At 37.5% G+C, this 57,671-nt stretch carries 54 protein-coding genes and 1 tRNA gene (1 of these 55 running past the window's edge); 41 read left to right on the forward strand and 14 right to left on the reverse strand.

All coding sequences use genetic code 11. From position 1 onward, the window contains the following. Positions 1 to 216: 216 nt before the first annotated feature. Positions 217 to 807 (reverse strand): sigma-70 family RNA polymerase sigma factor, encoded by a 591-nt coding sequence (locus FD46_RS00385; RefSeq protein WP_057895223.1) that lies wholly within the window; start codon positions 805 to 807, stop codon positions 217 to 219. Between the two features lie 401 nt (positions 808 to 1,208). On the opposite strand from FD46_RS00385, the gene arcA reads away from it, so the two are divergent. Next, entirely contained in the window at positions 1,209 to 2,432 is a 1,224-nt protein-coding gene (gene arcA, locus FD46_RS00390; RefSeq protein WP_057895224.1) for an arginine deiminase, read from the forward strand. Positions 2,433 to 2,832: 400 nt separating this feature from the next. Here the strand turns inward: arcA and FD46_RS00395 are convergent. Further along, positions 2,833 to 2,905 (reverse strand) — tRNA-Thr (locus FD46_RS00395). A 76-nt stretch (positions 2,906 to 2,981) separates the two neighbouring features. Continuing rightward, entirely contained in the window at positions 2,982 to 5,252 is a 2,271-nt protein-coding gene (gene helD, locus FD46_RS00400; RefSeq protein WP_057895225.1) for an RNA polymerase recycling motor HelD, read from the reverse strand. Positions 5,253 to 5,598: 346 nt separating this feature from the next. Here helD and trpS point away from each other — a divergent pair, with 346 nt between their 5' ends. Next, positions 5,599 to 6,612, forward strand: a complete 1,014-nt coding sequence (gene trpS / locus FD46_RS00405; RefSeq protein WP_057895226.1) for a tryptophan--tRNA ligase — start codon at positions 5,599 to 5,601, stop codon at positions 6,610 to 6,612. A gap of 46 nt (positions 6,613 to 6,658) precedes the next feature. Continuing rightward, positions 6,659 to 7,603, forward strand: a complete 945-nt coding sequence (locus FD46_RS00410; protein ID WP_057895227.1) for a Ppx/GppA phosphatase family protein — start codon at positions 6,659 to 6,661, stop codon at positions 7,601 to 7,603. Positions 7,604 to 7,608: 5 nt separating this feature from the next. Here FD46_RS00410 and FD46_RS00415 read toward each other — a convergent pair whose 3' ends face one another. Further along, positions 7,609 to 8,376, reverse strand: a complete 768-nt coding sequence (locus tag FD46_RS00415; RefSeq protein ID WP_057895228.1) for a substrate-binding periplasmic protein — start codon at positions 8,374 to 8,376, stop codon at positions 7,609 to 7,611. Between the two features lie 88 nt (positions 8,377 to 8,464). Here FD46_RS00415 and FD46_RS00420 point away from each other — a divergent pair, with 88 nt between their 5' ends. The 9 genes from FD46_RS00420 (at position 8,465) to ispE (ending at position 17,253) form a co-directional block, all read left to right on the forward strand. Continuing rightward, a complete protein-coding gene (locus FD46_RS00420; protein ID WP_057895229.1) occupies positions 8,465 to 9,736 on the forward strand; it encodes a hydroxymethylglutaryl-CoA reductase, degradative in 1,272 nt (423 codons plus the stop codon). Then, positions 9,733 to 10,689, forward strand: a complete 957-nt coding sequence (locus FD46_RS00425) for a hypothetical protein (RefSeq protein WP_057895230.1) — start codon at positions 9,733 to 9,735, stop codon at positions 10,687 to 10,689. The genes FD46_RS00420 and FD46_RS00425 overlap by 4 nt, the downstream gene beginning before the upstream one ends. A 21-nt stretch (positions 10,690 to 10,710) precedes the next feature. Then, positions 10,711 to 11,403, forward strand: coding sequence for an NAD-dependent protein deacylase (locus FD46_RS00430; RefSeq protein WP_057895231.1), 693 nt, complete (start codon positions 10,711 to 10,713; stop codon positions 11,401 to 11,403). 161 nt (positions 11,404 to 11,564) lie between these two features. Next, positions 11,565 to 13,592 carry a methionine--tRNA ligase gene (metG, locus tag FD46_RS00435; RefSeq protein WP_057895232.1) on the forward strand — a complete coding sequence of 676 codons (2,028 nt, stop codon included), beginning with the start codon at positions 11,565 to 11,567 and terminating at the stop codon, positions 13,590 to 13,592. Positions 13,593 to 13,670: 78 nt separating this feature from the next. After that, positions 13,671 to 14,438, forward strand: coding sequence for a TatD family hydrolase (locus FD46_RS00440; RefSeq protein WP_057895233.1), 768 nt, complete (start codon positions 13,671 to 13,673; stop codon positions 14,436 to 14,438). Beyond that, on the forward strand, positions 14,435 to 15,010 hold the full coding sequence (gene rnmV, locus FD46_RS00445) for a ribonuclease M5 (RefSeq protein ID WP_157047060.1): 576 nt from the start codon (positions 14,435 to 14,437) through the stop codon (positions 15,008 to 15,010). The genes FD46_RS00440 and rnmV overlap by 4 nt, the downstream gene beginning before the upstream one ends. Then, positions 15,000 to 15,890 (forward strand): 16S rRNA (adenine(1518)-N(6)/adenine(1519)-N(6))-dimethyltransferase RsmA, encoded by an 891-nt coding sequence (gene rsmA, locus FD46_RS00450; protein WP_057895235.1) that lies wholly within the window; start codon positions 15,000 to 15,002, stop codon positions 15,888 to 15,890. Before rnmV ends, rsmA begins: the two co-directional genes overlap by 11 nt. A 99-nt stretch (positions 15,891 to 15,989) precedes the next feature. Continuing rightward, positions 15,990 to 16,232, forward strand: a complete 243-nt coding sequence (locus tag FD46_RS00455; protein ID WP_057895236.1) for a Veg family protein — start codon at positions 15,990 to 15,992, stop codon at positions 16,230 to 16,232. A gap of 142 nt (positions 16,233 to 16,374) precedes the next feature. Next, positions 16,375 to 17,253, forward strand: coding sequence for a 4-(cytidine 5'-diphospho)-2-C-methyl-D-erythritol kinase (gene ispE / locus FD46_RS00460; RefSeq protein WP_057895237.1), 879 nt, complete (start codon positions 16,375 to 16,377; stop codon positions 17,251 to 17,253). A 243-nt stretch (positions 17,254 to 17,496) separates the two neighbouring features. On the opposite strand, the gene argH is transcribed toward ispE, so the two are convergent. Together argH and FD46_RS00470 are read right to left on the reverse strand one after the other, a co-directional pair. Beyond that, positions 17,497 to 18,894 carry an argininosuccinate lyase gene (argH, locus tag FD46_RS00465; RefSeq protein ID WP_057895238.1) on the reverse strand — a complete coding sequence of 466 codons (1,398 nt, stop codon included), beginning with the start codon at positions 18,892 to 18,894 and terminating at the stop codon, positions 17,497 to 17,499. A 2-nt stretch (positions 18,895 to 18,896) separates the two neighbouring features. Beyond that, positions 18,897 to 20,138 (reverse strand): argininosuccinate synthase, encoded by a 1,242-nt coding sequence (locus tag FD46_RS00470; RefSeq protein WP_057895239.1) that lies wholly within the window; start codon positions 20,136 to 20,138, stop codon positions 18,897 to 18,899. Positions 20,139 to 20,685: 547 nt separating this feature from the next. Here FD46_RS00470 and FD46_RS00475 point away from each other — a divergent pair. From FD46_RS00475 to FD46_RS00500, 6 genes are all read left to right on the forward strand, one after another. Next, positions 20,686 to 21,867, forward strand: coding sequence for an aminotransferase class I/II-fold pyridoxal phosphate-dependent enzyme (locus tag FD46_RS00475; protein WP_057895240.1), 1,182 nt, complete (start codon positions 20,686 to 20,688; stop codon positions 21,865 to 21,867). 1 nt (position 21,868) lies between these two features. After that, a complete protein-coding gene (locus FD46_RS00480; protein ID WP_057895241.1) occupies positions 21,869 to 22,855 on the forward strand; it encodes a D-2-hydroxyacid dehydrogenase in 987 nt (328 codons plus the stop codon). Positions 22,856 to 22,879: 24 nt separating this feature from the next. After that, positions 22,880 to 23,923 (forward strand): PTS sugar transporter subunit IIC, encoded by a 1,044-nt coding sequence (locus FD46_RS00485; RefSeq protein WP_057895242.1) that lies wholly within the window; start codon positions 22,880 to 22,882, stop codon positions 23,921 to 23,923. A gap of 274 nt (positions 23,924 to 24,197) precedes the next feature. Beyond that, entirely contained in the window at positions 24,198 to 25,049 is an 852-nt protein-coding gene (gene purR / locus FD46_RS00490; protein WP_057895243.1) for a pur operon repressor, read from the forward strand. A 207-nt stretch (positions 25,050 to 25,256) separates the two neighbouring features. Beyond that, the gene (glmU, locus tag FD46_RS00495; RefSeq protein ID WP_057895244.1) at positions 25,257 to 26,672 is read left to right on the forward strand and encodes a bifunctional UDP-N-acetylglucosamine diphosphorylase/glucosamine-1-phosphate N-acetyltransferase GlmU; all 1,416 of its coding nucleotides are present in this window, start codon (positions 25,257 to 25,259) and stop codon (positions 26,670 to 26,672) included. Between the two features lie 93 nt (positions 26,673 to 26,765). Next, entirely contained in the window at positions 26,766 to 27,743 is a 978-nt protein-coding gene (locus tag FD46_RS00500) for a ribose-phosphate diphosphokinase (RefSeq protein WP_057895245.1), read from the forward strand. Positions 27,744 to 27,900: 157 nt separating this feature from the next. Here FD46_RS00500 and FD46_RS00505 read toward each other — a convergent pair whose 3' ends face one another. The 3 genes from FD46_RS00505 to FD46_RS00515 form a co-directional block, all read right to left on the reverse strand. Next, the gene (locus FD46_RS00505) at positions 27,901 to 28,725 is read right to left on the reverse strand and encodes an aldo/keto reductase (protein WP_057895290.1); all 825 of its coding nucleotides are present in this window, start codon (positions 28,723 to 28,725) and stop codon (positions 27,901 to 27,903) included. A gap of 44 nt (positions 28,726 to 28,769) precedes the next feature. Further along, a complete protein-coding gene (locus tag FD46_RS00510) occupies positions 28,770 to 29,000 on the reverse strand; it encodes a hypothetical protein (protein WP_057895246.1) in 231 nt (76 codons plus the stop codon). Between the two features lie 63 nt (positions 29,001 to 29,063). Next, positions 29,064 to 29,672, reverse strand: coding sequence for a GNAT family N-acetyltransferase (locus FD46_RS00515; protein ID WP_057895291.1), 609 nt, complete (start codon positions 29,670 to 29,672; stop codon positions 29,064 to 29,066). A 182-nt stretch (positions 29,673 to 29,854) separates the two neighbouring features. Here FD46_RS00515 and FD46_RS00520 point away from each other — a divergent pair, with 182 nt between their 5' ends. Next, positions 29,855 to 30,529 carry a DUF6198 family protein gene (locus FD46_RS00520; protein WP_057895247.1) on the forward strand — a complete coding sequence of 225 codons (675 nt, stop codon included), beginning with the start codon at positions 29,855 to 29,857 and terminating at the stop codon, positions 30,527 to 30,529. A 297-nt stretch (positions 30,530 to 30,826) separates the two neighbouring features. Beyond that, positions 30,827 to 31,537: a glucosamine-6-phosphate deaminase gene (gene nagB / locus FD46_RS00525; RefSeq protein WP_057895248.1), complete on the forward strand. Its 711-nt coding sequence runs from the start codon at positions 30,827 to 30,829 to the stop codon at positions 31,535 to 31,537. Positions 31,538 to 31,731: 194 nt separating this feature from the next. Here the strand turns inward: nagB and FD46_RS00530 are convergent, their stop codons facing one another. After that, complete coding sequence (locus tag FD46_RS00530; RefSeq protein WP_057895249.1) at positions 31,732 to 32,712, reverse strand: biotin--[acetyl-CoA-carboxylase] ligase; 981 nt, start codon at positions 32,710 to 32,712, stop codon at positions 31,732 to 31,734. 163 nt (positions 32,713 to 32,875) lie between these two features. On the opposite strand from FD46_RS00530, the gene FD46_RS00535 reads away from it, so the two are divergent. The 4 genes from FD46_RS00535 (at position 32,876) to FD46_RS00550 (ending at position 36,202) form a co-directional block, all read left to right on the forward strand. After that, a complete protein-coding gene (locus tag FD46_RS00535; RefSeq protein ID WP_420805336.1) occupies positions 32,876 to 33,973 on the forward strand; it encodes a YibE/F family protein in 1,098 nt (365 codons plus the stop codon). Continuing rightward, on the forward strand, positions 33,970 to 34,731 hold the full coding sequence (locus FD46_RS00540) for a YibE/F family protein (protein ID WP_057895251.1): 762 nt from the start codon (positions 33,970 to 33,972) through the stop codon (positions 34,729 to 34,731). Before FD46_RS00535 ends, FD46_RS00540 begins: the two co-directional genes overlap by 4 nt. A 70-nt stretch (positions 34,732 to 34,801) precedes the next feature. Beyond that, complete coding sequence (locus tag FD46_RS00545) at positions 34,802 to 35,797, forward strand: hypothetical protein (RefSeq protein ID WP_057895252.1); 996 nt, start codon at positions 34,802 to 34,804, stop codon at positions 35,795 to 35,797. A gap of 48 nt (positions 35,798 to 35,845) precedes the next feature. Further along, complete coding sequence (locus FD46_RS00550; RefSeq protein ID WP_235805516.1) at positions 35,846 to 36,202, forward strand: DUF3899 domain-containing protein; 357 nt, start codon at positions 35,846 to 35,848, stop codon at positions 36,200 to 36,202. 278 nt (positions 36,203 to 36,480) lie between these two features. Here the strand turns inward: FD46_RS00550 and FD46_RS00555 are convergent, their stop codons facing one another. Beyond that, positions 36,481 to 37,812 (reverse strand): HD domain-containing protein, encoded by a 1,332-nt coding sequence (locus tag FD46_RS00555; protein ID WP_057895254.1) that lies wholly within the window; start codon positions 37,810 to 37,812, stop codon positions 36,481 to 36,483. Between the two features lie 201 nt (positions 37,813 to 38,013). Here FD46_RS00555 and FD46_RS00560 point away from each other — a divergent pair, with 201 nt between their 5' ends. The 7 genes from FD46_RS00560 to FD46_RS00590 all read left to right on the forward strand — a co-directional run bounded on the left by FD46_RS00560 (position 38,014) and on the right by FD46_RS00590 (position 44,537). Then, a complete protein-coding gene (locus tag FD46_RS00560) occupies positions 38,014 to 38,445 on the forward strand; it encodes a YwiB family protein (RefSeq protein ID WP_057895255.1) in 432 nt (143 codons plus the stop codon). Between the two features lie 44 nt (positions 38,446 to 38,489). Next, the gene (gene rpoE, locus FD46_RS00565; protein WP_057895256.1) at positions 38,490 to 39,065 is read left to right on the forward strand and encodes a DNA-directed RNA polymerase subunit delta; all 576 of its coding nucleotides are present in this window, start codon (positions 38,490 to 38,492) and stop codon (positions 39,063 to 39,065) included. Positions 39,066 to 39,240: 175 nt separating this feature from the next. Beyond that, positions 39,241 to 40,836 carry a CTP synthase gene (locus FD46_RS00570; RefSeq protein WP_057895257.1) on the forward strand — a complete coding sequence of 532 codons (1,596 nt, stop codon included), beginning with the start codon at positions 39,241 to 39,243 and terminating at the stop codon, positions 40,834 to 40,836. Between the two features lie 81 nt (positions 40,837 to 40,917). Continuing rightward, a complete protein-coding gene (locus FD46_RS00575; RefSeq protein ID WP_057895258.1) occupies positions 40,918 to 41,133 on the forward strand; it encodes an LBP_cg2779 family protein in 216 nt (71 codons plus the stop codon). Between the two features lie 441 nt (positions 41,134 to 41,574). Then, positions 41,575 to 42,855 (forward strand): UDP-N-acetylglucosamine 1-carboxyvinyltransferase, encoded by a 1,281-nt coding sequence (locus tag FD46_RS00580; RefSeq protein ID WP_057895259.1) that lies wholly within the window; start codon positions 41,575 to 41,577, stop codon positions 42,853 to 42,855. Between the two features lie 51 nt (positions 42,856 to 42,906). Continuing rightward, the gene (gene rho, locus FD46_RS00585; protein ID WP_057895260.1) at positions 42,907 to 44,172 is read left to right on the forward strand and encodes a transcription termination factor Rho; all 1,266 of its coding nucleotides are present in this window, start codon (positions 42,907 to 42,909) and stop codon (positions 44,170 to 44,172) included. A gap of 113 nt (positions 44,173 to 44,285) precedes the next feature. Then, positions 44,286 to 44,537 carry a type B 50S ribosomal protein L31 gene (locus FD46_RS00590; RefSeq protein ID WP_057895261.1) on the forward strand — a complete coding sequence of 84 codons (252 nt, stop codon included), beginning with the start codon at positions 44,286 to 44,288 and terminating at the stop codon, positions 44,535 to 44,537. A gap of 97 nt (positions 44,538 to 44,634) precedes the next feature. On the opposite strand, the gene FD46_RS00595 is transcribed toward FD46_RS00590, so the two are convergent. Continuing rightward, the gene (locus FD46_RS00595; RefSeq protein WP_057895262.1) at positions 44,635 to 45,855 is read right to left on the reverse strand and encodes a multidrug efflux MFS transporter; all 1,221 of its coding nucleotides are present in this window, start codon (positions 45,853 to 45,855) and stop codon (positions 44,635 to 44,637) included. A gap of 246 nt (positions 45,856 to 46,101) precedes the next feature. Between FD46_RS00595 and FD46_RS00600 the strand changes: the two genes are divergently transcribed. Beyond that, positions 46,102 to 47,409: an NCS2 family permease gene (locus tag FD46_RS00600; protein WP_057895263.1), complete on the forward strand. Its 1,308-nt coding sequence runs from the start codon at positions 46,102 to 46,104 to the stop codon at positions 47,407 to 47,409. A gap of 198 nt (positions 47,410 to 47,607) precedes the next feature. After that, complete coding sequence (locus tag FD46_RS00605) at positions 47,608 to 48,414, forward strand: TIGR02452 family protein (RefSeq protein WP_057895264.1); 807 nt, start codon at positions 47,608 to 47,610, stop codon at positions 48,412 to 48,414. Positions 48,415 to 48,616: 202 nt separating this feature from the next. Here the strand turns inward: FD46_RS00605 and FD46_RS10435 are convergent, their stop codons facing one another. Both FD46_RS10435 and FD46_RS00610 read right to left on the reverse strand, forming a co-directional pair. Continuing rightward, positions 48,617 to 48,754, reverse strand: a complete 138-nt coding sequence (locus tag FD46_RS10435; protein WP_169790347.1) for a hypothetical protein — start codon at positions 48,752 to 48,754, stop codon at positions 48,617 to 48,619. A gap of 92 nt (positions 48,755 to 48,846) precedes the next feature. Further along, entirely contained in the window at positions 48,847 to 49,653 is an 807-nt protein-coding gene (locus tag FD46_RS00610) for an alpha/beta hydrolase (RefSeq protein WP_235805517.1), read from the reverse strand. 148 nt (positions 49,654 to 49,801) lie between these two features. Between FD46_RS00610 and FD46_RS00615 the strand changes: the two genes are divergently transcribed. The 8 genes from FD46_RS00615 to alr all read left to right on the forward strand — a co-directional run. Continuing rightward, a complete protein-coding gene (locus FD46_RS00615) occupies positions 49,802 to 50,236 on the forward strand; it encodes a GNAT family N-acetyltransferase (RefSeq protein ID WP_057895266.1) in 435 nt (144 codons plus the stop codon). A 424-nt stretch (positions 50,237 to 50,660) separates the two neighbouring features. Next, the gene (locus FD46_RS00620) at positions 50,661 to 51,218 is read left to right on the forward strand and encodes a LemA family protein (RefSeq protein WP_057895267.1); all 558 of its coding nucleotides are present in this window, start codon (positions 50,661 to 50,663) and stop codon (positions 51,216 to 51,218) included. A gap of 25 nt (positions 51,219 to 51,243) precedes the next feature. Next, the gene (gene htpX, locus FD46_RS00625; protein ID WP_057895268.1) at positions 51,244 to 52,137 is read left to right on the forward strand and encodes a zinc metalloprotease HtpX; all 894 of its coding nucleotides are present in this window, start codon (positions 51,244 to 51,246) and stop codon (positions 52,135 to 52,137) included. A gap of 33 nt (positions 52,138 to 52,170) precedes the next feature. Next, complete coding sequence (locus FD46_RS00630; protein ID WP_057895269.1) at positions 52,171 to 52,953, forward strand: hypothetical protein; 783 nt, start codon at positions 52,171 to 52,173, stop codon at positions 52,951 to 52,953. A gap of 223 nt (positions 52,954 to 53,176) precedes the next feature. Beyond that, positions 53,177 to 54,544 (forward strand): UDP-N-acetylmuramoyl-tripeptide--D-alanyl-D-alanine ligase, encoded by a 1,368-nt coding sequence (locus FD46_RS00635; protein WP_057895270.1) that lies wholly within the window; start codon positions 53,177 to 53,179, stop codon positions 54,542 to 54,544. Positions 54,545 to 54,591: 47 nt separating this feature from the next. Continuing rightward, entirely contained in the window at positions 54,592 to 56,085 is a 1,494-nt protein-coding gene (gene cshA / locus FD46_RS00640; RefSeq protein WP_057895271.1) for a degradosome RNA helicase CshA, read from the forward strand. 158 nt (positions 56,086 to 56,243) lie between these two features. Beyond that, a complete protein-coding gene (gene acpS, locus FD46_RS00645; RefSeq protein WP_057895272.1) occupies positions 56,244 to 56,609 on the forward strand; it encodes a holo-ACP synthase in 366 nt (121 codons plus the stop codon). Positions 56,610 to 56,627: 18 nt separating this feature from the next. Next, a protein-coding gene (alr, locus tag FD46_RS00650; RefSeq protein WP_057895273.1) for an alanine racemase crosses the window boundary here: on the forward strand, positions 56,628 to 57,671 show its 5' portion. Its footprint extends 81 nt past the window's final position; 1,044 of the gene's 1,125 nt are visible here — the first part of the coding sequence; its start codon is at positions 56,628 to 56,630; its stop codon lies beyond the right edge, outside the window.

Consider the following 57,671-nt stretch of genomic DNA (forward strand, 5'->3'; position numbering starts at 1 on the left):
CAAGAGTAGTTGGGGGATCGCCCCCTGCGAGGGTAGGTCGTTGCCGTGCAAAGTAAAAAGCCCAGATATTATATATCTGGGCTTTTTTATTATTTTTTAAGGACTGTGACAAAGTATGAGTTTTGTCATGGTCCTTAGCTCTTTTACAATGTAAGTCAATCAACATGGTCTAACCAAATTTTTAAATTATTATTCTAATTTTTGTGCTGGGAAACTTCATTGTTTAAGTTCCGCTTTTAACTTTGTTTTACAACGTGAAATTGCCCTCTTGATTCTTGTTTCTGGCACACCAAGTAAGAAAGAAATTTTTTCAGGGTGAAAATGTTCAAAGTAAAGCAAAGAAAAAACACGATATTCAAAATCAGAAAGGACTTTTGGCAAAGAGGTGACTACTTCTTGGATAAGTATCTGATCTTCTGGATGCACCTGAACTAATGAACGTGAGCGGTAATCACCTTGTGTTTCTAAGATGTTGTCAAATGATTCGGCAAAACGATCTCCTTGGCGTTTAAGAGCAGTTTCTTTCCTTAATAAACTGCAGTAGCGGTTTAAAAGACTTTGCTGATAAAATTTTCCAAAAGAAATTTTCGTTTTTTGATTATAGGCGTTTACTGCTTGGAAACAAACAATTCGAGCCTCTTGAAGGAGATCGTCTGTTTCATGAAACCTAAAATGATAGCGACGTATTGCGTTGATTACCAATGGTCTGTACTTAATGAATAATGTTCTAAAAGATTCACTGTTATTACATTGCCGAATACTATCGATTAAAGAAAGATCCTCTGCCTTGCTTGCGTTATAATCCATTTGTGCACCTCTTTTTGTCTTGTTATAGCTTAAATATAACAAGATAAAAAAATAGAGATGCGATGTACTTCACAAAAACTAATAAATTTACAAAAAAAATAGAGAAATATTTTTTTAAGCCAATAATACCGATTAAAATTCTATTTAGGTTGGATTTCCAGCAAAATAAATAATTTCTAAGCAAGGAAAAAAGTGTAACAACATAAATTATGAGAAGTCTATTATGTAAATAATATGCACTTTTTGTAAAAATATACATAATAATGATAAAAATGAATAACAACTGTTTTTATTATTATTATTTTTTTAATAATTTTTGTTGATATATAAATGTTTGACAGTACTTTTTAAACATAATATACTAGCGTGTAATTAAATAATAAGTAAAGGAGTAGTTGCATATGCAAAAACCAATTCAGGTGTTTTCAGAAATTGGGAAACTAAAAACCGTCATTTTAAAACGACCAAGTACTGAACTGGAAAATCTGACTCCTAAAATTATGCCACGCCTTCTTTTTGATGATATCCCCTTTTTGCCGCATGCTCAAAAAGAACATGATTATTTTGCCAAAGTTCTTAGAAATTTTGGTACAGAAGTTCTTTATCTCAATGAATTGATTGTGAAAGCTTTGACCGAGGATCAGATCAAAGAAAAGTTTGTCAGCCAAGTAATAACTGAGTCTGGTTATTCAAAGGGAACTGTGCATGAAACTTTGAAAGCATATCTTTTGAACTTGAATACAGAGAATATGATTAGTAAAGTCATATCTGGAATACGCAAGGATGAAATTGAACTGAAATTTTTAAGCTTGGAAGAACTATCCAAAAATAATAGTTATCCATTTTTTATGGATCCGATGCCTAATTTGTATTTTACTCGTGATCCAGCTGCTGCAATCGGAGAAGGCCTCTCAATTAACCGCATGACCTTCGCAGCAAGACAACGGGAATCATTAATAATGGAATATATTATTGCACATCATCCGCGCTTCACTGGTCACGGAATTCAGGTTTGGCGTAATCGTAATCATGATAAGTCTATTGAAGGTGGAGATGAACTAGTTCTTAGTAAGGATACTTTAGCAATCGGCATTTCACAGCGCACCACGGCAGTTGCTATTGAGGATATTGCACGAGGTTTATTCGAAGATGGTACTTTTAAAAAGATAATTGCAATTCGTATACCTCATAGTCATGCAATGATGCATCTAGATACTGTCTTTACAATGATTAACCATGACCAGTTCATTGTCCATCCTGAAATTTTAAATAATGCAGGACAAATCGATAGCTGGATACTTCGTCCTAAGAAAAACGGAGAAATTGCGATTGAACACCAGAAAGACTTAAAAAAAATTCTCAAGCAAACACTGAACCTGACAGATATTGATCTGATTCCAACTGGTGCGGGAGATGAAATTGTTGCTGCAAGAGAGCAGTGGAATGACGGTTCTAATACTTTGGCAATTGCTCCAGGAGAAGTTGTTACCTATGACCGTAACTATGTTTCTAATAAATTATTGAAGGAACATGGGATTATAGTGCATGAAATTCATTCAAGTGAATTATCTCGCGGACGTGGCGGTCCAAGGTGCATGTCGATGCCGCTTGTACGTGAAGTTTAGTTGAAAGTATTGAGATTAGGCTTCTTGTAATTTAAGAAAGGGAGTTGAAATTCCAAAAGATATTTACACTCACTTAAAATAAAAAGATTGTCAAATTTATATCAAAAATATTTTTATTTAAAATTATGTGAGCTTATTATTTATACTGTAAGATAAAATTAAGGAGGGAGTGTCCCAATAGCCGTCATACTTTGAGTATGAACTGCGAATTACGAAGGTGCTCTGAATTTAACCATGGAGTAATTCGCAGTTAAGTAGAAAACTCTGCTGTTGAAACACATTAATCGCATATCGTTGGTTAAAAAAGGAACTGAGCCAAAAGTTAGCTTTTGACCCAGTTCCTTTTTATGATACTTTATTACTCTTTGTGGAGTTGATACTTCAACAAAATGTAGATATAAGCCACTTACCGGATTTGAACCGGTGACCCCCACCTTACCATGGTGGTGCTCTACCTGCTGAGCTAAAGTGGCATTAAATTACTGACTTAAATAGTATATATTATATATGCTATAAAATCAATAATTATCAAAAAGCTTTTAATAGCAGCTAGTGAAGTTTTATTCTGTGTTCGATGCTGAACAACTCAGAAGGAATGTTTTGAATAAAGTTTGTCGGTGTTCCAGTACTTAATAAAACCAGTTCATGCATTGCACGTGAACAGATCGTATATAGTATTCCACGAGCTGCCTCATCAGGATAATTTTTTTGTGAAACATTAAAAACAATTACGGCATCAAATTCAAGTCCCTTTGCTAAATAAATTGGCAATAATACTAATCCCTTAGGTAATAAGCGATCTTTGGCAGAGATTAAATTAAGCGGTTTTTTAAAACGAAAATTTAATTGGATTTCATTACACTCAGCAAGGTCTTGAGCGATAATAGCCACTGTTTCATATTTGGAGAGTAATTGGGCAACGGTTCTTTGCAATTCGGCAAATGCTGCAGCCTTGTTACTGGAAATTATTAGTCGTGGCAACTTTCCTGGCCGTGTAAATGCTTGAATTTTGTTGCCATCTGGCAGTAACGATTTCATAAAAGCAGTAATTTGTTTCGTAGAGCGGTAACTTTTATTCAATTCAATCAATCGTGGATTTTTAGGAGAAAGAGTTTGTTTAAGAGATCGCATTAGTTCTTTAGAGGACTGCATCTTTCTAAAGAGTGCTTGTTCACTGTCGCCTAATAAAGTCAGTTTAGCATTTGGAAAGGTAAACTTTAAATAAAATAACTGAGCAGGTGAATAATCTTGGACTTCATCAATAAAGAGATATTGAATACTGTGATTTCTTCCTGACCCAGTTAGTAGGTCACGCAAGTAAAGCAGGGGAGCACAATCAGCTAAAGCAATTTTATGATATTCCAGCCTAGTATTAAAGGCTGTAGCGAAAGCTGGAGAAATTTTTTGCAAAAAAGCTGAGTACTGGCGATAAACATCAAGAAAATAATCATTATATAAGGCGTCGTATAAAGGCCGGTACTTTTTAAGCGCAATTTGGTAGCCGAGGTATTCTTCTTCATTGTCAATCTGTTCAAACTTTCCACGGCGGTACCTGCCTAAAAGTTCATGGTATTCTTCATCATTTAAATGATTAACTTTTTCAAGCACCCAATCAGCATTTCTTTTTTCAAAAACCTTTTTCTTAAGCCGCTTAACCAATATATTTTTTGTTTCAGAAAAGCGTAAAAAGAGAGGAAGTGCGGCGGGTAGTTTTTCGTATATAGCAGTGATCTCTTCTTTTGAAAAAACTTTTTCTCCAGCTAGCATCAAGTCTGTAAAGGATAGTGAATCCGGGGTTTGTTTTGTAGCATACTCCTTAATGCTTCTCATAAAAGCGGTAGTTTCTTTTTGTTTGTAGTTTTGAGAATATCTATTATTTGTATGTTCTTTTTCAAACCGTTCAAAAAGTGTTTCGATTTCTAGGCCTTCAAAACGTTGAGAAAAAAATTCTGCAAGTGTGACTTGGCGCATGTTGCGCTCACCCAAGCTGGGCAGCACTTCAGAAATGTAGTGACTGAATAAACGGTTGGGCGAGAATAAGACAATCTGGTCTGCATTTAATGCTGTGCGGTTATGATAAAGTAAAAATGCTATTCGTTGAAGAATTGCCGAAGTTTTGCCGCTTCCAGCTACTCCTTGAACTATTAACAGATCGTGGTGTGTGTCACGAATGATATCATTTTGCTCTTGTTGTATCGTTGCAACAATGTTTTTCATGTATTCATCGCTATATTGGCCTAACATTTCTTGTAAAAGACTATCGCCTACCGTCTCATTTGTGTCAAACATATTCTTAATCTGTCCATTTTTTATGTTGAATTGTCTTTTTTTCAGTAATTCAACACTTTGTTCCCCGCTAGGAGTGCTGTAGGTAACCTTTCCAAGTGTACCATTATAATAGATACTTGATATTGGGGCTCGCCAATCATATATCAAAAAATTATTGTTTTCATCTGTAAATGTTGAATTCCCGATATATAGAGTTTCTTTCTCAGCCTCTCCTTCTTCATGGATGTCAATTCTTCCAAAATAGGGTGATTTTTTTAATTCATTCAGAACAGTTACCTGTCTTTTTAGAATCTGCTCGGTTTCAATGTTTTTAGAAACAAGCTGTTTTTGCTGCTGTACTTCTGCGTTAGTCTCCATTTGATCATCAACTTCAAAAGTATTGATTCTAGCATTTTGAAGATAATTTTTTTCAACTGAAGAACGCTCGCTTTGAGCTTTAAGATACTCTTTTTTTGTTTTTTGCAGAAATTTTTTAATCTGTGAAATAATCCGTGTCACGCGCTTTTGTTCAAAAGAAAGTTCTTTATCCAAGGTTACTGCTCCTTTCTTTTCATTAATCATAGGTAGTTATATTAACACAAACGTGAAGAGACAACAATTAAACAATTCGTCCTTTGACTTTTTCTTTCTTTCTGCGTAAAATAACCTTATTCGATAAGCAGAAAATAAAGTAGTTAAGTTGAAAAAAAGAGATGCGTTCATTGGCTGAAAGGCGCTCAAACAAAACGAAGTGGAACTGCAAAATTTGTTTATACCGAATACGATAGTTAATGAAGTGGCAGAATTATTCTGCAAAATAGGTGGCACCGCGGTCATCCGCCCTATTGTTTTTTGCAGTAGGGTTTTTTTGTACATTAATTACAGGAGGAATAATAAAATGAAGAAGAAAATTTTAACTGGGGATCGTCCAACAGGAAAGCTGCATATTGGGCATTACATTGGTTCTTTAAAAAATCGGGTTGCACTGCAAAACACTGGAAATTACGATACTTTTATCATGATTGCTGATCAGCAGGCTCTTACAGACAATGCGCGTGATCCAGAAAAGATAAGACGTTCTTTGGTTGAAGTTGCTTTAGATTACTTGGCAGTCGGAATTGATCCTGCCAAGTCGACTATTTTTGTTCAGTCTCAGATTCCTGCTCTTACAGAACTGACAAGTTATTACCTTAACCTTGTAACTGTTTCTCGCCTCGAACGTAATCCCACAGTAAAAACTGAAATTCAGCAAAAGCATTTTGAACATTCAATTCCAGCAGGCTTTTTTATTTACCCGGTCAGTCAGGCTGCGGATATTACGGCGTTTAAAGCACAGCTTGTTCCTGTTGGAGACGATCAAGAGCCGATGATTGAGCAGACAAGAGAAATAGTCCGTAGTTTCAACTCAATTTATGGTAAAAAGATACTTGTTGAACCACAAGGAGTTTTTCCGCCCAAAGGACAGGGACGTCTTCCGGGTTTGGATGGTAATGCAAAAATGAGTAAATCTCTGGGAAACGCAATCTATCTTTCAGATAATGCGGACACCTTGAAAAAGAAAGTTATGTCTATGTACACTGATCCAAATCATATCCATGTGGAAGACCCTGGTAAAGTTGAAGGCAATACTGTCTTTACTTACTTGGATATTTTTGATCCTGATCAGCAGAAAGTAGCAAATTTGAAAGAGCAGTATCGTGCAGGAGGTCTGGGCGATGTTAAAATAAAACGCTACCTTAATGATGTGCTGGAAGCTCAGTTGCGGCCGATACGTGTGCGTAGAGAACGATTTGCTGAAGATATTCCGACTGTATATGCTATCCTAAAAGAAGGAAGCAAAAGAGCAAATGAAGTTGCGAGACAGACATTAAGGGAAGTACGAGCTGCTATTGGTGTCAATTATTTCAGCTAAGTTTACGATGATATTTATTTGTAGTTTAGAGTAGGGGGCTGCAAGTTTGAAAAATTTAGTGGTACTTGACTTTGGATCTAATTCTGTTCGCCTTTCAATTAACCAGGTTAGTTTGAATAATGGAAAGGCTGTGTTTAAAGAAATAAAGCGCCTAAAAGAAACAACCCGCTTAGCACAAGGCATGGGTGACGGAAAGAAAAAGCGGTTAAAAGATGAGGCGATTGAACGGACTTTATCTGCCGTGGAATATTTTAAAAAAATTTACGAGGACTACCCTGAACAGCGTGTTTATGCGATTGCAACAGCTGCTGTCAGAGAGGCTGAAAATAAGCAGACATTTATAGAAAAAATTCGGCGGATAACAGGTTGTTCGATCAAAGTGTTGTCTGGTGAAACAGAAGCCTACTATGATTATTTGGGTGCGGCGAATTCTTTACCAGTAAGAGATTTTTTGATTACAGACATGGGCGGGGGCAGCTGTGAATTGATTCTTGTTCGCTCTGGAGAAATAAAAGAAAGAGTTAGTTTGCCATATGGAGCAGTTAGTTTAACAGAGCGTTTTTGCAGAAACGGACAATTGAATGCAAGCCAATTGTTTGAATTTCAAAATTTTATTATTGGTAAGTTTCACACATTGAGCTGGCTAAAGAAAGCTGCGCAATTGCCACTTGTCCTGATGGGCGGATGCAATCGAACAGTTGCGAGAATACAACGTGTTCGTGATGGTTATTCGCAAATAGATGATATTCATGGGTATAAAGTTTCAGTAGCCGATTTTTTCAACATCTATGATGCTTTTTTACAGAAAAACATCGCGCAACGTGAACAGATTGCCGGAATGGAACAAGCGCGTGCGGACATTATTTTGGGCGGGATGACGCCCGTCGTAATTTTGCTGCAGCAGTTGTATAGTACTAATGTTATTTTTTCTGAAAGCGGGGCACGAGAAGGGTTTATTTACGAGCTTCTGCAGGAAAATAAGAAAACTTAATTTAGTTACTGCTTAGTATAATCTTGGTTAAAGTAATGAAAAGAAAGCTGAGCTAAAGTATCATCGTTGTGCAATTTTTCAAGTATTTTATTTATTTTTGAAATACTTTGAGACTTTGCGATCCCAAAGTATTTTTGGGCTGTAATAGGCGGAATTGTCTGGTTTACTTGAAGTGTTTCTAGTATTTGAGGTGTACTTTGAGTCAGCGCAGCATAATCTATCGTACTTATAATTGCACCTTTTACTTTTTTTTCTTCCAGCGCCTGAACTGCTTTATTAGCTGGATACCGTTTAAATTTCATTGGGACTGCGGTTAAACTTTCAGGGACATTTAAATCATTGGCCAGCGCAATTTCAGGCTGCTTTTTTAGGCTTGTCAGACTTTTTAGCGGCTGATTTATTCGGCTCAGCAAAACATTAGGCAGGTAAAGATACGGCATCGTTATTAGATGCTTGGAAGATAGATTTAACTTAGAAGGTGCAGTTGATAATAGTAAATCGATTTGTCCCTTATCAAAGGCGTGTTTTAATTGGGAAAAGCTGCCTTTTGTGATAGTAATTTTTCCAGCTTCTTTTGAAGCTATTTTGCGAGCCAATAAAGTATTAAAATGTGCCAGTAAAACTTCCTGTTGTGAGGCTTTTGCGGTATTTCTTAACTGGACAATACCAATGTGTAACTTGACTCCTGAACTTTGAGACGGTATTTTTGAAATTCCCCAAAGTGCAAGAATAATAAGAATAGACAATAAAATGTACTTAAGTAGTTTGTTCATATTAGATAACTGGAATACTCCAGTTGCAGGCTCCTTTGTCAAATTATATTCACTATACATTATATACTGGATTTTTAAGGAGAAGTTAATGCGTGAATTTGTAAAATTTTATCAAAAAAAATGGGATGAACGGCTGCAGCTTCTAAGAAAAAATGACTGTTTGAAAAGCATGGAAGAAGCTCTGTTGAGAAAACAAGCAATAAATTTTTCGTTAAATGATACTATAGTTGAAAATTATATAACTGATTATACACTTCCAGAAGGATTAAGTTTCCATTATTTGATTGACAATCAAAAATACATAATACCAATGGTTACTGAAGAACCCTCAGTTATTGCAGCCAGCAGTCATGGAGCTGCACTTGTAGAAAAAGCGGGCGGTTTTACGACCGAGCTTCATGAACGGTTATTATTGGGACAAGTCATCATTGAAAAAGTACAAGATGCACAAAAATTTTGCAGCTATTTGGAAACACAATTTCCCCGGTTATTGGAGATTGCTAATCAGGCTCATCCTTCTTTGCTAAGACGCAAAGGAGGAGCACGCTGGTTACGATGCCGTATTTTAAGTGCTCACATAATCTCACTTGATTTAGCTGTAGATGTGCGAGAAGCTATGGGCGCTAACATGATGAATACGATGCTTGAAGCCGTTGCCCAAGTCCTTGAACAGAGCATAAAAGGGCAGGTCCTGCTGTCTGTTTTGTCTAATTATGCAACTGAGTGCCTGGTAAGTGCAAAGTGCAAATTACCTTTCAATATTTTAGAAAAAAATAATTTAAGCGGTAAACAGGTTGCAGATAAAATTGCTTTGGCAAGCCGCGTTGCACAGCTGGATCCTTATAGGGCTGCTACACATAACAAGGGAATTATGAACGGAATTGACGCTGTTATAATAGCTACAGGAAATGATTGGCGGGCTATAGAAAGCGGGGCGCATGCTTTTGCTGCTCGTTCTGGACAGTACCGGGGGTTAAGCACATGGGAAATTAAGGACGGCTATTTGGTAGGGAAAATAACTATCCCAGCGCCTGTAGGGGTTGTAGGCGGGTCAATCGGAATTGTACCATTAGTTGCCGTTAACCAAAAATTGGCACACATTAAAAGTGCCCGCGAATTGGAAAAAGTAATAGCAAGTGTTGGGCTTGCACAAAATTTGGCGGCTCTTTATGCTTTGGTTACAGAGGGGATCCAGCACGGACATATGAACTTACAGCTTAAATCCTTAGTACTTGCTGCCGGTGCACATCTTGAAGAAGTTTTGCCAGTAGTCGAGAGCTTACGCAAAACAGGTAAAAGAGACGCTGGTTCCGCAAAGAAAGCATTGCAGGATTATCGTAAAAGGAGAGATGAACAATGACCGTAGTTGATTTTGATACACAGACTAAGTTGCTCATTCAAGAAGTTAAGGCCAAACTTGGCTGTGAAATCGAGTTCAAAAAAAAGGGAAAGCAAGTTGGGTATTTAAGGCATGATCAGGCGCAGCATTATTTGCGTGGCGGGAAAATGGTAATTGAATTAAATGACTTGACTGCCCCCTCATATACCGTTTCACATGAATTACTGCATATTTTGCTGATGACTGAAAAAATACCGGAGATTACTTTTAATTTGTCTACAACTGATCTTCAATTAGATACCAAACTTATGGCGGTTGGTCTGGAACTTTATGATATCGTTTTGCATTTTACTATCTATCAGCTGCAAAGGGAACGTAATTTATTTACAGAAAGTATCCAAGATCTCTATCTAAAAGGACTTTTTGCAACTCTTAAACCCGAACCAGACGGTAAAAATGATAATTGGATGGTATTACGAGTACTTGGAATTCTAGATGCTCTAGTGTTTTTTGGGAAAAAACAAGAACTCCTGTTGTCTAAACTGAAAAAGTACTATCCGCAAACAACGAAGGCAGCACTGTCGCTTTATACAGAAATTACTGCGCATGAATTAGAGAGCCCTTTTGGCATTAGACGTGCAGTCATTAAGCTGTATCACAAACTAGACGAATATTTGAGTGAATGGGGGCTTGAACCATTGAACCTGAATCGTTTTGTTACCTTGACTCTTGTTTTGAGTAAGCGCCAAGCTAGACAGCAGGTCCGTCAGTTATTTGAAATCTATCATTCGGCTTTACATGAGAATCTCGAAGACACAAAAGGATATATCGGTTTTTATAAAAAAGATGGTCAGAATTCCTTTGTGCTTCCACAGCCCAAAGAAAGCCATCCAGAGGAAAAATTTCGAAAAATTTATGCAATGCAGGCTGCAGTATTTCTAAAGGAACTTTCTATCCCTTACCTGATTCGTTGAACCGAAAAGGAGGAAGAACCCATGTTATTGAATGATGAAATGAAAAAAGCCCGACAAATTTTGTTTATGACAGGTGCAGGAGTATCAACTGCCTCTGGTATTCCAGATTATCGTTCTAAAAATGGGCTCTATTCAAAAAAAGAAAATCCGGAGTATTTGTTAAGCAGGACCTGTTTGCTGGAAAATCCAGAATTATTTTACAATTTTGTGACCCACAAAATGTATTACCCCGACGCACAGCCTAATATTATCCATCAGAAGATAGCTGAAGCTACTAAAAAGGAAAATGCATTTGTTATTACTCAAAATGTTGATGGATTACACACAGCTGCGGGAGCAGAGAATATTTTGGAATTTCATGGTTCTTTGAAACGTGTTTATTGTCAAAAATGCAGACAAAAAGTTGCTTATCAAGATTATCTAAGGTCGATGTACCACGAAAACTGCGGTGGAATTTTACGTCCTGATATTATTCTATATGAGGAAAAAATAACACCGAAGATAATTGAAAAAGCCATTGCGTTTGTCTCTAAAGCGGATCTTATAATTGTGTGCGGGACTTCTTTACGTGTTTATCCATTTGCCGGTTTGCTCGAATACCGGAACAAAAGTGCAAAACTGGTAGCGATAAATCGTGAGAAGCTGCAAATGCCCATTGGAAGCACACAGTTGATTACGGATGCAAGCAAAATTTTTGCGCAGCTTTCCTTTTGATTTGATTATTCAAAATAGAGACAAAATGTTGATATAACAGGAACAGTAAAAACTATTTTTGTATTTTACCTGAAAAAATATGATATACTTTATATGATTAACAAAAATAAAATATCCCAAATTATTTCAGCTTACTTAATAGAGCGAAAGGATTTGAACTTATGAGTACTGAGAAAACATTTTATATTACAACACCGATCTATTATCCTTCAGGAAAACTGCATATCGGTAATTCCTATACGACAATCGCCTGTGATGTGATGGCCAGATATAAACGGCTTCAGGGAGATGATGTTTTTTTCCTAACAGGAACTGATGAACATGGCTTAAAAATTGAACAAAAAGCTGAACAATTGGGAATCACTCCTAAAGCATATGTTGACAAAATGGCTGCGGGAATTAAAAAATTATGGCAGTTGCTTGAAATCTCAAATGACAAATTTATCCGAACAACTGATGATTATCATGAAAGAGCCATTCAAAAGATATTTACAAAGTTGCTTGAAAAGGGAGATATTTATCTCGGAGAATACGAAGGCTGGTATTCTGTTTCTGATGAAGAATATTTCACGGAATCTCAGCTTGCCGAAGTTTACCATGATGAAAATGGGAAGGTAACTGGAGGCAAAGCACCTTCTGGACATGAGGTACAGCTTGTCAAAGAAGAATGCTACTTCTTTAAGATGAGTAAGTATGCTGACAAACTGGTGCAATATTATAAAGATCATCCTGATTTTATTATTCCAACTTCCCGCAAAAATGAAATGCTCAATAACTTTATCAAGCCTGGGCTGGAAGACCTTGCAATTACAAGGACTACTTTCAATTGGGGTGTGAAAGTTCCAGGAAATCCCAAACATATTGTCTATGTTTGGATTGATGCTTTGTGTAATTATATTACTGCATTAGGGTATGGAACTGATAATGACAGTTTATTTAAAAAATATTGGCCTGCAGATATTCACATGGTCGGAAAAGAAATCGTGCGTTTCCACACAATTTACTGGCCAATCATATTAATGGCTCTAGATTTGCCGCTTCCTAAACATGTTATTGGACATGGCTGGTTGTTGATGAAAGACGGTAAAATGTCCAAGTCAAAAGGAAACGTAGTCTATCCTGAAATGCTGGTTGAACGCTACGGTTTGGATGCTTTACGCTATTACCTGATGCGTGCAGTTCCATTCGGCAATGATGGAGTGTTCACTCCTGAAGATTTTGTCAACAAGATTAACTTTGACCTTGCCAATGACCTAGGTAATTTATTGAATCGGACAGTGGCAATGATCAATAAGTATAATGATGGTCAAATTCCTTCTTTGATTTCTGGGGTGACAGCTTTTGATAATGATCTTGAAAAAGTTGCACAAAACACAATTGCCGAGTATGCAAAAGAGATGGATGCTGTCCATTTTTCAAATGCTTTGGCAGTTGTGTGGCAGCTTGTTAGCCGAACTAACAAATACATTGACGAGACTGAACCATGGATCTTGGCGAAAGATACGGCAAAAAAAGCGGAACTTAACAGCGTACTTGCACATTTAGCAGCAAGCTTGCGTGTGATTGCAATATTGCTGCAGCCGGTAATGACACATGCACCAAAGAAAATCTTTGCACAACTTGGCTTTGACAACTCTAATATGAAAATTCAAGGTGTGGAATATATGGCTTTACCTCAAAAGGCTACAGTTGTAACTAGTGGTACACCTATTTTTCCACGTTTAGATGCTGAAGAAGAAATCAAGTTTATCAAGTCTAAGATGTCTAAAAATGAAAAGGTTAAAGGGCGTAAAGCACTGGCCGAGTCAGCTAAAAAAGCGGCAGAAGAACCTGAAAAAGCGGAATTGAATTTGACTAAAAAAGAAATTCGTTTTGATAAGTTCGACAAAGTAGAATTAAAAGCAGCACAAATCTTAAATGTTGAACGGGTAAGAGGTGCTGATAAGTTGTTAAAATTCACCTTAGATGCAAATGACCAAGGGCCACGGCAAATTTTGTCTGGAATAGCTCAGTGGTATCCTGAGCCACAAAAGCTTATAGGTAGGAAAGTTGTAATTGTGGCTAATTTGCAACCGCGTAAAATGCGTGGGGAAGTCAGTCAAGGAATGCTTCTTTCTGCTGAGTATGGCAATACTGTAAAATTACTGGAAATTAGTGATCAGATTCCAAATGGTTCTTTGATCGGTTAATCCTGAAAGAAGTCTTTCCCACATAAGGCAGCTTTACTTTGTGGCAGAGGCTTTTTTTTTAGAATTGGAGGAAAGTTAATGAAGATTTTTGATTCTCATACCCACATTAATGCTCCTGAGTTCAACGATGATATTCCAGATGTTATTTTTAGGGCAAGAGCACTTGATGTTACAGCAATGCTCGTAATCGGTTACGATGATGCCAGTACTCAAAAAATGGAAGAACTGGTAAGTAATTTTCCAGAAATATATGGGGCTGTGGGGTGTCATCCAGAAGATGCTGCAAAGTATGACCAAAAGTTAGCTGCAAAGTTCAAAAAAGCATTTCAAAACTCTAAGATACGGGTACTTGGTGAAATTGGACTGGACTATCATTGTAATGTGGCACATTCACTGCAAAAAAAAATCTTTGAGCAACAGCTTAAGCTGGCTAGAAAACTGAAAGTCCCTGTTAGTATCCACAATCGAGATGCTTTCGCAGATGTTTACCAGCTTTTGCGGGATAATAAAGTTTGGGAAAACGGCGCCATTATGCACAGCTTTAACGGAGATGCACAATGGGCAGAAAAGTTTCTTTCACTGGGGGTATACCTTTCCTATAGCGGAGTTAGTACTTTTAAAAATGCTTCAGAGGTTCGCGAGGCTTTTAAAGCAACACCGCTTGATAAAGTACTTGTCGAAACTGATGCCCCTTATTTGGCTCCGGTTCCTTACAGAGGAACTCGTAATGAACCGGGGTTTACTCGCTATACGCTAGAATTTTTAGCTCAGCAGCGTCAAATTTCAGCAGAGTTACTGGCTAAAAAAACTTATGAAAATACAAAAAGGATATTAGGAATTCAATGATGACAAAAAAAATACAAGAAGTGATCGTGGTTGAGGGAAAAGATGACACAAAACGCATTAAGCTTGCAGTGAATGCTGACACGCTTGAAACACGCGGTTCAGCAATCAGCGATGAAGTTCTTATGCAAATCGAACAACTTCAAAAAAAACGCGGGGTGATAGTTTTCACAGACCCGGATTTTTCAGGAGAAAAAATTCGTGGAATTATTACAAGAGAAATTCCAGGCGTTAAGCATGCATTTTTGAATAAAAAGGATGCTGCTCCTTCTGCTAAGGGAAGTTTAGGGGTAGAACATGCTTCTATTGGGGCTATTCAAGAAGCATTAAAACATCTTTATACTGAGGTAAACACTGCAACTCCACAAATTTCTTTGAAAGAACTGCAAGAGGCGGGCCTGATAGCAGGGACTGGTGCAAAGGGAAAAAGAGCATTATTGGGAGAATACTTAAAAATAGGCTACACTAATGGTAAACAGTTATATAATAGGCTGAATCTTTTTCAGATCACAAAAAAACAATTGAAAAGTGCACTTGAGCAGATAAAAAAGACGGAGGAAGAAAATGACAGATAAGTTTCCAGATATTGCTTCGCCTTTGCGGACCAAGGCTATTATGAACACTTATGGTCTTACATTCAAAAAGAGTTTGGGACAAAATTTTTTAACTGACGTTAACGTTTTAAAAAAGATTGTTTCAGCGGCTAAAATTGCTGAGAATGACGATGTAATTGAAATCGGGCCAGGAATCGGAGCTCTTACTGAGCAGCTCGCAAAAGGAGCCCACAGAGTATTGGCTTTGGAACTGGATAAACGTTTATTGCCTGTTTTAGCTGAAACACTTGCTCCTTATGATAATGTGAAAGTACTGCACCAAGATGTTTTGAAAGCTGACCTTGAAAACCTTTTGGCTGAGAATCTGAAAAACAGTACCAGTCTAAAAGTAGTTGCAAACCTGCCTTACTATATTACCAGCCCGATTATTTTATATTTGTTAAATACAGGTATCAAATTTGATGCACTTGTAGTGATGATGCAAAAAGAAGTTGCGGAAAGATTAAGCGCACTGCCTGGGACCAAGGCATATGGCTCGCTTTCCGTCAGGGTTCAGTACCAAATGAAGGTGAAGACACCTTTTGCTGTATCGCGTACTGTTTTTATTCCTCAGCCCAACGTAGACTCTGCAATCGTAGTATTAACCCCTTTAAGGGCCAAATCTGCTGTTCCATTTGATGAAGCAGCTTTTTTCAAACTAGTAAGAGGCTGTTTTGCACATCGACGCAAGAGCCTGTGGAACAATTTAAAGAGTATTTTCGGAAAAGAAGAGCATACAAAAGAATCATTAAGCGAAGCTTTGTCTGAATTGAATCTATCTCCTCAGATAAGAGCGGAGAATCTTTCTGTTACCGAGTTCGTTTTCTTAACTAATAAGCTCCATGAGTTAAAAGTACTATAAAAATTAATTATTTTCTAATTGAAAAAATGTAACTGTTTGTGGTATAATTGCATTTCTTGTGAAACTATGCTATAATTGTTTCACAGAGAGGTGAAGACTATGCCACTAACGTTGGCTACAATCAAGAAGAAGCTCGATAGTTGTGTCGGAGAACGCTTGACTGTTGTTGCTCAGGCCGGACGCAGAAGAATAATAAAACGTCACGGCGTGTTAAGAGAAACATATCCGGCGGTTTTTGTTGTTGATTTAAACCAAGAAGAAAATTCTTTTGAACGTGTTTCGTATAGTTATACTGATGTCCTCACGAAAAATATTGAACTTGATTTTTGGGAAGAAAGCTAGCTTTTAAATTAAATAGTTGTTAAGTTTCTCAAGCCTGTAATTAATTGCATGGCTTTTTTTATGGGTTGATACGGATAATTTTCTTTTCAAGAATGCTTGTTTTTAAGTATAATGATATTAAAACATTAGGGTAGGTGACAGAATGGACATTATCGAAAAAGCGCCGGCAAAAATCAATCTGTCTTTAGACACTCCATTTCGTCATCTTGATGGTGATTTAGAGTGGCGCATGGTAATGGTTGCTGTTGACCTTGCTGATTATGTACAGGTCAGCTCCGATGATCGTTTTACTGGAATCAAACTTGAGACTGATATGGGATTTTTACCCCAAGACTATCATAACCTGGCTTATCAGGCAGCCAAAAAAATGCAGCAGCTATTTGCAGGACATCAAGGAGTCCAGATCCAAATTCAAAAGAAAATTCCAGTTGCTGCTGGAATGGGAGGAGGATCAGCTGATGCCGCAGCAGTTTTGCGTGCACTAAATAAACTATGGAAGCTAAAACTCAATAGGGCACAGTTAGCTGAAATTGGCTTGCAAATTGATTCTGATGTTCCTTTTTGTGTTTACAGCGAACCAGCACTAGTTACAGGTAAAGGTGAAAAAGTGGTACCACTGGGTGAACTGCCGGTAATGTGGATTATACTTGCAAAACCTAAAGCAAGCGTCTCAACACCGACTATTCTTAAAAAAATTTCGTATGCTCAATTAGCACACCAGGATGTTGGGCAAGTAGCAGAAGCTGTCAGAAGAAAAGACGAAGAGCTGCTATTCCATACTATGGGCAACACTTTAGAAGAAATCACGGGAACAGTATTCCCTGAGGTTAAAAAGTTAAAAAATAAGATGTTGGAATTTGGCGCTGATGTTGCACAGATGACAGGCAGCGGACCGACTGTTTTTGGCTTGTGCTCCAAATACTCGCGGGCACAACACGTTTATAATAGTTTAAAAGGATTCTGCGAGGAAGTATATCTTGTACGCCCGTGCAAATTGTTATCAGAGAATGTCAGCTCGTAAAGTAGTTTGCAGGTAACTTATAAAAGGCAGACTTTAAATTTAATTAAAAAGGACTGGATCAAAATATAAACTTTGATCCAGTCCTTCTGTTTTAACCTGCAATATGCGTGTTAACGGGTTTGTGCGGCCAATCTTCTTCGCGTAATGGTAAAGCAATAATAGTCTAAAGTTAATTAAATTTACCCTTAACACTCAGAGAACACCATTTGCTAACACATTTTTTAGCCTATTTTTGTTACATAGTTATAAGGATTCGGATTCAGCAAGCAAATCATGTTTTGCTTTTTCAAGTTGTTTTTTAACCTGAACAAAGCCTGTTCCTCCAAGTGAATTTCGCCGTGCAACAGCTTCTTTTGAAGTAAGCTTAGCGTAGATGTCTTTTTTTATCAAAGGAGAGATGTTGTGCATCTGATCCAAGGTAAGGTCCTGCAAGTTCTTCTTTTCCGTAATCCCTTTAAGAACGAGTTCGCCAACTATCCTGTGGGCTTCCCTGAATGGAATACCCTTTTCAGCAAGGTAATCCGCAAACTCAGTAGCATTTGAAAAATCGTGTTCTGTGGCCTGTTGCATACGTTTTTTATTTACCTTAAGTGTTTTAAGCATCCCAGTAAAAATTTTAAGAGAAGGGATGATGGTTTTTATGGTATCAAAAACACCTTCCTTATCTTCTTGCAGATCTTTATTATATGCAAGAGGCAGTCCCTTCATTGTTGTCAAAAGAGCCAACAGATGACCAAAAATCCGACCGCTTTTACCGCGAATAAGTTCAGCCATATCAGGGTTATTTTTCTGTGGCATGATAGAACTACCGGTAGAGTAGGATTCGTCTAATTCAATATAGCCGAACTCATAGCTGCACCAAAGAATAAGCTCTTCGCAAAAACGAGAAAGATGGACCATTAGGATGGAAGCATTGTTAAGAAATTCCAGCACAAAGTCACGATCAGAGACAGCATCTAAAGAATTTTCATAGTTTTGTGAAAATCCAAGTAGTTTTGCAGTATAGACACGATTGATCGGAAAAGTAGTTCCCGCTAATGCAGCAGCACCTAAGGGGTTAAGGTCCGTATGCTTCAGGTTAAAAGCAAAACGTTCGCGATCGCGTGCAAACATCTGGTAATAAGCCAGCAGATAGTGTGCATATGATAGCGGTTGGGCGTGCTGCAGATGAGTGTATCCCGGCATGATAGTTGTAATATTTTCTTCAGCTTTTTGTATCAAGATGCTTTGAAGTTGGAAAAGTGCTTTATCTACTTCAGGTAGCCGGTGTTTCAAGTAAAGATGAAGGTCAGTTGCAACTTGGTCGTTACGGCTGCGCGCTGTATGCAGCTTACCCGCTACCGGACCGATCTTTTCTGTTAATAATGCTTCAATGTTCATATGAATGTCTTCAAGGCGTACATCGAAGTTTACCTTATGTTCTTTAAGGTCGTTTTCAATTTCTTTTAAACCGGCAATAATCAAGTCGGCGTCCTTTTTATTGATAATTTTTGTCATTTTCAACATTTGGGCTTGTGCAAGCGAGCCTTCTAGGTCTTCATGAGCCATTTCCTGATCAAAACCGATTGATGCTCCAAACCTGTCTATCCAAGCGTCACTTTGTTTTGAAAAACGGCCTCCCCAAGGTTTTTTATTTGCCATTTTTATTTGACCTCGCTTGGAATTATAGGAGAGTCCTTTTTTGTTGCGGTATTTTTTTGTTGGACTTGGGCATAAACTTGAGTCGGCAAGCCCCATAATTTAATAAAACCAGCCGCAGCTTCTTGATCAAATTCATCGGCTGAAGTGTAGGTTGCAAGATTTTTATCATACAAAGAGTTCGGTGATTTTCTGCCTTCACAAATTGCATTTCCTTTGAAAAGCTTTATCCTAACTGTTCCATTTACATTTTTTTGAGATTCTTGCAAGAAAGCACTGAGAGCTTTGGTAAGCGGTGAAAACCATAAACCATTGTAAATAACTTCGCAAAATTTTTGTTCAATTACTGGCTTAAAGTGAGCTAAATCACGTTCGCTTGTCAGATCTTCCAAATCTTTGTGAGCTTTTATTAAAACGGTAGCAGCAGGGCATTCATAGATTTCACGTGATTTGATTCCTACAAGCCGGTTTTCTATGTGGTCAATCCGTCCAATTCCATGATTACCAGCAAGTTTATCAAGTTTTTTAATTAAAGCAGCAAGTGAATAGGATTCACCATTTAATTTTGTAGGGATTCCTTTTTCAAAGGTCAACTCAATCAGTGTGGGTTCATCAGGAGTTTTTTCGAGCGGCTTTGTCCGTGCATATGCATCTTCTGGTGCACTAGCCCAAGGATCTTCCAAAATACCGCATTCGTTAGCTCTACCCCAAAGGTTTTCATCGATTGAATAGGGACTTTCCTTATTAATTGGTACTGGGATTCCGTTTTCGGCAGCATATTGGATTTCTTCTTCACGAGACCAATGCCAATCTCTGATAGGATCTTCAATCTTAATTTCTGGTGCGAGCGCATGAATGCCGACTTCGAAACGAACTTGATCGTTGCCTTTTCCAGTACAACCATGTGCTATAGCTGTTGCATGGTATTTTTTTGCAACTTTTACGAGTTTAGTTACGATTAGCGGACGAGAAAGAGCAGAAATCAGAGGATATTTATTTTCATAGTAGGTATGAGCTTGAAGTGCAATTAAGGCATAATCATGCGCAAACTCTTCTTTAGCGTCGATCGTTAATGAAACTGCCGCCCCTACATCTAATCCCTTTTGTTTTATTTTAGTTAAATCTTTTCCTTCACCTACATCAATACAGCAGGCAATTACGTCATAGCCCTTATTTTTGAGCCATGCGATTGCGACCGAGGTATCTAAACCGCCAGAATATGCGAGAACAACCTTTTCTTTTTTCATAAAAATACGCTCCTTATATTGTGTTTTTGAATTGATAAAACAATAACACTGATATACTTTAAATGCAATAATATTTATTAAAAAAGCACTTTTTAGTGTAAAAATGAATATATATTAGGTAATTAGTGAATATATTAGTTTTTAAAATAGAAATAAAAAATGGAACGGGTTCGGGATTTTACTTTTGCAACAGAAATTTGTAATTGACAGAGAAACTTTTTTAAGTTATAGTCTATTTATTCAATTCTAAGGAGTTTTTAATTATGTTAGAGAATATAGAGCTTAGAAAATTGAATAGTTTTTATTACTTTTGGTTTTTTCACGAGTGTTTGTAGCTGATCGGCCGATCTGGTGCAAACACGTAGGTAAGCGTATTTGCACCTGTGGGGAAAACAAGAGTTAATTTGCTGAGGAATTTTAGCAAAGCCGCACAGATGTCTTAATAGTCTGGCGACTTTGATCAAAAAATAAGATTGAAAAAAGCCTGAAGACTATTATATATAGTTTTCAGGCTTTTATTGTCATTATAGGAAGGAAGTATTATGTTATGGAATCACTAGTTTCAAGTATGAAAAAAGAACTTGCATTACTTAAGCCATCTGATATTCGTACTTTTGACGAGTATGCATCCCGAATACCTGGAATAATCAAGTTTACAATGGGAGAACCGGATTTTACGACACCTGAGCATATCAAAGAGGCTGGAATCAGAAGCATTCAAAAAAACCAGACACACTATGCTCCTTCAAACGGGACTCTTGAATTACGCAGAGCAGCATCTTCTTTTCTTACAACGAAATATGGACAAAAGTATGACCCCCTTAGCGAAGTGATTGTTACTAATGGGGCAACAGAAGCTATCTACACAGCTTTAACTTCTATTTTGAACCCAGGAGATAAGGTTATAATTCCAACACCTATCTTCCCGTTATATATAGCAATTACTATTTTAAACCAGGCAACACCTATACTGGTGGATACCTCGCACAACGGGTTCAGAATGTCACCGGAAATGCTGCAAGAACAGTTGGATAAACATGGAGAAGCAGTTAAAGCAGTGGTTCTCAACTACCCGTCAAATCCGACTGGAGTAACTTACAGTCAAGAAGATCTAGATAAACTTGCAGATGTTGTTCGCGGAAAACGAATATTTGCGGTTTGTGATGAAATTTACAGTGAGCTCAATTATGATGCACCACATGCTTCGCTGACCAACTCGTTGCGTGAGCAAACCATTTTATTGAATGGTGTTTCTAAATCGCATGCGATGACAGGATGGAGGATTGGAGTAATGTGTGCTCCAAAAGAAATCGCCCAAGAGCTGAGCAAAGTACATCAATTTACCGTAACAACAACTTCAACAATGACACAAGCTGCTGCTGCCGAAGCATTTGGTAATGGACTGGATGATAGTGTCGGTATGAGAAAAGAATATCGTAAAAGGAGGGACTATCTTTTTGAAAAAATGACTTCGTACGGGTTTGAGTGCGCTAAGCCGCAAGGTGCATTTTATCTTTTTGCTAAGATTCCTGAAGGGTTGATTCAAGATGATAAAAAATTTATTTATGACCTTGCTGAAAAGGCCAAAGTTGCTGTTATCAGCGGCAGCAGTTTTGGCCCTGGAGGTGAAGGATATATTCGAATCAGTTACGCTGCTGGCATGGAAGAAATAATTACTGCTATGAAGCGTGTTGGAGAATATGTTAGAAAAAGCAAAGGAGAAAAGTAACATGCCAAAAATCTTAATGTTAAGTGTTCGCGAGCATGAAAAAGCTGCTATCAAAGATTGGGAAGAGCGGAACCAAGTTGAAGTTGAAACTGTCTCTTGGGAACTTCATCCTGAAACTGCTCCTAAGGTAGATGGCTTTGATGGATTGGTTGTACAGCAGCGCAGCAAAATTGAGGCGGCTGTTTACCCTATACTAAAAAGAGCAAACTTAAAACAGATTACGACCCGCACAGCAGGATATGACATGGTTGATCTAAAAGCGGCAGCTGCCAATGGGCTTGTTGTTACCAATGTGCCTGCCTATTCTCCACGTTCTGTTGCAGAATTGGCACTTGCGCATACGATGCGTTTGATTCGAAATCTAGAAATTTTTGATAAGAGAATGGAAAAACAAGACTTTCGCTGGGAGGGGCTGCAGGCAGCTGAAATTCATTCGTTAACGATTGGAATTATCGGTGCTGGACGAATCGGAGAAACAAGTGCGAGAATTTTTAAAGCTCTAGGAGCAAGGGTAATTGCTTATGACATAAAAGAAAGAGAAGAGCTCAAAGATCTTTTGGAATATAAAAGCAAAGAAGAAGTGTTGGCACAAGCAGACGTGATCTGTTTGCATGTAGATTTGAACCCGTCCTCTGTTAACTTGATAGATGAAAAAGCCCTTTCTTTAATGAAACCGACAGCTTACCTTGTTAATGAATGCCGAGGCCCGGTCGTTGATACAGATGCTTTGATTGCTGCACTTGAGAAAAATAAAATTGCGGGTGCAGCGCTTGATACACTGACAGGAGAAGAGAACTTCTTTAACTTTAACCTTGCGGGGAAAAAACTTCCAAGTGTGCAATTAGAGAAATTGCGGTCTTTCAACAATGTGATATTAACACCACATGTTGGTTTTTACACCAATATTGCCGTACAAAATATGGTTGATATCAGCCTGAATGATGTTGTCACTATTCTAAATGGCGGTAAAAGCGTACATCAAGTTTAAAAAATAAAAATATGAGGTAAGAAGATGATGAAAAAAATTACAGGCAAAGAATACACATTAAATGTGCTGAACGGAATCAGTTTAGGTGTAGTTGTTGCACTTGTGCCCGCAGCGCTAGTTGGACAGTTGATGCAAGCTCTTAAGGAAATTTTGCCTGGTGCGATGCAAGTAGTAATGATGACAGCCTTTGCAATGAGCCTTCTGCCCGTAATTGCAGGTTTTTGTGTTGCTATCCAGTTTAAAATGAATGCCATTCAAATTTCGGCTGTTGGAATTGCTGCTATGGTAGGCTCAGGTGTGATGCAGCAAGCTGGCCAGACTTTCGTTTTGAAAGGAACTGGCGATATTATCAATACCGGATTGACAATCGCATTTGCTGTTTGGGTAGCCCTCTTTGTAGGAGATAAATTCAGAAATTATACTATCTTGATTCTGCCTTTGCTGGTGATCGTGATAGCTGGAGGGGGCGGTTTGTTATTGCTTCCATATGTTAAACTAGTGGCAGCATCAATCGGTACTTTAATTGCACATCTGACTACCTTACAGCCTCTTTTAATGGGAATGCTGATGGGAATTTGTTTCGGAATACTGGTTGTTTCTCCTATTAGTTCAGTGGGGATAGCAACTGCGATTGGTTTAGCAGGTATTGGTTCCGGTTCAGCAAATTTAGGGATTACAGCAGCAAGTTTTATGTTGGCAATCTATGGCAGTTCAGTAAATAATGTTGGAACAACTATTGCGCATTTTGTCGGTTCTCCCAAAATTCAAATGGGCAATATGCTTAGTAAACCAGCGCTTTTTCTTCCTTTAAGCATAAATGCTGGAATAATGGGCTTCTTGGGAGCAATTCTTAATATTAAAGGAAGTCCGATGAGCGCTGGATTTGGCTTCAGTGGTTTGATAGGCCCTAGTGCAGCGTATCAACAAATGCCATCGTCGCTCGGCAGCATTTTACTATTAATAGTACTTTTTGTATTCTTGCCTGTTTTTTTAGCATACTTGTCGCGCTATGTTTTTGTAAAAAGGCTGAATTGGTTCAAGGCTGATGATCTGTTTTTAAAGATTTAAGTTCCGAGATGCAAACTGAGAAGAGGTGAGATAAAGGCTGACGCAATCAGGTTTTTGCGTCAGTCTTTATTTGCGGATGTTAAAGTGTTAAAAGCGAATGTTAGACAAAATTGATTTATAGGAAAAAAAACAATATTTGAAAAGAATAATTTACATCAAAAACGAACTATTTTTATAAAAAATACAAAAAAACTATCCAAATCACGTAAAATGACTTATAATAGCTGATAGATTATTTTACTATAAACATGAATGAGGTATTGGGGGATTAGGAGTGAAAACCAGAAGAAGTGATCGATTGATTGATATGACTAACTATTTGCTTGAACGACCGCACACATTAATTTCTTTAACATATTTTGCAAAGAGATATGAATCCGCAAAATCTTCTATTAGTGAAGATTTATCAATAATCAAGCGTACGTTTAAAGCTCGAGGTATTGGTATTTTGGAAACGATTCCGGGAGCTGCTGGAGGAGCTCGTTTTATTCCATCAATTGATGAGCAGGAAGCTAGATCTTTTATTGCACAGATGACAGAAAAACTATCGGAAAAAGATCGTCTTTTACCAGGAGGTTATGTATATCTTTCTGATTTATTAGGAAGACCGGATGTGTTGCGCCAAGTCGGTCGAGTAATTGCAAGACAGTACCTAGATAAGCAGATTGATGCTGTTATGACCGTGGCGACTAAAGGAGTTCCGATTGCACAAAGTGTTTCCAATTATTTAAATGTACCTTTTGTTATCTTAAGAAGAGATTCGAAGATCACTGAAGGCTCGACTGTTTCTGTTAATTATGTTTCCGGATCAAGTGAACGAATCGAGAAGATGGAACTTTCAAAGCGGAGCTTGAAACGCGGTTCTCATGTTCTTGTCGTAGATGATTTTATGAAAGGCGGCGGAACTGTTAATGGAATGAAGAGTATGATTGAAGAGTTTGAATCGGAATTGGTTGGGATAACTGTTTTTGCAGAAGCAGCTTTTGAAGGTCACCGGATGATTGACGATTATACTTCTCTTTTAAAGGTTGACAAAGTTAATACGTTAAATAAAACGATTGAAGTTAGTGCGGGAAATTACTTGGAAAGAGTCTTTGGTGAAAACGAGCCTGCAAATACAAAATAAGCTGAATTATTGTTAAAGCTACTGCATGTAATATAAAAGAGGCTGGAACAAAACTTATGTTTTGATTCTGCCTTTTATTTTATCTTATAAGTTAAAGGTATTGGGTATAAAGAATACACTCTTTTAAGAGACATGGATTCTTGCACAGTAGTTGCCACTAATGTATGATAATTAGGGAAAACACTAAAACTTAGAGGAGAAATCGAAATGACGGCGAAATATGCGGTTATTCTTGCTGCTGGGCAAGGTACCAGAATGAAGTCCAAGTTGTATAAAGTATTACATTCAGTTTGCGGTAAACCCATGGTTGATCATGTTTTAACACAGATTGAAGGTAATAAAATGGATCAAATCGTGACGGTTATCGGTCACGGTGCCAAAAAAGTGAAAGAGACATTGGGAAAGCGAACTGCATATGTTATGCAAAAAGAACAATTAGGGACAGGACATGCAGTTTTACAGGCTGAACAATTGCTGGGCGGCAAAGAAGGGGTAACCCTGATTGTATGCGGAGATACTCCTTTATTTACGGCAGAAACCTTTAAGGAACTGTTTGAGTATCATCAGCAAAAGGGCGCTGTGGCAACAGTACTGACTGCAGTAACAAAGAAGCCCTTCGGTTATGGCAGAATTGTGCGTAATAACTTAGGAATTGTTGAAAAAATTGTGGAACAAAAAGACGCATCTGCTCAAGAAGCAGCTATTACGGAAATTAATACTGGTGTTTATTGCTTTGACAATAAAGAATTGTTTTCTGCATTGCATCAAATCAAAAATGATAACAACCAAGGTGAGTATTATTTAACAGATGTCATGGAAATCTTTAAAAAACAGCATAAAGTAATTGCAGCTTACAAAATGAAGGACTTTTCGGAATCAATGGGCGTAAATGATCGTATTGCCTTGGCAAAAGCAGCAATGATAATGAGAAAGCGAATCAATGAGGGGCATATGCGTAATGGAGTAACCTTGATTGATCCTGCGACTACATATATTGATACGGATGTTATTATTGGATCAGATACCGTCATTGAGCCTGGGGTGTTGCTTAAGGGGCATACAGTGATTGGTGAAGATTGCGTGATCGGTGCACATTCTGAAATCAAAGATTCAGTTATTCATAATGGTGTTAGGGTTACTGCATCGTTGCTTGAAAAAGCTGAAATGGATGCTGAAAGTAATATTGGTCCTTACAGTCATCTTCGACCGAAAGCACAGATCGGTAAGAAAGTTCATATCGGTAACTTTGTTGAGATTAAGAACGCACAGATTGGTGAAGATACCAAGGTTGGACACTTGACTTATGTTGGTGATGCAACTTTAGGGAAACACATTAATGTCGGCTGCGGATGTGTTTTTGTAAATTACGATGGCAAGAATAAACATCGGACTACTGTTGGAGACTATTCATTTATTGGAAGTGCTTCTAATATGATTGCACCTCTTGAGATTGCAGATCATGCTTATGTTGCCGCAGGCTCAACTATTACAGATGACGTTGAGTCTAAAGATATGGCAATTGCACGCGGAAGACAAGTCAATAAAAAAGGATATTACGATCGTTACCCCTGTGCAGAAAAGGCACTTGAAGAAGAAACAAAAGGAAGAAAGACTGCTAATTAATTGGGTTATGATGTGAAGCATTTAAATTACCTTGATTTTAGTGTTGAAAATGAATAAAATTATTGTAGATAAATATGAAAGATGGAGGCTGTCATGTCTGGACAATATAATGATCCGAAGCTTAAAATATTTGCTTTGAATTCGAATAAGCCGTTGGCCGAAAAAATTGCTGCTTCAGTTGGAGTTGAATTGGGTAAAACTTCGGTCGATCGTTTTAGTGATGGAGAAATAAGGATCAATATCGAAGAAAGTATTCGTGGAGACGAGGTCTTTATCGTTCAATCAACTTCTGCTCCTGTTAACGATAACTTGATGGAACTTTTGATTATGATTGACGCACTTCGCCGTGCAAGTGCTTCTGTTATAAATGTAGTGATGCCTTACTATGGGTATGCTAGGCAAGATAGGAAAGCACGCCCGCGTGAGCCGATCACGGCTAAACTGGTTGCAGATATGATAGTTAAGGCTGGAGCTGATCGGGTTGTTGCTCTTGACTTGCATGCTGCACAGATTCAAGGATTTTTCGATATCCCAGTTGATCACTTAATGGGTGCCCCTTTATTAGCTGATTATTTTTTGAACAGCAAGCTGGAAAAGGATGCTGTTGTTGTTTCGCCGGATCACGGTGGCGTTACTCGCGCACGGAAATTAGCTGAATTTTTAAAGGCGCCAATTGCGATTATTGATAAAAGAAGGCCTAAAGCAAATGTGGCTGAAGTTATGAATATTATTGGATCAGTTGATGGCAAACGTTGTATCTTGATTGATGATATGATTGATACTGCTGGGACGATTACACTGGCAGCTCAAGCATTGAAAGATGCAGGTGCTACAGAAGTATACGCATGTGCTACACATCCTGTTTTATCAGGTCCAGCGATTGAACGGATTGAAAATTCTCCAATTAAAAAACTGGTTGTAACTGATTCGATTAAGCTGCCAGAAGAAAAGCAGATTGAAAAATTGCTTCAGGTTTCTGTGGGTCCTTTAATAGGAGATGCGATTAAACGGATTCATGAGAACAAATCAGTTAGTCCGCTTTTCAAAAATCGGTTTCATGAAGGAAACTAATTAGAATATGTTAGTTTAGGCATAAAGAACTGGTTACTGATGTACGTTAATATGGAAATTGTAAACATAATAAAGGGGTTAAGCCAAAACATTAGTTTTGGCTTAACCCCTTTTTATATGATAAAAACTAGTTAAAGGTCAAACAATTATTAATTTGTTAAAACTCCTGATAAACTGCAGGGTTTTGATTATTAGTTCGACCATTTTTTTGGTCAAGATCAATAATTTTAGCAACTTCAGCCTTCGATAGTTCAAAGTCAAAAAGTGCAAGATTTTGAAGCTGCCTGAGAGTCGAACTTGATTTTGGTATTACTGAGACGCCTAGTTGAGTTTCCCAACGTAAAATGATTTGCGGCACTGTTTTCTTATGTTGAACTGCAATTTCTTTGATTACCGGGTCTTGCAAAACATCATTAGCTCGCCCTAAAGGACTCCAAGCCTGTGTTGCAATTTCATGTTCGCGATCATATTTGAGCTGCTGCTGTTGTGACCAATAGGGATGAAGCTCTATTTGGTTGACGACAGGCAGAATACCGGTTTCTTTTTTAAGCCGATCTAGGTGCTCGGGTAAAAAGTTTGAAACTCCGATTGAACGAACAAGTCCGAATCGTTGTGCGTCTATTAACGCTTGCCAAGCTTCGACATATTGATCTTTTAATGGGTTAGGCCAATGAATAAGATAAAGATCAAAGTAATCAAGCTGTGTACGATAAAGAGACTCTTGAATTTCTTCAACAGCTTCTTTATATTTATGGTGTCGCCCAGGAAGCTTGGAACTGATAAAAATTTCTTCTCTTTGAAGACTTGAGCACCTTATAGCTTTACCTACAGAACCTTCATTTTCATAATTCACGGCTGTGTCAAGTGCTCGATAACCGTTTTTTAAAGCTTGCTGGATAATATTTACACCCTGTGCTCCCTTAAGCTTAAAGGTATCAAAACCGATTTGAGGCAGTTGGTTGCCATCACGAAGGTTAAGCATTGGAACTTGAGCTGTTAAGTTTTGCTTCAATAAAAGTCCTTCTTTCACTCTTCATTTTCCAGGTACTTGACAATACGGTATTCTTTATTTTGCTGATTACTGTCAAAAGGCTTTTCTTTATCAAAAACATAATAAAGCTTCTCCTTTCCTGTTTGAACGATGAGAGGCGAATGCTTTGTTTTTTTACGATAAATTTTAGCTGCTAGATATGCTTCTTCATAATCGTAACTACTTGAAATCATTTGTCCGGGATTGAATAAAATATTTTCGGCCATTATTCTCACTCCTTTTGACTGTGATTGCTTTTCAAGAACCTGAATATATTTTAGCATTAAAATTTAGTAACCAGTAGCATTTAACTCTTGAAAAAAAGAATTGCTTATTTTAGAAAAGGGATAAAATACAGGCGCAGGAATCGGATGAGATGATATATGCTTTTCCGCCCAGATCATATCATACCATTTGGAAAATTTGTAGCCGCATTCATGAAAATGAGCAGTTTGCAGATAACCCATTTTTTTATGAAAATAAATGCTGGTTAATGGTAAGTGCTCATCTGCATTTTCTAAAAAACTGATACAAGCATTTAAGTTAAGAATGTTTTGTGCATATGCACTTTTTTCAAGTAACTGATAAAGTAGGCTTCCCAAGCCGTGATGTTGAAGCCCATTTTCGAGGTAAATAGATACTTCTGCTGACCAGTGGTAGGCTGCGCGCGGATGGAAAGCAGAAAGGTAGGCATAACCCACGATTTTATTATTTAAAAGGGCAACTAAATAAGGATAATTGGTTGAAATTTTGTTAATTCTGGTTTTGAACTCTGATACACTGGGAACAGTATATTCGAAAGTAATTGCTGTTTCCTTAACATAGTAGGAGTATATTTTGACTAAAGCTTGCGCATCTTCAGGTACTGCTTGTCTAATTTTGAGGTTGCTTTCTTTCATTAATAAACCACTTCCTATTTTAAAAATTAGCTTAATTTTAGCGCGTTTTCTGTAATTAACAAGTTGTTTCAATTTAAAGCTTTCAATAAGTATTGCAAAAGCATTGAAAATAACTATAGGCTAAAGTAATATAAGCACTGGCGGTACTTAATATATCGTTAAATTCATTTGGGAGTATTGCAATGGAAAAAAGGCCACTTAATAAAACTTATGAGATGTCACTGCTGCTTGGGTACTTTATCTTTTCAATTTTATTGAACAGTTTGGGGAATGCTTTAACTGTTTCTCTTAATCTAGGAAGTGCACTTTGGACAGCGGCCGCAGTAAACGTTTCGCATGCTTTAACAATTCAATTAGGTTTGATCCTATTTGTGGAAGGAATATTGGTAATCTTACTTAATTTAATATTAGTAGGGCGTATTTCATTTAAAAGGATCATTGGAAACTTGCTCTTTATGGTGTCGTTTTCTTACTTAATTGGTGAAATTTCAGAAAAACTGATTTTTTTAGGAATTGACAATCTTAACCTGCCGTTGAGAGTTTTGCTTGACTGTGTGGGAATTGTTTTAATTTCAACCGCAATTTCAATTTATCAAAGAGTTAACCTGATAATGCATCCTTGTGATGACTTGATGCAGATTTTACGTTTTAAGTTTTTTAAGGGGAATCCAAGTATTGCACAGCTGGTTTCCTTTATTCCACCAATTATCGCAATTATATTTGCCATGGTTATTACTGGAAAGATTTATGCTATTAACATTGGAACTTTATTTGCATTATTCTTCCAAGGAGCACTTGTAGGTGTGGCTGACCGCACAGTTTTCCCTACACTAAAACATCACAATCTTGAAGTTTGAATTGAATATATAAGCGAATAAGATGTTTACTGCAGTTATCAGGCAACAAAAAGTGGAGAGGTAGATGCCCTCTACTTTTTTATTATCCGCAGTTTTACTTTGCATCGATACAGACGCGATGAGGTGTTTTAAGTGTTTTTAAGAGTTTTAAATTATTTAAATTGTTTATAAAGTTATTTACAAGCGCTTACAAGGATGCTAGAATAACGTTTGTAGGATATAAGGATAAATGCTGATGCTTGCATGTATGGTATAGTCCAATTATAATAGGACTATACCATTACTGGAGGTAATATGATGAAAATTATTGTTGTTAAAGATAGCGAACAAGGCGGCAAGGAAGCTTGCAAAATTTTTAAAGAAGTACTCGCGGATAATGGAACTGTATTTGGGTTGGCAACTGGCAGTACTCCCTTAACGACTTATCGGAATTTGGTAAAAGATGATATTGATTTTTCTAATGCCATTTCTGTTAATCTGGATGAATATGTTGGTATAAAACCTGATAATCCGCAAAGCTATCAGTATTTTATGAATGAATATCTTTTTAAATATAAACCATTTAAGCATTCTTACTTGCCGCAAGGGGATGCTCCTGATTCAAAGAAGGAAGTTGAACGCTACGATAAAGTAATTGCTGAGAATCCAATTGATTTGCAGCTTCTTGGTATTGGCCGCAACGGGCACATCGGATTTAATGAGCCTGGGTCTGACTTTAATTTAAAAACTCATAAAGTTGCATTATCACCTTCTACTATTAAAGCCAATGCACGTTTCTTTAAAAATGAAGAAGATGTGCCGCGGTATGCGTATTCAATGGGGATTGGTTCAATCATGAAGTCGAAGAAGATTATTTTGGAAGCGTTCGGGGCGCAAAAAGCGCATGCAGTTGCCGCAATGATAGAAGGCCCAGTTAGTGCTGATTGTCCTGCAAGTGTTCTGCAAAAGCATAACGATGTAATTGTTATTGTTGATGAGGAAGCTGCAGCTGAGCTAAAGAAAAGATAATTTTCTAAAAGTGGATATGGGTCAAAAGCCAGTAGCTTGTGTTCGAACACAAAATTGGGAACAACACACTCCAGCCCAAGTTCGCAGCATAAGTATACTGCCTTATGATCCATATCCGTTTTAAGGTAAACTAAAAAGCCAGGACAGTACTGTCTTGGCTTTTTAGTTTACCTTAAAATATTATGAATTTTATTTTAGTTGCCGTTATCAGTTAAGCGCACTTTTGTAACTTCCCCAGAAGAAAAACAAGTACCGTTAGTAAAAACAAGTCTACCGAAGTTATCAATATTTTCTACAATACCAGTAAAATACTCAGTGCCTTGGGAAACAGTGACTTCCTTGCCGATTAAGCTTGAATGTTTTCTATATTCTGGCAAAAAGGTACCATTTTCATAGTCAGCATAAAGTTTGAAGAATTCATTTAAGATACTTGCAACAAATAAATTACGAGATAATTTTTTCTTAAGCACAGCTTCGCGTAAAGATCCAGCACGCTGTTGTAAAGCTGGGGGAAAAATTGCAGGATTTGTCAGGTAGTTGACACCAATGCCAACAACTAGTTGACTGATAGACTGGCTTTCAATATCAGTAATCGCTTCCGTAAGAATCCCGGTCACTTTTTTGCCGTCTAAAGTAATATCGTTGACCCATTTTATTTCAGGAGTAACTGCTAAGTTTTTTTCAAGGGTGCGGGTAACTGCTAACGCAGTAGCTGTGGTTAAAAGGCCTGGATTCAAAAAGGCCGCCGTATTGTTGAGAAGAATACTCATATAAATACCGGTATCTGGGGAAGAATATCCGCGGCCATGGCGACCGTAACCGCTAACCTGTTGATTAGCGATTATAATAGTTGGTCTATGCTGCGGCTGCTGAACAGATAGCTCTTTTGCTCTAGTATTGGTGGAATCGATCACTTCGTGAATTTCCAGGACCAATTGTCTTTGAAGATCTTCGGCTAAATGTTGTCTGATTATAAACTCGTTTAATTTCCCATCATCTTGATAAAAGTACCCTGTATGCCTTTTGCTGCTGATGGGGAATTCTTCATCTTGTAGCACCTTGACTATTTTCCAAACTGCGGTTCGAGAAAGACCTAGCTTCATTGCGATAGTTTCTCCGGAAATGAAGGTGGGGCTTGTTGAAATTAATTTTAATACTTTTTGTGTGTTATCCATTTTTTCATCCTTAGATACTTTTAATCTGGATTATAGCCGGTAATTTCCGAGAATTCAAATTTGTATTAATTATTTTTTTTATAATAAAATTTAAAATTCTTTTTTTGCCGTTTTATGCATGTTATCTTGTAAAGAAACAGAAGATAAAAGAAGGACAGTATTTTTGAAGAAAAAAAATATCTTATTAGAGATTTTGGTATTATTTCTTGGTGGGCTTGCGCTTTATACCTTTACCACTAATGACGCTTTTTTGTACCGGCAGCCGCTTTTGAAAATCTCTGCAGTAAAAAATGGAAAAACAAGAGTAACAAAAGATGAATTTAATAATCATGATAAGCAGACTATCCAAAAAGTGACGGGTTACATTCTAAATGGCACTGATAGAGGAAAAAAGTATACTTTTAATAATACATATACTGAATCTGGCGGAATGGACCAGCACTTATACGCTGGACAGCAAGTCTTTGTTAATGTTTACCAGCAAAGGGACCAGACTTCAGTTTCTATAATTACTTTTAAACGCGATACTTATCTTGCTATGCTTTTATGGCTGATGGCATGTTTACTTTTCATTGTAATGCAAGTGAAGGGTTTGCGAACAATAGGCAGTGTGATATTAAACTTTGTATTGTTTCTTTTTGTGGTTCAGTTGGATGTTAATTGGAACTTTACCTCTTTTTTTGGAATTTTTGCAGTTAGTGCTCTTATTTTTACAGTTTTAACTCTCGTTTTAATATTGGGATGGAATAAACAATGTTTGGTTACATTAAGTGCTATTATTATTGGAACTGCAACAGCTTTGGGACTTTGCGTGTTGGTGATGTGGATTACAAAAGACAAGGGGATGCATTATGAAGCCCTTGATTTCGCAACCCAACAGCCTAAACAGCTTTTTTTATCTTCTAGTTTGATCGGGCTCCTTGGAACAGTGATGGATGCTGCCACGGATATTGTTTCAACCTTGTTTGAAATGAAGCGTAGACAGCCACAAGTTAGTTTCAAAAGGTTGTATTTTTCTGGAAGAAAAGTTGGAAACTCTATCATGGGTCCTTTGATTAATGTTTTGTTGCTGATTTTTTTTGCTGAAACGATTACACTTGCTATCCTCTATTTTAGAACTGGAAATTCGATCGGTTATACATTTTCATGGACGATGTCGCTTGGCTTAGTCCAGGCATTGATTAGCGGGATTGGGATTACTTTAGTAATCCCGTCGGCAAGTTTTTTAGCTGCTATTACTTTGGGGAGAATGGAAAAATGACAACAATAACAGGATTAACAATTGTTTTAGCTGTTTTGATGATTCTAAGCGGCGGCCGTAGAGGAGCAGTTTCTTTTATTAGCCTGCTATTAAACTTTACACTCTTGTTTTTAACAGTGATTTTGATTGCAGGGGGCCTGCCAATACTGACAGTAACCTTCCTTAGTGCCATCTGCATTCTAGCAATCACTATTTATCTGGGAAATAACGAAGAAACTGAAACAAACGTTGCTTTTCTGGCAACACTCGCGGTCTTGGGAATTATGGTCCTCTTGGTTGTTCCTTTAGATCACCTTGCCCAGATTCAAGGCTTTAGTAATGAAGAGTCTGAAGAAATAGAAGCTTTTAATTTGGCAATTGGTGTTAACTTTGAAGCTATAGTTATTACAACTACATTATTGAGTACTCTTGGTGCAATCGCTGAAGCAGCTATTGCGATTGCTAGTGGAATGACTGAAATAATTCGCCAAACTGGTGATCATGGAGATGAAGAGTTGCGAAAAAGCGGACGTAACATTGGATTTCAAATTATGGGGATGACTTTCAATACTCTCTTTTTTGGAATGTTTGGCGGAAATCTTGCTTTGTTTATTTTGTTATATAAGCTGCATGCTTCGTTTGGCTATTACTTAAATTCAAAAATCTTTGTAAGCGAGCTTTTTGTCGTGATATATTCAGCGATAGCGGTAATTTTGGTTATTTGGATCACCATTGAATTCATGATTTTAAAAGCGCATAAAATATATGATCGAAAATAACGCAGATATTAAAGTCAAGTTAGTCGTGTTATAATTACTTATATAAAAATTCATGTTTGGGGGAAAATTCATGAATACTCGAATAGAAAAAGGAATTCTTGTTTTAATGGTCTTGGGTCTTTCAGTAGCAACTGCAGCTTGTTCTTCTAATAATTATTCAGTTTCAAATAGCGCTACGTCAAGGACTTCAGAGGCAGAAACATACAATCGAGCTTTAAAGTACTTGAAAAAGGGTGCTCCGCAACAGGCTTATCACGAATTAGAAAAAAATGTAAAAAATGGAAAAGCTGATAAAAAATCAAAAGAACTTTATTATAATATTGAGACACTTTTAACGGCCAAGAAGGCAGTAACAGAAAATAAGCTGTCAACTGCTGCTGCAAAGCTGAGAGCTTTAGAACAGGTGAAAACCCCGCAAAGCTTGATAAAACAAGTTAAAGAAGTTAAGGGTGAATACCAAGCGGTTAAATTGGCAAAACTTTATTATAATGAGACTGTAGCTTACTATAAGGCTGGACGTTACTCAGAAGCTGGGGGAAGCCTTGAGATGCTTTTGACTTTGCCTGAGAAATATCAGGCGGTAGCTGCATACCAAGAAAAGGGTAAGGCTTACGAAGAGCAGATTGCGTCAGCTCAAAATAAAAATGTTCAAACTACTTCAGCTTCCGCCAGCGTTACTAGTTCGGCTGCTGCAACGTCAAGTTCTGCACAGACCAGCGGTTATACTAACGCACGCAGTTCCAAAATCGTCAGTTCTGAATATCAGCAAAAAACCGGAAGCTCAATTTCTTCTGCCACTAATAGTCAGGTTTCTTCTGTTGCACAAGCACTTTCTGATTCAGATATCTTAGGTAAGTTTCGTAGTGTAACGGGCATTCCGCAAGAAGCAGGCGATCAATATTACGTCAAGAAGCTGATTGACAGTACTTACCAAATAGAAATCAGACATACAAGTCCAAATAACACAGCTGTCTCTAATCTTAAAGGAATGTACAAGTATGATTATAAGACAGGTATTGCAGAAAAGATGAACGAAATTACAGGTCAGTATTCACGAATTAACTAATAATTAAAAGCAGTTTTGCTTACATTAACGGGGTGCAGATTGGAAAAAATGCGACAACATTATTATTGGAAACCGGTTTTGTTTTGCTTTCTTTTGGGATTTTTTCTTTTCCTCTTAGGAATATTTGGGTTAAACCGAATCTTAATAGCTGACTGTTTGTTTATCTTGGGGCTGGCAGGAGTCTGTTTCACAGTAGTAGATATCCTACTAGGTGCTCATTTGCTGGCCGGTTGGTTTCGGCATAAAAAAAAGGGTGAAAGCGATGAGGAGTATCAGGCTTCTAAGATAGATCCCAAAAAAGTGGGCCGTTTAAAAGATGGACCGGTTCGTTTCAGCAGGTTTGGCAAGAGCAGTCTTTCAGTTGGGATGGTTTACATCATTTTTTCTGTTCTGCTCACACTTTGAAAGCTTTTATATAGTATGTGATGTCAAATCGCAGGTTTATTTGTTGTATCGGTAAATATCCAGAAGGGAATAGTACAGACAGAAAAGCTGGTTACACAGATTCTACATATAAAAGGAGTGTGCCAATAGTCGTTAGATTTTGAGTATTTAAGCGGAAAAGACTGACTTATGGAACACGTTTATCCGGAATAAGTAGAGGAGGAGCTAGGTTAAAATTTCACTTTTGACCCAGTCCCCCTTTTTGGTATTGAAAATATAAATATAAATTAAAAATTTACCTAGTTGTTTTTAGGATCAACTACCCATCTGTTTTTTAAATATTTTTGGAATTTTTGGTAGATAGGTGTAAAGACTTCGGGTTCTTCATTGGAAGATAGCATCTCTTTTGGAAAGAAGAAACGCTCATCTCCTGAAAACTTTCCCGTAATTGAATTTACGAGTCTACTGACAGCAGAAAGTTCAACGAGTGAGCCATCATCGCGCATTAGTTCAATTTGATCAGCTTTTTTCTGACCATCAGGGACAATGGTATCATAAGGCAGATCGTAACTGTTGTTTGTAGCTGTATAGTACTCCTCATTATAGCCCGCTTCGCTAACAAGTTTGCGCAGTTTAGGCAGTAGCTTTTTGGTTTGTGCCGAGTAACTAACCGATTTTAGCGGTTTCCGGTTTAAAAATCTTTTAGCAAGGTCATTTAATATTTGGTCAGAACTATCGCACCATTGGATGAAATAAGTGTTTAAAACGCCATCATCAAGCTTTAAGTAATCAGCAATTGTAAAACTTTTTTTTAAAAAGGGAAGCAATAGTACAGGATTTCCGATTGCTTCTTGTTCATGATGATCATACAAAAAACGTGCTCTTTTTAGCAAGTGGCTTAAAATTACTTCCATTGAACGAGAAACCGGATGGAAATAAACTTGTTGATACATCTGAAAACGGCTGACGATATAATCTTCGACTGCATGCATTCCGCTGATATGAAAAGTGATTCCATTTTTATAAGGACGCATTACGCGTAAGATTCTTTTAAGATCGAATGTTCCGTAATTGGTGCCAGTATAATATGAATCGCGTAGAAGATAATCCATACGATCAGCATCAATCTGACTTGAAATCATCTGAACAACTTGCGGGTTTGGGTATGTTTTTTGAATGACACTGGCAACTTTTTGTGGGAAATCAGCACCAACCCGTCTGAGTACTTGGTTTACTTCTGTTTCAGGTGAAGTTAGAATTTGAACAGTTAGATTTTCATGATCAGTGTGAAAAATATGTTCAAAAGTATGGGAATAAGGACCGTGTCCGATATCATGCAGCAAAGCCGCACAGAGTGCAACAAGACGCTCTTTGTCATCCCAAAGTCCATCGTTAACAGTTTTAGTTGGATAATTTCGTTGGAAAATATCGCAGATTTGACGTGTTATTTCATAAACACCTACGGAATGAGTAAATCTTGAATGCTCAGCACCATGAAAGGTAATATTAGAAGTGCCTAATTGCCGAATTCGACGTAAACGCTGAAACTCGCGAGTATTTATAAGGTCGAGAATAACTTGGTGCTGGATGTAAATATAACTATGAATAGGGTCGCGCAAAACTTTTTCCATCGGTAACTTTTTATCTTGATAAGCAGTAATAATTCATCAGCCCCTGACCATGCCTTTTTGTTTAGAAAATACATTTATATTATAGCTTAAACTAAGATATGCTGCACAGACTCGATTGAAATCAATTTCAAATAGCTAACTAAATTTGCAAAAATGCTATATAATTAAAGTAAAAGGTTTAAGAAAAGGGGGGAAACTTCTTTGAGTAACGGTACACCAGTTTTAATTCATCTAAAAACAAGGCATAGTCAAGATGGAGAAGTAGACGAATATGAAAAAGAATTTCAAGGCCAAATTTTTCAAATAGGCGATTCACTGTATTTGCGTTATAATGAAGAAAAATATGAAGATGGAGCAACGGTTACCTTCAAAATTTTTGGTGATAGTAATAACGTACAATTGACGAGAAAAAAAGAAGATTCGCGAATGCAGCTTTTTTTTGGTGATAGTCAACGGATATCTGCAACTTATCGTACACCATATGGTGATATTCCAATTGAAACTGTAACGCCTGATTTGACTATAAGTTTAAAAGAGAACCCCTTAGCTGGTAAGATTAATATCAATTATTTGTTATATAGCGGAGGGCAACTTTTAGGAGAATATAAAATAAGATTGCAATTTACTACGTAAAATTGTATGATAATACGTAGACTGTAGAAGGGACGTGTACCAGCTTGGAGCTAGAAATTTTTAAGGATGTCAATAAAAGTGAATTGTCAATGATTGAAGTTGCCCATGCTATCCTTAAACAGCGGGGTGATGTGATTCCCTTTGCTGATTTAGTGAACGAAGTACAAGAGTATCTCAGCAAAAGCGATGAAGAAATCAGGGAACGGCTTTCGCAATTTTATACTGATTTGAACGTTGATGGCAGTTTTATTTCTTTAGGCGATAACCTCTGGGGGCTGCGTTCATGGTACCCATACGATTCTATTGATGAAGCAGTAATTCATATTGAAGACGACGATACTAATGAGCCTAAAAGTAAAAAGCGTAAGAAAGTAAATGCATTTATGTCGGATGCTACAGAAGATGATGATGTGATTGACTATAATAATGATGATCCAGAAGATGGTGATCTGGATGCAGATTATGATGATAGCAGCGATGACAAAGAATTAAAAGAGTATAGTAAGGATTTAAGCGACATTGATGATCCAGAAGATGACGAAGAGTTGCCTGATGGGATAGAAGGTCAGTTAACTGAGCTTTCGGATGATGATGATTTAAATGATGATGATAACGAGTAAGTCGTACTTGACTGAGATTACATCTTTAGGTACAATTCTTATTGGGCACCTCGCATTTTTTGCAGGTTAAGTGAACGGTAAGATTACAAGCTCCCTATTCAAACCGAATAGGGAGCTTGTTGTTTTTTTGTGATTGCTGCTTTTGCCTTTAAAAAATAATCAAAGGAGTTTTGTAATGACCAAGTATATTTTTGTTACTGGCGGTGTTGTGTCATCACTAGGAAAGGGTATTGTTGCTGCTTCTCTAGGACGACTACTGAAGAACAAAGGATTGAAAGTAATGATTCAAAAATTCGATCCATATATTAATGTAGACCCTGGAACAATGAGCCCATATCAACATGGTGAAGTTTTTGTAACAGATGATGGAACTGAAACTGATTTAGATTTGGGACATTACGAACGTTTTATTGATATTAACCTGAATAAGTATTCAAACGTAACAACAGGGAAAATATATTCAGAAGTCATTAAAAAAGAAAGACGCGGCGACTACCTTGGAGCCACAGTTCAGGTTATTCCGCATATTACTAATATGATAAAAGAAAAGATTATGCGGGCTGGAACGACAACTGATGCTGATGTAGTTATCACAGAAGTTGGCGGTACTGTTGGTGATATCGAGTCCTTGCCTTTTCTTGAAGCGCTTCGTCAAATGAAGTCAGATGTCGGTGGCGAGAATGTTGTTTATATTCATACTACTTTAGTTCCATATCTGCACGCTGCAGGTGAAATGAAGACAAAGCCAACTCAGCATAGTGTTAAGGAGTTGCGCGGCCTCGGTATTCAACCTAATGTGCTAGTAGTTAGAACAGAAAAGCACATTTCACAAGTTATGCGTGATAAGATCGCAAGTTTTTGTGATGTAGAGCCCGAGGCAGTGATTGAGTCAATGAATGTGGATACTCTTTATGAAATTCCGCTTAATCTAAAAGCACAGCATATGGATGATATTGTCTGTAAGCTTTTACACTTAGAAACTCCAGAATCTGATATGAGTGCTTGGGAAGATCTGACAAGAAGAGTTAAACATCTTGAAAAGAAAGTTAAAATTGCACTTGTGGGAAAATATGTTAAACTGCCGGATGCATATATTTCTGTTATTGAAGCTTTAAAACATGCAGGTTTTAAAATCAATGCAGATGTTGACATTTCTCTTTTTGATTCCGAAAAGTTAACTAACGAAAATATTTCAGAAAAACTTGGGCAATATGACGGAATAATTGTGCCGGGTGGTTTTGGAGATCGCGGGCTTGAAGGTATGATAGCTGCGATTCGTTATGCGCGTGAAAAAAATGTTCCTTATTTAGGAATTTGTTTAGGAATGCAAATGGCCTGTATTGAGTTTGCGAGAAATGTTGTCGGATTAAAAGATGCGAATACCACTGAAGTTGATTCGAAATGTGAAAATAAGATTATTGATTTAATGGCAGATCAAGAAGATATTGAAGATATGGGAGGAACTCAACGGCTTGGGCTTTATCCTTGTAAGTTGAAAAAGGGAACGGTGGCTGCAAGTGCCTATGAAAATCAGGATGTCATTCAAGAAAGGCATCGTCATCGTTATGAATTTAATAATAAATACCGACAAACTTTTTCAGAACATGGATTGACGTTTGCTGGTACTTCACCAGATAACCACTTGGTAGAAGTTGTTGAACTTTCAGATCATAAATTTTTTGTAGCTGCTCAATATCATCCTGAGTTTCTTTCACGTCCGCAACGGCCAGAAGGCTTATTTAGTGCATTTGTAGCTGCAAGTGCTAAATAATAAAAAGGTTCTTAACTTGAACAGTTGTGGTATTCTTAGTATGTGGACTATATCATTACGGTTTGCATAGGAGTGGTCAAAGTGAATGAAGTACAAAAAACACAAGCACTGGCAGAAAAAATTTTAACCTTCCAAGAAAATTTTTCTTTGAACGATGCAGAATTGTCGCTGGTAAGTCATCTTTCTGTCGAAAAGGTTCATGGGATCAAGGCTGGAAAATATACTCCTAGCTCTGAAGAAGGAAAAACACTTCTTGAGTTTATCAATAATTACCAAAAGAAAAGTGCTGGTAACTGATAAACTATTCTAAAAACTAATTAACAAAGTGGAACTGTGTTATTCATTGCAGTTCCATTTTTATTGTTAAAAATTACTTCAAAACCATTTTTGCCCAAGACCGGAAATTTTCTATGAACTGTTTAGCTATAACTTAAAATCTGTTGCCCAATACTTAAAAGTTTACAGAAATTTCAATTTTTAATTTTGTTTAATAATTGTTTTTATTGAGTTATCATTAATAGTGTAGTTATAGCTTCCAAAATTTAATGAAGCACAATCTATTTTTGGTTAATATTTAGGAATATTTTCCTTAATTTTAAAGTTTTTGATTGAAACACTTGGAGCTATCTTGTAGTATTATAAGAGGCACTTTCGATGCCTATATTGATATGGGAGCTTACATCCGAGTAAGTTCTTTTTGTGCGTTTTATTTGATACTTAAGTGGAGATTTATAGACAATGAAAAAAATGATTATTAGAGGAGGGCAGAAACTGTCTGGTGAAGTCACAATAGGCGGAGCCAAAAATAGTACAGTTGCCCTGATTCCGGCAGCAATTTTAGCTGATACACCAGTTAAATTTGATTCTGTTCCGGCTATTTTAGATGTACGTAATTTGATGTTGATTTTAAAGTCAATGAATGTAGCTTCTAGTTTTAACAGCGGTGAATTGCAAATTGATCCAACACAGATTAAAAGTGTGCCGCTTCCAGGAGGAGCAATTAAAAGTTTAAGAGCTTCTTATTATTTTATGGGAGCTCTTTTGGGAAAATTTGGAAAAGCAATCGTCGGTTTTCCAGGTGGGGATAACATCGGACCAAGACCAATAGATCAGCATATAAAGGGATTTCGTGCGCTTGGTGCTAAAGTAGTTGAAAAAAATGATGCTGTTCGTATTACCACTGGTGCTGGCGGTCTGCATGGTGCTCGTATTTTCTTTGATATTGTTTCAGTTGGTGCTACAATCAACGTCTTGTTAGCAGCTGTAAAAGCACAAGGAACAACTGTGATCGAAAATGCAGCTAAAGAACCTGAGATAGTTGATCTTGCAACTTTTTTAAATAATATGGGAGCTAATATTAGAGGTGCTGGGACTGATGTGATACGCATAAAAGGGGTTTCAACTCTTAAGGCAACAAATACACACACCATTATTCCAGACAGAATTGAAGCTGGAACGTATCTAGCATTTGCAGCTGCGAATGGTGAAGGTGTTTTGGTCAAAAATGTAATTACAGAGCATCTTGAACCTTTCATTGCTAAGTTGGTCGAAATGGGTGTTTATTTGGAGGTCCACGAGGATAGCGTGTATGTTGCCGGCGGAAAGGAACTTACGCCTGTCACAGTAAAGACAGCACCTTTTCCCGGCTTTGCGACAGACCTGCAGCAGCCGATTACTCCCTTGCTAATGAAAGCCAAAGGTAACAGCACAATTATCGATACTTTGTATCCTGAACGAATTAAACATATCTCCGAAATGCAACGAATGGGCGGATTGATTGATAGTAAAGACGGTGTTATTACTGTTCGCCACTCAGAAAATTTGCGGGGAGCAGTGGTCAATGCAAGTGAGATTCGTGCAGGTGTTTCTCTTGTTGGACTTGCTTTGATGTCCAAGGGAACAACTACAATTATTAATGCCGAAAATATTCTACGAGGATATGAAAGAATAGTTGAAAAACTTCACGGCCTTTCTGTGGATGTTAAAATTGTTGAGGAAGAAGATAGTCTGATCCGGTGATAATTGGGGAATTAGACTCAAGGAGAGAACGTCACGAAAAATTTAACTTTAATAGATTTAAAGGATAAGACTTTAAAAGAAATTTACAGCTATGCCCGTGAATTTAAGATACCTTATTATAGCCAGATGAATAAAAAGGAGTTATCTTTGGCGGTAATTCGGGCTCAAGCAGCTGAGCAGGGCTACTACTATATGTCAGGTGTATTGGATATCTCTTCTCAACAAGAAGGGTTCGGTTTTTTACGCCCTATTAATTATGGACCCTCACAAGAAGATATTTACATTTCAGCATCACAAATTCGACGATTTGGATTGCGAAATGGCGACTTGGTGGCAGGAAAGGTAAGAACGCCAAAACCAAGTGAACGCTATTATGGCTTAATGCATGTTGATACTGTAAATGGCAAGCAGCCTGAAGAAGCTAAACAACGCCCCCATTTTCCAGCATTAACAGCTCTTTATCCTGATAAACAGATATTGCTTGAAACAGAATCGAACCAGATTTCAACTAGAGTATTGGATCTTTTTGCTCCAGTTGGATTTGGACAAAGAGGTTTAATAGTGGCTCCTCCTAAGGCTGGGAAGACTACATTGCTGAAGAGTATTGCAAATGGAATTACGCATAATTATCCTGAAGTTAAATTATTAGTTCTTTTGATAGATGAGCGCCCAGAAGAAGTGACTGATCTTGAACGAACTATAGACGGTGAGGTAGTCTACTCCACGTTTGATCAGAGGCCCGAGAATCATGTGCGTGTTTCTGAACTGGTCCTTGAACGCGCTATGAGGTTAGTTGAAGACAAACAAGATGTGGTTATTCTGCTCGATTCTTTAACACGTTTAGCGCGTGCCTATAATTTGGTTGTACCCCCAAGTGGCCGGACACTTTCAGGAGGAATTGATCCGCATGCACTTTTTAAGCCTAAGAAATTCTTTGGTGCTGCTCGTAATATTGAAGAAGGCGGTAGTTTGACTATTATAGCGACATCACTAGTCGATACGGGTAGTCGAATGGATGATGTTATCTACGAAGAATTCAAAGGAACAGGTAATCAGGAGCTTCAGCTGTCTCGTGAACTGGCAGAACGTAGGATTTTTCCTGCAGTAGATCTGAAAAAATCCGGTACTAGGAAAGAAAGTTTGCTCTTAGGAAAAGAAAAACGAGATTTAATATGGAAGTTGCGCAAAAAAATGGGTGGCGATAATGTCAGACAAGCAGAACAGCTTCTTAAGTTATTGCGCCAGAACAAGAATAACGAAGAATTGTTAGACAAAGTAACAACCCATAGTTTTGACGGTCATAGTAAAAATCGTTGAGGTGAAAAAGTTTGATTGCAACTCAATTTTTTTCATGGTAAAATATTTATTGTTGTAGCATTAAAGGTCAACTCTGGCGCAGCAAATGCGTCAGGGCAAAGGAGAGTATATTAATGAAAAAAGGAATCCATCCAGAATATCATAAAGTTGTTTTTCAAGATTCTGTTACAGGATATAAGTTTCTTTCAGGATCAACAAAAAATTCTGCTGAAACTATTGAATGGGAAGACGGTAATTCATATCCTTTAATACGTGTTGAAATTTCCTGTGATTCTCATCCATTCTACACAGGACGTCAGAAATTCACTCAAGCTGATGGCCGTGTCGATCGTTTCAACAAAAAATATGGTTTTGCTAATAAATAATTTTTATAATTATTCTATAGTACGAAAAACTGGACTTCTCTTAAAAAGAGCTGCCCAGTTTTTTTGTTGTACTTCTAAATTTTTAATTAAATGAAAACTAAGTTTGCTTTTTTGTAGTGAAAAGTACCCAGAAGAAACCAATTACTAAAACTATTGAGGTAGAGATAAAAACAGCATCATAATTCCACATCCCCGAAACACTAGAACCAAGCAATGGACCAGCTACATTTCCCAGCGCTTGAAATGATTGATTATAACTGAAAATGCGCCCAGTTGCTTCTGCAGGGGTGTTTTTAGCAAGAAGAGTTTGAACTGCAGGCAATAATGCTCCATCGGAAATTCCTACTAGAAAACGGAGTGAACCGAATTGCCAGATATTGGTAACTAACGCCATTGGTAAAAAGACAGCAGCTGCAAACAGCATTCCTAGCTTAAGTATACGTGCTGTCCCGATACGATCTCCTAAGGCCCCAAGGCGGGGAGCTGCAAGTAAAGTAGCAACTCCAGGAAGAGAGGCAACGAGTCCGCTTGCAATGGTGATGGGGCCGGTATTGTGCATCAGTTGGCGTACATAGAGGCTGATGATAGGGCTAATAGAAAAGTTTCCTAGCTGTATCAAGAGAGTGGTAAGTAACATACCGATTACTATTCTTGGACTTTTTAGGCTGCGGAAAATTGCACGTCCGCTTTGCAGCTCATCTTTTTCAAGCGGCTGGAACTTTTCTTTTACGAAAAGGGCGCTGAGTAAAAAAACTAGGAATAAAATAATTCCAGTAAGGAAAAAAGTCAGTCGATATCCGAAAACAGCAGCTATGACCCCACCGACTAATGGTCCAAAAAGAGTACCTGTTACATTTCCGGTAATTAAGATGCCAAGTGCTTTGCCGCTATGTTCTTTAGGAGTCTCTGTTGCAATCAGAGCATTAGAATTGCTTACGTATCCGGAAAAAATTCCTTGAAGGAGCCGCAGCAATATTAATTGATTTACGTTTGTGACTAAACCCATTGCAGCAATAACAATTGCCATTCCAAATGAAGCACGTAAAATCATTACTTTTCTGCCTTTGCGATCTGCAAGCTTCCCCCAAAAGGGAGAGACAATCGCCATTACTAAAAATGTTGCGGAATATGTCAGTCCACTATAAAAATTAAGCTGTGCCTTGGAAAAGTTACCAAGAGTATCGATGTATAGTGAAAGAAAGGGCATTACCAAACTAAAAGCGATGCCAGCCATGAAAGTGCCAATCCAAAGTATAATCAGGTTCTTTTCCCATAGTTTTCGCGGTCGCAGGAAAAATTCTTTGAACTTTTGCAGCAATTGACTCCCCCCCTTATGTAATTTAGTTTCAGATTAATAATCTAATTGTCCCTAAAAAAGACAATAATAGCAACCGATAAACAATAATTGGTTAAATTGTGAAGCTTATTAAATAATTGACTTTAAATACGAACATTAATATCAGTAGCTATTTGTATTTACATTTTTTTATCCTTATAGTATAGTATCTATCGGGTTATATAACCAAAGAAGAACTTTAATGTTCGTAAAAAAGGGGTAAGAGTTTTGAAGGAAAAGGTAGCATCATATTTTCACATCAAAGAGCTCGAAACAAATTTTGGGCGTGAGATATTAGCTGGGTTCACCACTTTTATTTCAATGGCATATATATTATTCGTTAACCCAAGCGTTTTAGGAGCATCTGGGATGGATAAGGGAGCAGTTTTTACAGCAACTGCTCTGGCCAGTGCATTGGGATGTCTTTTAATGGGATTGCTTGCTAGATATCCCATCGCAACGGCTCCTGCACTCGGGATAAATGCATTCTTTACCTACTCTGTCTGTATCGGAATGAAAGTTCCGTGGCAGACTGCTTTAGCTGGTGTCTTTGTAGCATCGTTAATTTTTTTGTTAATCACAATTTTCAAATTGCGCGAGTTGATCATAGATGCGATTCCGGCAAATCTGAAATATGCAATATCAGCAGGAATTGGTCTATTTATTGCTTTTATTGGTTTGGCGGATGGAGGATTAATTATTGCTGACAAGTCTACACTGGTCAAACTGGGCAGCTTTTCGGGGACAACATGGTTGACAATTTTTGGTTTGATCGTTACTGCTATTTTACTAGTTAAGCATGTTCCAGGCGGTATTTTTATTGGGATGATTGCGACTTCATTGCTGGGAATCATTACAGGAATGATTAAGTTGCCGACAGCTTTGATCTCTCCTGCACCAAGCTTGGCACCAACTTTCTTAGTAGCAGCTAAACATATTGGTGATATTAATTCTATGCAGTTAATAGTTGTTGTCTTAACATTCCTTTTGGTTACATTTTTCGATACGGCTGGGACGTTAGTAGGCCTTGCTCAACAGGCAGGTTTTCTTCGGAATAATAAAATGCCGCGTGTTGGCAAGGCTTTGATGTCTGATTCGGTTGCGATGACTGCAGGTTCGCTTCTTGGAACTTCTCCTGTAGGTGCATATGTAGAATCTTCTGCTGGGATAGCCGTTGGCGGCAGGTCAGGGCTTACCGCAGTTGTAACAGGCCTTCTTTTCATAGTTGGAATGTTTTTTTCTCCTTTATTAGCTGTTGTTACAAGCCAAGTTACAGCTCCAGCTTTGATTATCGTAGGTGTTTTAATGGCTCAGAGTATGAAAAAAATCGAATGGGAAAAAATGGAGATTGCCATTCCTTCTTTCTTGATTCTGTTGGGGATGCCATTGACGTATAGTATTTCAGATGGGCTTGCACTGGGAGTAATTGCTTACCCAATTACAATGATCGCTGCAAAAAGAGGTAAAGAAGTTCATCCTATTATGTACCTGCTATTCTTTGTCTTCATTGGTTTTTTCTGGATCCTTAATAAATAAACAAAAATTTTTTTAAAAAATTCTGGGCATAGCCAAGAAAGCAGATATTGAAAAAAATTATTAAACATGTTCAAAAAGACCGCGACGAATGTTTGCTATTGCCGTAGTCTTTTTTTGAGCATATTTAGCTAAAGGAGAACGCAAGGTGTTATTATAGATACAAGGTAAAGCGCAATTTTAAGAAAAGAGCAAGAGCCTATGGAAACTAAAAGTGAAGATTTAAAAAAAATCGGCCATCATACTATGAATCTTTATCAAATTGAAATGAATGAACTCAAACAAAGATCCATTTTAATAGAAAAACTTATTCCCAAGACAGGTGCTATTAGTCCTTTTAAGTTAACAGCTTTAAATATTAAAGTTGTAGATGAGAATGTCCTTTTGCGCATTCGCTTAGAAAATAGCCAAGACGCTAAGGTAGGAGTTTTAAACTTTGCCAGTCCTGTCGTTCCTGGTGGAAATTTTCTTGAAGGAGTGAATGCTCAAGAACAGACACTTTGCCGTAATAGTTTTTTATACCCTGAACTATTAAAATATAAGAAAAACTATTACCGTCTAAATCAAAAGAACCCGCATAACTTTTTTTATAGTCCTGCTTTTATTTTTGGACAAAACATTAAAATTTTGCGTGATGAAACTGAAAAAAGTTATCTTTCAAAAGAATGTTTAGTAGATGTTTTGAGTATTGCAGCTCCTGATGTTAAAGCAATGAGAAAACATGGTTTACAAGTAAAAAAAGATGAGATTGAAAAAGACCTTGAGGTTAAGGTCAAGCAAATTCTGCGTCAATTTAAGCTTTCTGGAGATACCATTTTGATAATGGGGGCATTTGGATGCGGCAGTTTTGGCAACGATCCCCAGCTGGTTGCACGGATTTTTAAGAAACAATTGTATACAGGTGAATTTGCAGGCTGTTTTTCAGACACCTTTTTTTCCATTTATAACGACCCTGTTTCCCTAGCAGCGTTTTCAGCTGTTTTTGCAAAGAAAAGTATTACTAATTAATTAAGACGCAATAACAAATGGTGAATCAACAAGAGAGGGGCACAAGAGCTAACTTGGGCGGTAAAATACCAAAGATAGATAGAAGGAGGAGTTAGGAGCTTCATAAAAAAGATGTAGGATAAATTAAAGAGACTCAGTCAAGTTTTGTAATTGACTAAGCCTCTTTTTTAGTAAATTATTGTTGAGTCGATAAGCAGTAATTTTAGTTTTGGAACTTCTTAGCGTCGGCATCTAAACGCGCAAAACCAGAACCATTTTTTTTGCTAGGGTGTTTTGCACGATCATCTAAAGCCTTGCGAGCCAATGCTTTTTTTTCTTCTTTACTTAATTTTTGTGACATTGATATCGCCTCTTTATATTGAAATCCAAAACATGAAACAACTTTACACTTTCATTTTAGTCCAAAAATAAATAATAGCAAACTAAAATATGTTATTTTTTCCAAAGAAAGTTGTTGATAGCTTGATCTACTGTAGCATTATTACTGTGTAAAAGTGTATGCTGAGCATTTGGGCCTTTTACCATTAATTCCTGGTAGGAAGCAACATGATTGCGCAGAAGGTAAGCTAAAGAGCGTGCTGAAGTGTTTGTTACCAAACCATCGGAATTTGATCCGTCTTCTAAGTTGCCAAAAATGTTCAAGACATGTGTTTGTTTTGGAAAATTATTGCGATACTTCAAGTAGTCACGGTATGCTGCATTCTGTAAGACAGGTTTTCCTGACGAGTCCAGCGAATTCTGGTTAGGAGTGTCATCAATGTAAATTACTCTATTAAAAGGGCCTGCAATCGGAACAAACTTACTTAAGATTGGAGAGTCCTTTTTTCGCAAGTGAACTGCCCAATAGTAAGTTACGGGACCGCTCATTGAATGCGAAACCACGTTGAATTTTTGCATGCTGTATTCCTGCTGAAGATAGCTGACCACATTTTTAAGCCAAACAGCTTCAGTTGGAATCTCAGCAGTATTATCAGTAAAGATCACTTGGATAAGCGGATTTTTTTCAGACCAAGACCATTTTCCTTTAAGCTGAAGGTGTCCATTTGGTGCAACTTGCACGGTTAAGGTTTTTCTTGCCCGGCCACTTTTTTGTGCAGCTGAGATTAGTTTATTAGTAGAAGCTGCACTACCGTCGTACCCGTGAAGATAAATAGTGGGAACAATTTCAGTAAAATGGATTTTTTCTTCATGAGTATTCTCAGAAGTGCTCAACAATGCTAGAATACATACTAAACACATGAGTGAAATCCGTGTAAAGTAAGTTAGAAATGAGAATCTTTTTTGTTTGATGTGTTTTGCCAAAATATCACCTTATTAATATACAAGAATTAATTTTTCTACTCTTTAGTATACAATGATATATTTTTTTTGAAAGGACTGAAAGAAAATGCTTGAGTTTGAACAGACAACTGACTTGACTTCAAAGTGCTACCAAGACGCACTGGTAATTCGTAAACGGGTTTTTATTAAAGAACAAGGCGTTGCCCCGGCGTTAGAGATTGCAAACGAAGCTGAAGCTGTACACTTTGTTGCTTATGTTGATGGCAGATCAGCTGCAACTGCTCGGATTTTAAATGAAGAAGGACCTAGCTGGCATATTCAAAGAGTCGCTACCTTGCCGGAATTTAGAGGACAGGGAATTGCTAAATCTTTAATGGAATACTTAGAAAAAGTAGCGCATAATCATGATATTCGTTACTTAAAACTAGGAGCACAGGATCAAGCTCAAGGATTTTACCGAAAGTTAGGGTATCATGTTGAAGGACCAGGTTTTTTGGAGGCTGGAATTGCGCACCATCAAATGCAAAAAAAATTATTTTAAACTTATGTTGTGTTTTGACTGAAGTTGTACTAAAATAAGCGTATGCGATGAGTCGAGAATAGTCAGGCGATTTTAAAATCGTTCCGCTGCGGCGGCTAGTGACTTTTTCAAGCGGAGTACAAATGCTAGCGGATTTCTAGCGTACTTATAGATTGCTATTGTGGAATGGCGTTTATTTATCTTTTAAATGATACCGCACTCAGGCGAGCCTTTGTGAAGGCTCGCTTTTTTTATACTTCTTTATAAAAATGTTCTTAATTAATTTTAAATTCTAAGGTAATCGGCTTTATAAAAGAATCGAAATTTGCTATGATAATAGTGTATATTAGACAGTGGTTATGAGAATTTCAAAAGGACTTTTTACATGGAGATTTTGGGATAGTATTGTGTTTTTAATTACACATGAGGTATTGGAGGAAAAATGATGTTTTGGATTGTGGTAATAGTAATAATCGCACTTCTGGTTTTTGGTTATATTGCGCTCTATAATGGTTTGCAAACTGCAAAGGTATATACCGAAGAGTCTTGGAGTCAAATAGATGTACAGTTAAAAAGGCGTAATGATTTGATCCCTAATTTGGTTGAAACAACAAAAGGATATGCAAAGCATGAACGGGAAACCTTTGCTCAAGTAGTACAGTTGCGGAATCAGTTAGTGAGTTTACCTAATGATGCACATCAGAAAAAGATGGAAATCTCTAATCAGCTTTCCGATTCATTAAAATCAATCTTTGCACTAGCTGAAAGTTATCCTGATCTTAAGGCAAACCAAGAATTTACTAAACTGATGGAAGAACTAACTAATACAGAAAATAAGATTGCATATTCACGGCAACTCTTTAATTCAAGTGCAGCTTCTTTCAATCAAAAATTGATGACTTTTCCTTCTAACGTTATTGCTAAAGTTCATGGTATGACTAAAGTTGGCTATCTGGAAGTTCCTGCTCAAGAAAAAGAAACACCTAAAGTTTCTTTTGAGTAGATTTGGTTCAAAGGAGTATACCTAAATGTTATTTCAACAAATAGCACGTAATAAAAGGCGGACGGTCTATGTGATGATCGCCTTTTTCTTATTAGTTTTACTAATTGGAGCGGCTGTTGGCTATGTTTTTTTTGATAATTCATACTTAGGCGTAGTTATGGCAGCTGTGCTCGGCTTTTTTTACATGATTGCAATGCTTGCACAATCCACTGAAATTGTGATGGGGATGAATCACGCAAAAGAAATCAAACAAGAAAGCGATTTCCCTGAGCTTTGGCATATTGTTGAGGATATGGCAATGGTAGGACGAGTTCCGATGCCGCGAGTATTCATTATTGCGGACGAAAGCCCTAATGCTTTTGCAACAGGTAGTAATCCAAAGCACTCTGCTGTAGCAGTTACTGAGGGATTGCTTACACGGCTTAAGCGAGAAGAACTTGAGGGTGTTATTGCTCATGAAGTCTCACATATTCGTAATTATGATATCAGACTGCAAACAACAGCATTAGCATTAACAGCTGTTATCTCTGCCCTTGTTAACTTGGGCTTTAACTCATTTTGGTGGGGGGGAACTGGTCGCAGAAGAAATAATGAAGGCGGCAACGGCACTGCGGCTATCCTTATGATTCTATCCCTTATAGTTGTTATTTTGGCACCCTTAGCAGCCACTTTGGCTCAACTTGCTTTATCACGTAACCGTGAATTTTTAGCAGATGCCTCAGGGGTTGAATTAACAAGAAATCCTCAAGGACTTATTAACGCACTTGAAAAAATTTCGCAAAGCGAGCCGATGAAGGCTGCGGATCCAAGTAGTTCATCTTTATATATTGCTAATCCGTTTAAATCTGGATCTTGGACGCACCTTTTTGACACTCATCCTCCGATTGATGATCGAGTTGCACGTTTACGTAAGATGTAGATATGTATTTTTTAATAGAATAGAGGAAAAATAATGCGTAGCAACCTTGTTTACGTATACGTCGAGAAAGTGTCGCATCTCACACTAACCTATGGTATTTCTACTGCTGATTTTATTGCAAATGTGCCTCTTCCGCCTAAGAATATTCTTTCACTTAGTAATGTTGACCCGCAACAGGAAATAGATATTTACTCTGGATTTAATATGTACTTAGGAGAAGAAGCTGTAAAAGCTTATTTGTCCGGTAGACATGCTAAAGCGTTAGAATGGATCGACTTTGATTCCGTTAATGACTTGGAGTTTCTAGCACCTCGTGAAGTTTCGGAATTGCTTTATCTCGGTCATGCTTACACTCATCTTAAGGCTCCTTTTTACTATAAATTGCAAAATAGTTATGTTTTTTTAACATTGCCTAATGGTGCCAAAAAAGTATATTATCGTTATTTACCCCATTTTTATCAGTTATTGGCAAAAACTTTAGCAGTTTATCTTGCGGAGGTGTATCGTGAAAAAAGGCTTATTTTGCGTTCGCGGCATCCCTTTTTGATGATGCCGTCTGAGATTGTCCAAGAGTTGACTTCTTTATTTAGCAATGGAGTGGTCTTTGATTATGGCAGGGTAAAAATTAGAAATCAAGAGATTTCAATTCCGATGTTGACAGCGCCAGAAAGTGTCTATCAGTTAAAGTGGCATGAGCCTACGATGTTAATAGAAAAATCAAAATTGGTAGGAAAATTACATTATTATTTGAATGTTAAAGAATGGAAATTGGAAGTAATTGTTCCAGAAGCTTTTGAAGATAATTTTAACTTTTAAATCTAGAAGATTCATTGTTTATTTTGCAATGGTTAATTTATTTTTGAAGATATGGTAAAGAAATTTTATATTAGCCCCAAGTAAGATTTTTTATTTGTGATACAATAACATAGGACGAATTTTGCATATAAGTTTATTTGACTGAAAATTAACTTTAAGTAGATGAGATTCTTATCGGGACATTGTTGATAAATGCAATGTCAAGAGAAAGGAAGATAGTCACATGAAGATGCGATTAGCAGAAATTGCGAAAGCACTACAGGTGGATTTGACAGAAGAATGGGCAGATGTCGTTGTTACAAGTGTTTCTTTCGATACCCGTTCATTACAACCTGGTGCGCTTTTTGTGCCATTGAGAGGGGAGCATGATGGGCATGAGTACATCAAAAACGCAATCTCAAACGGAGCTGTTGCAACTCTTTGGGAAGAAGGTCATGAAGGAACTCCAGAAAACTTTCCTAGAATAACGGTTACGGACAGTTTAGCAGCTCTGCAAAAACTGGCCAAATACTATTTATATAAGATTAATCCTAAAGTTGTGGCGATTACAGGAAGCAATGGAAAAACAACAACGAAGGATATGGTTGCAGCTATTTTAGGGGAACAGTTTAATGTAAAGAAAACCCATGCTAATTTTAATAACTATATTGGAGTACCAATAACAGTTCTTGATATGGAACCTAATACTGAAGTACTAGTTATTGAAATGGGTATGGATCATTTTGGAGAGCTTGACGGCTTAAGCCGCCTTGTTGAACCTGATATTGCTGTTATCACCATGATAGGAGAAGCCCACATTGAGTTCTTTGGGACCAGAGACAAGATTGCAGATGCAAAGATGGAGATAACTCATGGCCTAAAGGAAGATGGAGTTTTGATCTTTAACGGTGATGAACCTCTGTTAACTCAAAGGGTTAAGAAATTGACACAAGAAACTGTCACGTTCGGTAACAGAGAATCAGACAATTTCAGGGGACTTAATATTGTAAGTAATGAAAATAAGACCAGCTTCAGAGTTTCAAAATGGCCTGATGAAAATTTTATGATCCCAATGATTGGTTCTTACAATGTTAATAATGCTCTTGCTGCTTTGAGCGTGGGAGATTATTTTAGAATTCCAGTTAAATTAATGGTTAAAGCACTTTCGTCGTTTACATTAACAAAGAATCGTACTGAGTGGATTAGAGGCAAACAGGGAGAGAAGATTTTAAGCGATGTTTATAACTCTAATCCAACAGCAGCCAAACTGGTTCTTAAGGCATTTTCTGAGGCAAAAACTGCTGGCAAAAGAATCGTAGTATTAGGTGACATGCTACAATTAGGCGAACATTCTAAGGAAATGCATGCCGGTTTAGCAGAAGCAATCGATCCTCAAAAGATTAAAGAAATTTTTCTTTGTGGTAATGATATGGAGCAATTGGAAGAAAAATTGAAAGATAAGTTTGATTCCACACAGTTACATTGGTACAAGACCGAAGAAAAGAAAAAACTGGCTTCAGTGTTGCAAAATGAAATAGAACCAGAAGATTTAGTGTTATTGAAAGGCAGTCATGGTATACATTTAGAACAGGTTCTTAATGATTTAACTTAGTTTAAGAGAACTGAAAACACAGAATTATTAATAGGAGGAAATATTTTTTGAAATTTACAGAACTCGGACTTTCAGATAATCTATTAAAGGCAATCAAACGCAGTGGGTTTGAAGAGGCTACCCCAATTCAGGCTGAAACGATACCTTTGGTTCTGAAAGGCAACGATGTTATCGGTCAGGCACAGACCGGAACTGGGAAAACAGCAGCTTTTGGATTGCCGATCCTAAATCATATTGATGTTAAGCGGAATGAAGTTCAAGCAGTAATTATTTCACCAACCCGTGAGCTTGCTATTCAAACTCAAGAAGAGCTATTCCGTTTGGGACGCGATGAACATGCTAAAGTGCAAGTAGTCTACGGCGGAGCAGATATCAGACGTCAGATCAAAATGTTGAAGAGAGCTCCACAAATCGTAGTCGGAACACCAGGGAGACTTCTTGATCATATCAGAAGACGTACTATAGATTTAAGCTCAGTTGAAACGCTTGTTCTTGATGAGGCTGACGAAATGCTTGACATGGGATTTGTCGAAGACATCGAAAGTATTATTAAAACAATTCCTGATAAAAGACAAACTTTGCTCTTCTCGGCTACTATGCCGTCTGCAATTTTGAAAATTGGCGAGAAGTTTATGACTAAACCTGAAATTGTTAAGATCAAAAGTAAGGAACTAACCACAGACTTGGTAGACCAATATTATGTCCGCGCAAAAGATTTTGAAAAATTTGATGTCATGACACGTATTTTAGACGTTCAAGCGCCTGAACTAACAATTCTTTTTGGTCGTACAAAAAGACGTGTAGATGAGCTTTCTAAGGGCTTAGAAGCTCGCGGCTATAATGCTAAGGGAATTCATGGGGATTTGTCGCAGCAGCGGCGGATGAGTATTTTGAAGCAATTTAAAGCCGGAAAGCTAGATATTCTTGTAGCAACGGATGTAGCAGCTAGAGGACTTGATATTTCAGGTGTAACGCATGTTTATAACTACGATATCCCTCAAGACCCGGAAAGTTATGTTCATCGCATTGGACGTACTGGTCGTGCTGGACATCATGGTGTATCGGTAACTTTTGTAACTCCTAATGAAGTTGATTATTTGCGTGTTATCGAAAAACTTACCAAGAAGAGAATGACTGCTTTGAAGCCGCCTACACAAGAAGAAGCCTTTATTGGTCAAGTTTCTTCAGCTGTAGAAAAAATCGGCGATCTTGTTAGGAAAACCGACACAGAAAAATTTTCTAAGCAGGTCGATGAGCTTCTTAAAAAATATGATGCTACCGATTTGATTGCAGCATTGATTAATGAGGTGGCTAAGGATGATGCTAGCAAGGTTCCTGTAAAAATTACGCCAGAACGTCCTTTGCCGAGCCGAAGAAAGAAAGGTTCTTCAAACCATTATAGTCATAATAAGAGGCGTTCTTGGCACGATAACGGCAAGGGTTCTAAAAACTATAAGCCGCGAAAAGAACAAAATCGCGATAAATACAGTCGCGATCGTAAAAAGAAACGCAAGTTCACCATTAGGGTGAAGAAAGACTAGAATCGTAAATTTTTAGTATGAATTTCTTTCAGGGGAGAATAGTAGTAAAACAATTGTTTTATTGCTGTTCTTCTTTTTTGCGTTAAAAAGATGTGATAAAATAAATCGTGTATATACTTTGTTTAAGTACTTTTGATTTTAATGAGGTGTTTATAAAAATGATTTTGGGAATAGGAATTGATATTACTGAAATATCAAGAATCAAAAATGCTTTCAAAGCGCATAATACATTTGCTCAGCGGGTACTTACCTCGGCGGAATTGGTAGCCTTTAACAAATATGGTGAGAAAAGAAAATATGAATTTCTAGCGGGAAGATTTTCTGCAAAGGAATCATATAGTAAGGCGGCAGGTACAGGCATTGGTAAAATCATTGGCTTTCAAGATATTGAGATTATAGATGATCAACAAACTGGGCGCCCGCGAATTATGACACATCCTTTTATTGAAGACGAAGCACACATTTCAATTTCGCACACTGAGAAGGTAGTTATAACTGAGGTAATTTTGGAAAGTAAATCATAGATAAGGAAGATGCTGGGAATGGTTGTAGGAACTCATCGCAATACTTATGCAAAGATAAGTCTTGCAATAATTAAGCGAAACATTGGAATAGAGAAAAAGAAAATGGACCCTGAACAGGCACTTTTTGCTGTTGTAAAAGCAAATGCTTATGGTCATGGCTTATTAGAAGTTTCGCAAGCTGCACATGAGGCCGGGGTTGACGGCTTTTGTGTTGCTATTATTGATGAGGGTTTAAAACTCAGACTTGCTGGCATAAAAGAACTTATCTTGGTTCTAGGTGTTAACCCACCTGCACAAGCTGTTTTAATGGCGCAAAATAATCTTTCTGCTACTGTCGATAGTTTGGCTTTTTTACAGGCTGCGGCTCCGCTATTACGAGCTAAAAACGTTCGGTTGGCTGTTCACTTGGCACTTGATACCGGTATGAGTAGAATTGGTTTTAGAACAAAAGAAGAATTAAAAAAGGCGTTAGCTTTTTTGAAAGCCCATCGAGAAGAATTTATTTTTGAGGGAATTTTTACACACTTTGCAACAGCTGATTCGACCGCACAAACAGCTTTAGATCACTATCACAGGCAGCTTGAAAAATTTCATGAACTGATGACAGTAGTGATTAACAAACCGCGTTATGTGCATGTTGCTAATTCGGCAGCTTCCTTGTGGCATAAAGAAGCTAAGGGCAATGCAGTTCGATTTGGAATAGCAATGTATGGCCTTAACCCCTCGGGTGGTGAGTTAGAGTTACCGAGCGAATTAAAACCTGCGATGAGCCTTTATAGTGAAATTGTTTCGGTTCGGCAGCTTGATGCAGGAAATTCAGTAGGTTACGGGAAGACTTATACCGCTTCAAAAGCTGAATGGATCGCTACTGTTCCAATTGGTTATGCTGATGGATGGCTAAGGCGCATGCAGGGATTTAAGGTGTTAGTTAAGGGAATCTATTGTGCAATAGTTGGAAGGGTATGTATGGATCAAATAATGATTCGACTGCCTTATGAATTACCAGTTGGAGAAAAGGTCACTTTAATTGGAACAGACAATAAAAAGACAATCACAGCACAG

This window comes from Liquorilactobacillus oeni DSM 19972 (genome assembly GCF_001436275.1).
GTDB classification, from domain to species: domain Bacteria; phylum Bacillota; class Bacilli; order Lactobacillales; family Lactobacillaceae; genus Liquorilactobacillus; species Liquorilactobacillus oeni.

Excerpts from the sequence above, each read along its gene's own strand:
- FD46_RS00385 (WP_057895223.1), bottom strand. The coding sequence starts at position 807 with ATGGATTATAACGCAAGCAAGGCAGAGGATCTTTCTTTAATCGATAGT.
- arcA (WP_057895224.1), top strand. The coding sequence starts at position 1,209 with ATGCAAAAACCAATTCAGGTGTTTTCAGAAATTGGGAAACTAAAAACC.
- trpS (WP_057895226.1), top strand. The coding sequence starts at position 5,599 with ATGAAGAAGAAAATTTTAACTGGGGATCGTCCAACAGGAAAGCTGCAT.
- FD46_RS00415 (WP_057895228.1), bottom strand. The coding sequence starts at position 8,376 with ATGAACAAACTACTTAAGTACATTTTATTGTCTATTCTTATTATTCTT.
- FD46_RS00420 (WP_057895229.1), top strand. The coding sequence starts at position 8,465 with ATGCGTGAATTTGTAAAATTTTATCAAAAAAAATGGGATGAACGGCTG.
- FD46_RS00425 (WP_057895230.1), top strand. The coding sequence starts at position 9,733 with ATGACCGTAGTTGATTTTGATACACAGACTAAGTTGCTCATTCAAGAA.
- FD46_RS00430 (WP_057895231.1), top strand. The coding sequence starts at position 10,711 with ATGTTATTGAATGATGAAATGAAAAAAGCCCGACAAATTTTGTTTATG.
- metG (WP_057895232.1), top strand. The coding sequence starts at position 11,565 with ATGAGTACTGAGAAAACATTTTATATTACAACACCGATCTATTATCCT.
- FD46_RS00440 (WP_057895233.1), top strand. The coding sequence starts at position 13,671 with ATGAAGATTTTTGATTCTCATACCCACATTAATGCTCCTGAGTTCAAC.
- rnmV (WP_157047060.1), top strand. The coding sequence starts at position 14,435 with ATGATGACAAAAAAAATACAAGAAGTGATCGTGGTTGAGGGAAAAGAT.
- rsmA (WP_057895235.1), top strand. The coding sequence starts at position 15,000 with ATGACAGATAAGTTTCCAGATATTGCTTCGCCTTTGCGGACCAAGGCT.
- FD46_RS00455 (WP_057895236.1), top strand. The coding sequence starts at position 15,990 with ATGCCACTAACGTTGGCTACAATCAAGAAGAAGCTCGATAGTTGTGTC.
- ispE (WP_057895237.1), top strand. The coding sequence starts at position 16,375 with ATGGACATTATCGAAAAAGCGCCGGCAAAAATCAATCTGTCTTTAGAC.
- argH (WP_057895238.1), bottom strand. The coding sequence starts at position 18,894 with ATGGCAAATAAAAAACCTTGGGGAGGCCGTTTTTCAAAACAAAGTGAC.
- FD46_RS00470 (WP_057895239.1), bottom strand. The coding sequence starts at position 20,138 with ATGAAAAAAGAAAAGGTTGTTCTCGCATATTCTGGCGGTTTAGATACC.
- FD46_RS00475 (WP_057895240.1), top strand. The coding sequence starts at position 20,686 with ATGGAATCACTAGTTTCAAGTATGAAAAAAGAACTTGCATTACTTAAG.
- FD46_RS00480 (WP_057895241.1), top strand. The coding sequence starts at position 21,869 with ATGCCAAAAATCTTAATGTTAAGTGTTCGCGAGCATGAAAAAGCTGCT.
- FD46_RS00485 (WP_057895242.1), top strand. The coding sequence starts at position 22,880 with ATGATGAAAAAAATTACAGGCAAAGAATACACATTAAATGTGCTGAAC.
- glmU (WP_057895244.1), top strand. The coding sequence starts at position 25,257 with ATGACGGCGAAATATGCGGTTATTCTTGCTGCTGGGCAAGGTACCAGA.
- FD46_RS00500 (WP_057895245.1), top strand. The coding sequence starts at position 26,766 with ATGTCTGGACAATATAATGATCCGAAGCTTAAAATATTTGCTTTGAAT.
- FD46_RS00505 (WP_057895290.1), bottom strand. The coding sequence starts at position 28,725 with ATGCTTAACCTTCGTGATGGCAACCAACTGCCTCAAATCGGTTTTGAT.
- FD46_RS00510 (WP_057895246.1), bottom strand. The coding sequence starts at position 29,000 with ATGGCCGAAAATATTTTATTCAATCCCGGACAAATGATTTCAAGTAGT.
- FD46_RS00515 (WP_057895291.1), bottom strand. The coding sequence starts at position 29,672 with ATGAAAGAAAGCAACCTCAAAATTAGACAAGCAGTACCTGAAGATGCG.
- FD46_RS00520 (WP_057895247.1), top strand. The coding sequence starts at position 29,855 with ATGGAAAAAAGGCCACTTAATAAAACTTATGAGATGTCACTGCTGCTT.
- nagB (WP_057895248.1), top strand. The coding sequence starts at position 30,827 with ATGAAAATTATTGTTGTTAAAGATAGCGAACAAGGCGGCAAGGAAGCT.
- FD46_RS00530 (WP_057895249.1), bottom strand. The coding sequence starts at position 32,712 with ATGGATAACACACAAAAAGTATTAAAATTAATTTCAACAAGCCCCACC.
- FD46_RS00540 (WP_057895251.1), top strand. The coding sequence starts at position 33,970 with ATGACAACAATAACAGGATTAACAATTGTTTTAGCTGTTTTGATGATT.
- FD46_RS00545 (WP_057895252.1), top strand. The coding sequence starts at position 34,802 with ATGAATACTCGAATAGAAAAAGGAATTCTTGTTTTAATGGTCTTGGGT.
- FD46_RS00550 (WP_235805516.1), top strand. The coding sequence starts at position 35,846 with ATGCGACAACATTATTATTGGAAACCGGTTTTGTTTTGCTTTCTTTTG.
- FD46_RS00555 (WP_057895254.1), bottom strand. The coding sequence starts at position 37,812 with ATGGAAAAAGTTTTGCGCGACCCTATTCATAGTTATATTTACATCCAG.
- FD46_RS00570 (WP_057895257.1), top strand. The coding sequence starts at position 39,241 with ATGACCAAGTATATTTTTGTTACTGGCGGTGTTGTGTCATCACTAGGA.
- FD46_RS00580 (WP_057895259.1), top strand. The coding sequence starts at position 41,575 with ATGAAAAAAATGATTATTAGAGGAGGGCAGAAACTGTCTGGTGAAGTC.
- FD46_RS00590 (WP_057895261.1), top strand. The coding sequence starts at position 44,286 with ATGAAAAAAGGAATCCATCCAGAATATCATAAAGTTGTTTTTCAAGAT.
- FD46_RS00605 (WP_057895264.1), top strand. The coding sequence starts at position 47,608 with ATGGAAACTAAAAGTGAAGATTTAAAAAAAATCGGCCATCATACTATG.
- FD46_RS10435 (WP_169790347.1), bottom strand. The coding sequence starts at position 48,754 with ATGTCACAAAAATTAAGTAAAGAAGAAAAAAAAGCATTGGCTCGCAAG.
- FD46_RS00610 (WP_235805517.1), bottom strand. The coding sequence starts at position 49,653 with ATGTGTTTAGTATGTATTCTAGCATTGTTGAGCACTTCTGAGAATACT.
- FD46_RS00615 (WP_057895266.1), top strand. The coding sequence starts at position 49,802 with ATGCTTGAGTTTGAACAGACAACTGACTTGACTTCAAAGTGCTACCAA.
- FD46_RS00620 (WP_057895267.1), top strand. The coding sequence starts at position 50,661 with ATGTTTTGGATTGTGGTAATAGTAATAATCGCACTTCTGGTTTTTGGT.
- htpX (WP_057895268.1), top strand. The coding sequence starts at position 51,244 with ATGTTATTTCAACAAATAGCACGTAATAAAAGGCGGACGGTCTATGTG.
- FD46_RS00630 (WP_057895269.1), top strand. The coding sequence starts at position 52,171 with ATGCGTAGCAACCTTGTTTACGTATACGTCGAGAAAGTGTCGCATCTC.
- FD46_RS00635 (WP_057895270.1), top strand. The coding sequence starts at position 53,177 with ATGAAGATGCGATTAGCAGAAATTGCGAAAGCACTACAGGTGGATTTG.
- acpS (WP_057895272.1), top strand. The coding sequence starts at position 56,244 with ATGATTTTGGGAATAGGAATTGATATTACTGAAATATCAAGAATCAAA.